The organism is Paenibacillus sp. Marseille-Q7038 (assembly GCF_965111595.1).
In genome coordinates, this window is sequence record NZ_CBCOOM010000002.1 from 1 (window position 1) to 57,671 (window position 57,671).

Sequence of the window (57,671 nt, forward strand, 5' to 3'; positions counted from 1 at the left end):
TAGTTTCTCTTGGTTGATGTTGTCGAAGTAGCCTTGGATGTCGACGTCGACCACCCAATTTCCTTTTCGGTTGCAGGCTTTTCGGATACGGTCCAGTGCCCCTTTCGCACTTCGTTTTGGACGGAATCCAAATGAGGATTCCTGAAAGTCCGCTTCAAAGATCGGTTCCATGACCAGTTTCGCTGCCATCTGAATGACGCGGTCTCGGACGGTTGGGATACCCAGCGGTCTCTGCTTCCCATCTTTCTTCGGAATATAATGCCGTCGTACGGGCTGTGGATGGTATTTGTTTTCCTTCAAGCATCGTTGGCATTCGTACAGGAAAAATGCTTCTCCCTTTTCCTCAATATCCGAAAGAGTTTCTCCATCGACACCAGCCGATCCTTTGTTAGCTCGTACTCTCCGCCAGGCTTCCTCTAATACATCCATTCGATAGACCTTGTCGTACAATGCGTGGAATCTGCGCTTCCTGTTTTCCTTGGCCGCATGACCTAGTTTCTTTTGGAGTTGTTGAACGTTTTCTTTTGGTGTCGTTAGCCGTTTGGCATTCACTAATTCGTACCTCCTAAAAAAAAACATGAACAAAGCAGGGCTCCTTCCCTCCTGCAGGTTGTGTTGTCCTGCAGTTCCTCAGTACTATGAGCCCCTCGGACTCCCTTCCTGCAAGTAGATCATTTCGTCTTTTGGACTTATAGACCACTTTGTTACGGTTTCAAAAAAAAGTCCGTGCAGGGGAGGGTCTCCCCAGTTCACTGCATCTTCTTTCATACCATGCCGATCCCCTTACGCCGGAGGATTCTTCACTGCCGCTCCAAGTTCTTAGCAGTTTCCGTGGCCTTCACCCATTAAGCCGGGGTTCGGCTTCCCCTCGTCCCTCTTGCGAGGCCTCTTTGACGACGCGGCAGGATTCACTTGATGTTACGGCCTGGTATGTTGCTCGCTCTGTCTCCGACAGATACTTTTGTCGATACGCTTCTACGCACAGTTTTCACCGTACGTAGGTATCCTAGCTACACAGGGGCTTGGCCCCTCCCGTGACCGGACTTTCACCGGCTAGAAGATGCGTGCTTAGCTGGGCACGCGCATAACAAAAAGGGAGCAGCTGCCAACTGGCTAGCTGCTCCCTTCTGTGTTCAACTAACGTTTTTTCGTTAGCGTAAGTCAACTACTGAATAATTGCACATATTTGTTTAGATCTTCGCGAAAAACTTCAGAATACTTCCCAGCGGTAAATTGACTCACTACATCCCGCCAAAAATGTATTGCTGGTTGGTTAACTTTCATCTGCACTATTTTCCAATTTGCTTGGTATAAATTTAACGCCTTAACAGCAGCTAGTCTCCCAAATCCCTTTCTCCTATACTTATTTAGGATTAGAAAATCATAAATTACGTGAATTGGATTAGGATCCATATCATAATTTTCAAGAAGTATTACTAAAAATCCGATAATTCGTTCCTTATGACATATAAAATAAGGGCACCATCTAGGGTCTTCCCAATAATGATTCAAGTCAATATTATACTGCCCATTCAAGTCCAAATCTTCCTCAGTATACTGACTAAAATCATAAAGGTAGTATTGATAAAGGTTGTACAAGATTTCTTTTTGATCTATTGTAACTGGCATAAGATTAATTCCCATGATTTGTATCTCACCTCTAAATCAAACTAACATACAACCTGAGAATAGGTTCGGTGAAAAATCATTATAATCAAACTATCCTGTCCGTTCGTATTATGAGGTCAACCAGTTCTTTCTGGTTGACCCTTTTTTCATTAGCTTTGAGAATTAAGGTAGCCGGGTCGAACGTACCTGCCCGTGGGACTTGATCCCGAGCGCTATAATGTTCACCCCTACTTGTCATGACCATGATTGAGGCTGGTTGGGACATAGATCCCGTATAACAAGCGATGCTATGGAGCGACAAGAGGAAATCACAGGGGCTGCCGGTAAATTTAAATTAGGAAGGTGCATTTAAATGAATCCAGTGATTGGCCTGGATATTTCTAAAGATGAAAGCCATGGACAAGCCTTTTTAGAGCGAGGCAAACCGTACAGAGGGACGTTTAAATTCGAACATACCCAAGAAGGGCTGACGAAGTTACTTCAAGCTATTCAGGATGTTGAACATGCAGCTGGGCTACGTCCTACGCTACTTCTCGAGGCAACTGGGCATTACTAGAGTCCCGTTGTTCAGTTCTTAGAGGAGCATCATTATTTGTACATTGTCATTAATCCGCTCATCTCAAATCGGCTAAGAAAGTCCAGCCTTCGAAAAGTGAAGACAGATGCTGCTGATGCCTATTTGCTCGGAGAGTTGTACTATAAAGAAGAATTTGAGCCCTATAAAAAAAGAGGTGTTCAACTGCTTAATTTGCGTTATTTAACAAGACAATATGAGTCTCTGTCAAAGATGTGTGTACAGATTAAACTGCAGTTTCAAGCTGTTCTAGATCAAGTTTTCCCTACGTACAAAGGTGTTTTCGGGGACATCTATTCTAACATTTCACTTCAATTCTTAAATGAGTTTCCGACTTCATATTTGGTGTTGCAGTCGGATGAAGAAATGCTTAAGTCTAAATTCAAAGAACTACTCTCCTCAAAACGAGGAAGGTCAGAGAATTGGATCTGTGTGCGAGTTAAGCGCCTGCTACATGCAGCCAAACAAAATCCTTTTCAACAGAATATGTACTCTAGTCACTTGATTAACCTGAAAGTTTTGATCTCGCTCATTCTTCAGTACCAAGAGCATCTGTCTCAATTGGAAAAGAACATTGATGCTCTCGCTGAAGAAATTGAAGAATATGATTTAATCCAGTCGATTCCCGGTATTGGTCCTAAAATTGCGGCAACAATTTTATCGGAAATTGGAGAAATCGACCGTTTTGATCATCCAAAGAAACTAGTAGCCTTTGCAGGCATTGATCCAAGTGTATTTGCATCTGGAAAGTTTACGGCAACACGGAATCGAATTACCAAACGTGGTTCCCGGCAACTTCGATATGCGCTAGTTATGGCTGTCCAGTGTGGACTCATTCGTTCTCGTAATATGCGACTTAAAGATTTTTATGATCGCAAAAGAGTAGAAGGAAAACCACATAAAGTAGCTTTAGTCGCATGTGCAAATAAGCTAGTTCATTGGCTTTATGTCATCCTGAAAAGTAAAAAATCTTTCCGCACTGCCTAACTATTTTCGTTGGTATAACCTTCCAAAACAAAGGAGATTGGAGGGTTATTTGTCATGCTTATTTTTACTATACCACATGACTTAAGTCCATTTTACTGGTAATCTTGACAAGCTATTAGCTGGTATAGCTTAATGAATTAGAGCAAATAATTGAAAACTTATCCAATCGGTAATCGGTACAAGTTCTTGTCTTTGGCTCGGGACAAGAACTTGTACCGTTAAAACAAAAAAAGCCGCTAATAGCGACGACCCGCCCATTAACAACAGCGACACGTGTGAACGGCAACATCTCGTCGTCTCACACGAGCCACTGTGTTTATTGGGCTATCGTAGAACCACCTTAAGTTGATACAACCATACACAAAAACAGTGAGGCCTACCCCGACTGAAGATTGGGGTAGGCCTCACGTTTTTCAATGGACTCAAAAAAGATGGTCTCTTTTTTCACGCTTGTGCTCCGTTGGTTCACCAAAACATTTCTCTTAATTCCACTCTTTTCCGTGTTCGCGAATGAATCGAAGTTCCTCTTGATAGTGATCATAATGTCCCTCGTCGATCATTTTTTGAAACGCCATATCGCCTTCTTTGGCTTTCCTTTGCATGGTTTTACATAATCCTTCTACTCGTAGCAATACCATTTCTAAAAAACCTTTATCTATTCCTTCCATACCATAGGAATCAAAAAACAATCTAATCCTTTGTTTGATTCGCTCAGCATCCTTTAACGAATCATAATAAATGGCTTCGCCTGCTTCCGTATGATAAAGCCTACTTAAAGGAACACAAGTGTAAAGCGTATAGGCGATATCCCAAAGTCTTGGACCAGGAGCAGCCAAATCAAAATCAATCACACCTACTGGTTCTTCGCGATTAAAAATAATATTATAGATGGCAAAATCATTATGGCACATCACCTCAAATGGCTGCGGGGTGTTATCAATAGGTTGCCATCGTTCTTCCATTGGAAAATCACTCACCGCATCATGATAGAGACGAAGCATTTTTGCGATTTCTTTTAAAGACTCGTCCGACCACATGTATTTTTTTAACGGATAATTGCCAGCTTCTCCTTCGATAAAGGATAAGATCTCTCTCCCTTTTTCATCAATACCTAGAAACTTTGGCACACCATGTAGGCCTTTGCTTTCAACGTGCTTTAACAATGTATGAATTTTAACACTATCAGGCTTTAATTCTCGCCGAACCGTATCTCCTAAACGATATACAATGGAGACATTCCCTCCAGTTAGTGCTTCTTCTTTTTCGTACTGACTTTCCATTAAAATTCCCCCAATTTAGGGACTCTATGATTGTGTCAATAGAGATGTATTTTTTCCCATAAAGAAAAGCAGATATACAAAGGTATCTGCTCGGCAATGGGAATTTAATTGTCCACACCATGTATCCCTTGAATGATTGATTTAAGATAGACAAATAAACGCATCCTTAAGAACTAAGGACCGCCACTGTCTCTATTCAATTAAATAATCAATTCAAGGTATTCCACATAAGTACAGATTCCCCTCTCTTTACATCTCTAAATTAGATATTACTAGATATTACCAACTAAGAAAAGACTTTTATTTTGCTATTTACAAAAATCAAAAAAGACCGCTCAACAACATCATAAGAATCTACTCTTGGGCTTGTCCTCATGATCTAAAAAAACGGGAAAAGAAAAAACTCTCGATCAGCAGCCGAGCTCAAGATTTTTGTCATCAGGACCGAGAAATGTGGCACAAACCAGTTTCTTTGACTGATAAGTTTTTATTCGATAATTCTTCTTGATGTACACAATAACTCTGATAGGATAATTCCATATTTAAGCGAAACCAAAAGGCGGAATTTTTACATGCTTGTGACTCGTAGATGTAAATCTTGGTCGCATCTGACTCTTAGACCACGAGGATAACGAATAACCCCCATTTTTTCAAAACCTCACAATACTTAGTTTTCAAGTATTTCTACCCGTTAGCTCAAAGAAAAAAGCAACCGGTCATCTGAGCGGCTGCTTAATTGTTCTCACTACATAAAGCGGCATCAGAGAAGGCGAATCGTACCTTATCGCGGCCTTTAAACGACAAAATGGTGCCGATAGCCATAGCCCCATAGCTGCAACGAAATAATGAGCCTAATCCGAAAGTGCTCGCATGATGTTGGATTTCGCCTCTGCCGCAATCGCTTCATTCCCGTCATCGACCGCTTGCATCAAGATCAGTACGGGAATGTATACCGCGATCAGCCGCGCCAGCAGCTTCGTTTCCTCGTCCGCTCCTCCGTAAGTTTCAAAAAACACGCCGCGAGCGTAAGGTGGTAAAAAGCTGTAAGCAACGCTCAAATCACAAGCCGGATGGCCTACGCTCAGATCGCCCCAATCAATGATGCCGGAAACGATCCCATTCTCATTCACAAGCATATTTTTGAAATGAAGATCGCCATGTAGCAGTGCATTCACCGCCTCGACACGGTCCGTTTGCAGCCTGCTAATATACGCTTTGATCACACCGGACTCCTCCGGCGACAAGTGTTCAACCACCTTCGATAGAAAGCCCTCCAATTTCACTTTGCGCGATGCTATGTCCGTCAAGCTTCGATGATCTTGCTGAACTCCGCACTTCAGCGCCGCCTGCACTGGAAACTCATGCAATCTCCGCAAAAATTTCGCCAGCGTCTCCGCCGATAAAGCCCGGCGTTCTTCCGTCAAACCGATGGGGAAATCTCCTGGCACGTAGGCATAGCCAAGAAATGGTGCCGGGTATTCGTCACTTGCTTCGCCATAAAACAACGGTTTCGGATAGGGGATGGTCATATATGCCTCCAGCTTCGGCAGCAGCTTCCCTTCCATACGAATCGAGCCAACTGCAATCGTTCTTCTTGGAAACCGGAACACGTACTCGTCACCGATGAGAAAAACCGTATTGTCCCAGCCCCAGCCCAATCGCTTCACTTGCTTCGATGACAGCTGAGGGAATTGTCTGCCGATCAGCGTCCGCGCCTGCTCTTCGTTAACCTCCCACTCCGCATCCCATACATTCGTTCCTTCCATGAAATGTCTGCCTCCTCGTTCCTTACTTTATTTGACGTTTACATTCCCTGGAAGTTACGCATAACTGCCCAATACTAGAGTAAAGGGCTGGGCAAACCAGCCCCTCCTCATCAAACCGTACGTGAGGTTTTCCCTCATACGGCTTTCCGATGTTCGTCATTCATGTGCATACAGATTACAAAAGCGTTTTGAGCCCACATTGTCTCGCCATGTTCCGCACTTCTTGGACTGCACTTTGCCACCGAGAACGTTGCTTTTTCTTTGCATACCATTTTGCCAAACGCAACACAATGTACCAATCTAACTTCGCCATTCTTCGTTGGCTGTAGGACGTGTGGTAGTAATTGCGCCACCCCTGAATCTTCGGGTTCAGCCAACCTACGTGCTCCGCGAGTGATTTATGTCTCTGGCTGGACGGAGCTAAGCGCTCTTTTACCACTTCCCGGATGCGTTCCTCCGCTTTCCGGCACAGCCACTGCTGCGTGGTATAGTACGCTTTTCCGTAGGATGTTTCAGCTTTCGTCTTGCGATGATGCATGCCTAGAAAATCAAACCCTTCTTCTCCTGTCCATAATCCTACAATCCGCGTTTTCGTCGGATGCAAGGTCAGTTCCAGACGATCCATAATCGCACGTATGAGTGCATACGCCCGTTCTGCATCTTTCTTCGTTTTGCATACGACAACGAAATCATCTGCGTAACGCGTAAGTTCCCCGATTCCACTGCCATGTCGTTCCCACAGAATATCAAAATAATTCAAATAGATATTCGCGAGCAGAGGGGATATCACTCCGCCTTGTGGTGTACCCAGATCGGATCGTCTGACCTTTCCTTCTTCCATCACTCCCGCGTTCAGCCACTTCCGTATCAGCTTCAGGACGCGCCTGTCGCTGATTCGCATCTCCACCAGTTTCATTAGTTTCTCTTGGTTGATGTTGTCGAAGTAGCCTTGGATGTCGACGTCGACCACCCAATTTCCTTTTCGGTTGCAGGCTTTTCGGATACGGTCCAGTGCCCCTTTCGCACTTCGTTTTGGACGGAATCCAAATGAGGATTCCTGAAAGTCCGCTTCAAAGATCGGTTCCATGACCAGTTTCGGCCGCCATTTGAATAACGCGGTCTCGGACGGTTGGGATGCCTAGCGGTCTTTGCTTCCCGTCTTTCTTCGGAATGTAATGCCGTCGTACGGGCTGTGGATGGTATTTGTTTTCCTTCAAGCATCGTTGGCATTCGTACAGGAAAAACACTTCTCCCTTTTCCTCAATATCCGAAAGAGTTTCTCCATCGACGCCAGCCGATCCTTTGTTAGCTCGTACTCTCCGCCAGGCTTCCTCTAATACATCCATTCGGTAGACCTTGTCGTACAATGCGTGGAATCTGCGCTTCTTGTTTTCCTTGGCCGCATGACCTAGTTTCTTTTGGAGTTGTTGAACGTTTTCTTTTGGTGTCGTTAGCCGTTTGGCATTCACTAATTCGTACCTCCTAAAAAAAACATGAACAAAGCAGGGCTCCTTCCCTCCTGCAGGTTGTGTTGTCCTGCAGTTCCTCAGTACTATGAGCCCCTCGGACTCCCTTCCTGCAAGTAGATCATTTCGTCTTTTGGACTTATAGACCACTTTGTTACGGTTTCAAAAAAGTCCGTGCAGGGGAGGGTCTCCCCAGTTCACTGCATCTTCTTTCATACCATGCCGATCCCCTTACGCCGGAGGATTCTTCACTGCCGCTCCAAGTTCTTAGCAGTTTCCGTGGCCTTCACCCATTAAGCCGGGGTTCGGCTTCCCCTCGTCCCTCTTGCGAGGCCTCTTTGACGACGCGGCAGGATTCACTTGATGTTACGGCCTGGTATGTTGCTCGCTCTGTCTCCGACAGATACTTTTGTCGATACGCTTCTACGCACAGTTTTCACCGTACGTAGGTATCCTAGCTACACAGGGGCTTGGCCCCTCCCGTGACCGGACTTTCACCGGCTAGAAGATGCGTGCTTAGCTGGGCACGCACTTAAAGCAAAAGCAACCGGTCTGTTGATCGGTTGCTTACTTGTTCTTCTTTAACTAACGTTTTTCCGTTAGTTGAACGAAGATAAGAGTATTGTTAGTCCATTATAGTCAGCTTCTGTAAATTCATGTTAGCACAATATTATTTTGCAATAATTCACAAAATAACACAGTTAACGGGCTATCCTTCTGAGATAAATATCTTTCTATCTTTTTTATGTAATAAAATTCTATTTATTGCTAGTTTTATCATACTTTTATTAGAAATGCTTTGTTAATATATATTAATTGATTTTAGATGAAGGAGAATTTTTTGAAGAAAATAATGATGATTGGTGGCGGAGTTGTTCTAGGGCTTATAATTCTTGTAATTGGTTTCATATCTTTTACGGTGTACTCTCTTAACACCCCAGCTAAAAGTGATCCAGAGCTTGCCGCTTATAATGAGGAAAGAGTTAAAGAGTATTTAATTGAGGAGAAAGGGTATTTGGAGAGCGATATAGCTAGTTTTGAAGTTGTCAAGATAAAAAAACAACTGATGAAACAGCTTCTGGATATCTAACTTATGTTGAATTCTCAGATGAACTTAATAAGATGTATTCTTATAGATTAGGGGAAGATGGTGAAGTCGAACAGCTGGGAATTACCGGAGGTGCTTATAAGCATAAAGAATAAATAATAAGCTCGCAAAAGACGCTACTAGTTATGGCAACGTCTAATATGTACATTATATTAATCAGTATCTATTACTTATGACGGATTGTAACATGAAGTGCGACACCTAGTTCAAAATAAAAATGGCCCATGGCCGGATTCGTGTAAAATGAAGGTTCCTACACCACATTCACACAAGGAGAATCCGCCCATGAGCTACACACATCTTAGCATAATTGAACGCAGTAAACTAGAAGCATTACATCAACTGGGGCTGTCTGCCCGAGTCATTGCTCTCAAATTGAAACGACATCACTCCACGATCAGTCGGGAGCTCAAGAAAAATCAGAGCCCGGATGGTTACCTGGCGGCAGATCAGAGAAACGGTACCGACGTCTTCGTCAGGATCAAACCTCTGGAGGAAAGTGGACAGAGGCGCTTGGGAAAGAAATTGAGCGGGCCTTCATGAAACCTGGTCTCCCGAGCAAATCTCTATGCGTTATTATCTGAAAGGCCAGCCCATGATTTCGTTCAAAACGATATATCGCTGGCTTTATGAAGGTCGTTTGATTCGCATGACAGTTCAGCAGTTAAGGCACAAAGGAAAGAGACAGAAGCCACAAGAAAAGCGTGGTCGCTTCCTCGTTGGCACCTCTATTAAACAACGACCTAAAGAGATTCGTTTCCGAGAAACCTTTGGGCACTGGGAGCTAGACACAGTCGTCTCCAGCCGAGGAAAAAGCAAGGCTTGTGTCGCTACATGTATCGAGCGAAAAACAAGGCTGTACACTGCTATTAAAATGCCAGATCGCACTTCATTATCTATGGAAATCGCTATTGGTGTAGTTGGCGCACAGTACCCTGCCCAAACCTTCCAAACAGCTACCGTTGACCGTGGTAAGGAGTTCGCATGCTTTCGTGAACTGGAAGAGTCACACGGGATGAAGGTGTATTTTGCAGATCCTTATTCTTCATGGCAACGAGGCTCCAATGAGAATGGAAACGGGCTCCTTCGAGAGTTCTTCCCAAAAGGGAAGGACTTTGCAGAGGTGACCGAGGAAGAATTAGAACATGCCCTCCAACTCATTAACAACAGACCAAGGAAATGTTTAGGTTGGAAGACAGCTCACGAATCATTTGAAGAAGAAGTGTCGCACTTGGATTGACAATCCGTCTTATACATAAACGGATAATGCCTGATATATCAATAATTAATAAACACGGCTCTGCCTAATAGGTGGAGTTTTCTTTTTGTGTAAATAAAAAACGTCACTAGTTAAGGCAACGTTTTAGAAATATTTCGTTTAAGTTCTTCGAATTTATCAAATATAATTGTTTTATACTCATAGGTCAAATATTAATATATGAATTCTTTGTCATCGATATATTCGGTGGAAATACCGCAATCCTGAATATCAGAGTGAAAGAATTTGTATCGTTTCTACGTTGATAGTTCAATTATCTATAATCTCACTATGGCAACCTCTTTAGGCAGTTGCTTTGTTAATGATCTCATTAAACTCAGGAATCAATGCCCTTCTAACAGTTTTTTTCAATCCGATTAATTGCCCATGTTGCAAAAGAAATAGCTTGCTCATTATTGTTCATATGCAAATGTACTTTAGAAAGCACTAATGCTAATCTCTCTCTTGTCAACGTGTTACCCAACCGCTTTACATTTTTCCCTAAATAGATAAAATAATTCATAATTGATCTTCCTTCCCAATCACCTTAGTTTTTAATATAACGGTTTTTACAGGGGAAAGTTGTAATCGAAGAAGTGAAGTGCCTCTTAAGCAATCCTGCTGATTAGCAAAAGGAGGTAGTTGCCAACTGGCAAGTCGCTCCCTACTGTGTTCAACTATCGTTTTACAGTTAGCTTAATTCCAAAATTCGCCGGGTAATAGCTCCAATGTTTGAATATGTAGTTATCCGATGGACTCCCTACTATGAAACACCAATCTCTCTTTTCATTAATTTCTTAAATGCAGAGTATTCCTGACCGGATTTAATAAAGCCTAGTATTTTTTCGGCACATTCTGTTGGACTCAACTCTTCAGTATTTACTTTAAGGTCATATTCATTAAAGGAATATATTTGGTCGTATTGAGAATTCGCTAGTCCAATCTGTCGATCTCCTCTGATTTGCTCTCTTCTTGTGAGTTCTTCTTTCGAGCATAATACGCCTATAAACAATGTTGGATGATCGAATAAGAGATCAAGGTAATCATTTAACCGCTTGTCATTGTCGATTACGGTATCGACGATTACATTTAAACCCATTTCTGAAAACAACTTAATTGTTGCATAATACACTGAATTTATGGGATCAAAAGTATTTTTCCGACATCATCTACTTCTCTTGTAGGTTCAATATCCGGAAAATTACTATCAATAAAATCATTGTAATTACCAAAAAAAGTATCTATGGATAAATGATGAAAAGGAATCTCTTTCTGATTTTTCAGTTCCAAAGAAATAGTAGTCTTTCCGGAACTTGAAGTTCCGTTCAAGAACACAATAAGTCCTTGCTTCACACGAATCACCCTCACATATAAGATTTGCGTATCATTCAGACAACATTATTTTCATAAAGTTTATTAAATTATCCAGCTGATAAAATATTCGAGAAACTATTAAACTATCCTGCCGAGTAGCTTACAGAAAAAGCAACCCTTTCTACTGATCGGTTGCTTTTTCTTCTTGAACTATCGTTTTTTCGTTAGTTAAATACGTTCATTTGAAGGAAGGTTTTATGAGCAGTTCATTCCAAAAAAATACCTATCTAAACATATATAAATGCTAACATTAGTAGCCAACATAAGATATTAAACGGACTATGTCTAAGATTTAGTAGGACTATTATCCACTTTTTGGCTTATACAGAATATCAGGCATAGAGCCTCACAAAAAAATCAAACTATTCTGCAGAAACACTCATTGGAAAATTATGGTGAGAAACTATACCGTTAAAAGTGAATTTTCCTCCAATAGTAATTTTAGGAGTACACCCACCGTCCATTAGTGAAATATCATTTCCTGTTTGAGACCAACTTCCTGATGAAGAATAGATTTGAGCACTAGATAATAATTTTCTTTGATCGTTAGTAATAATTTGAGCATTAGAATCAATTGAAGCAGTAAAAGTTATTGTGGTACCGTTATAATTCATATTAGCTGATTTTATTGTTCTGACAGTAGAATCAGGTCCGCTAATTGATTTCTGGTTATTAAAAATAACCCTCGTATTAGCCCTTTCAATTGCAATTTTTTCGAATTCATTAGGATCAACCCAATCTTCTGGCATAAATTCTTCAATAGGTGCAATTTCAAGTCCATAAATAGACCCGTTCGTGACCACATCAATAATTTCAGCATACTGTTTGTAGTATTCTTCCTTTTGCATTTGTGTCAACTTTTCAGCTTGCTTAGCATGTAATGATTGAGCTTTGAGTGATTGTTGAAATATATCATTACTTGTATATATATAATTAGAGTCATAGTACAGTTTATCAGGAAGAGCCTCGAATTCACTACTTAAAGATGAAAGGCTCGTGAAAGCTGGAAAATTTTTAGGTGAATTGGTATAGGCACTATAAACAATTCCTGTAGCACCTAGCAATAAAACAGCAACAACAATAACACGCTTTTTCATTTAATCCCTCCATACTGTTATTCCATTCAAATTATACCATTTTCAGATAGTTCTTGAGTGATGTTTATTTGTTGCGCTCAACCTGCCGATTTACATAATCGAGTAGGAGGCTACCCATTAGAAGAGTAGCCGACCTCTCACACCACCGTACGTACCGTTCGGTATACGGCGGTTCAACCGCATAAGTGCATTTTACGTAGACGCTCGTACTGCGCAGGAAAGTCATAATATCCTGCCTGTACGAGCTTTTCGTTTGTTATGGAACGAGACAGCACCGGGCTTCTGGCGATGCGCCAGTACCCAAGACGGGAGTTTCCCCATTGGTACGCCTTCCCCTCCGGTATCCCCAGCCTGCGTAGGTTTTGTACCTTTGTTCTCGGTTTCTTCCATTGCTTCCAGATGTACATACGAAGTCGCCTCCGCAGCCATTCACTCCAGCTTTGCAATATCCGTTTCATGTCAGCTACATAATAGTAGCCGATCCATCCGCGAATGTAGATCTTCACTTTCTCCATGACTTGGCGAACATTCCTGCCCTGACTTCGGCTCGTTAGTTCTTTCAACTTCTTCTTTGCTTTTGCGAGGGACTGCCCATGTACTCGAATATACACGCCACTTCTGTTCTTTCCCAAAGCAAAGCCAAGAAATTTAATGTGCTTCCGGGCCATTACACTGACTACCTTGCTTTTCTGCGTATTCATTTGCAGTTTCAGCTTGTTCTCCAGGTATTTTCGGCAGGATTCCAAGAGACGCGTTGCTGCCCGTTTGCTTTTGGCTAGCACTACGATGTCATCTGCATAGCGGATGACCTTCACTCCCCGGCCGTTCATCTCCTGGTCGAATTCGTTCAGGTAGATGTTCGCGAGTAACGGCGATAAGGGGCCTCCCTGCGGAGCGCCTTCCTCCGTTTTGCAGTGCACCCCGTTCTCCATGACTCCACTTTTTAGGTATTTCTTAATCAAATCGGTTACACGCTTATCCCCGATTTGTTTGCGCAAAAGATTCATTAGTAGCTCATGGTTCAGTGTGTCAAAGTATTTGGAGAGGTCAATTTCTACCGCGTAGCCGTAGCCCTGTTGCGCATACTCTTTTACCTTGCGAATGGCTTGCTGTGCACTCCGCCCTGGGCGGTAGCCGTAGCTTCCCTCCGAAAAGAGCGGCTCAAACAGTGGCTGCAACTGCTGGGCAATCGCCTGCTGGATCACTCGGTCCACCACTGTGGGTATGCCAAGCTTCCGTACTCCACTTCCATCTGGTTTGGGAATTTCTTTGCGCCGTACGGGGCTTGGCTTGTACCTGCCTTCCCGGATACTTTGCAAGAGCTCGTCTTTATGTTCCTGCAGCCATGGCAGCGCATCTTCTACGGTCATCCCGTCGATTCCTGGCGCTCCATGGTTGCGTTTGACCTGCTTGTAGGCTCTGTTCAGATTGTCTCTGTTCAGTATCTGCTCCAGCAGGTCTGTTGCACCGTCCCTTTCTCCACATTCCCGAATGCCGACACTCCGCGCTCCCACATACTCTTTGCGTTCCACGCTATCCCTTTGCGGGCAGCCCTTTCGGTATTCTGCTTTCATTGCGTCGACTCTCCTTCCTGCTTATACTCGAGACTTACGATTGTTCGGCCCTTCCCGAAAAAAAAAAACTTCTCGGTACTATGGCTTCTGCTGACTTCTCACAGCAAGCTTTACTCCGTCTTTCGGATTTTTTTTCCTACTTCACGTCTGTGAGATCTCCCCGGGTAAGAGCGATAACCTTCCCCTCATCTATCTGCCACATTTACATGATAGGATTCGGGCAGTATTGGACTTCGCTTTGTAGTGCAAGCTCGTCCGTCCCACCATGCCTTGTATGTGATTTCTGTTCGTCAGACCGAGGGTTTGCCTCCGGCTTCCTTCAGATTCCGCCTCGCGGCGGACACCCTTGCCCTTGGCTAACAGTTCCTACTGCCAAGCCTGTAGCGGACTTTCACCGCCGAGTTATCGCCCATGCCGGGCGCACACTAAAAGGGAGCAGTTGCCAACTGGCAAGCTGCTCCCTTCTTTGTTCAACTAACGTTTTTCCGTTAGCTTAATGAGTTATCCTAATAAAATCAATCATTCGGCTCCTATAGAAATTAACTAAAAGAAAAGATTTTGAATTGTGTTATTAAGTAGACAGTAATGAGTACATTTATTGCGAGTATAAATGTTATTTTCAGATTAACTGAATATTTTATTAAATAACGACGAAAAACAAATGAAAGTAAGGTCATGATAACAAAATACCCAATCGGTATAACGAAACTATAAAACACTTTTTCTGTTGCACCAATGTCACCTGGTGGGGCATCTGTCTGCTGTGAATCGCCCCATTGCTATCCATATCTTGAATACCCAGTAAAAAAAGAATGATGTGGTCGATGTAACTAATAGATAAGCTACATAGCTAATTACGCTAAGGTTAATCTTCAATCAGTTGCCTCCGATTTTATGCGATTTTTCATTATAAAGCCTTTAAGAAGCAATTACTTCATTAAAATAAGAAAGATTGTTGTATCCACATCAAGAAGCTCAGTAATCCTGTTATGCTGAATGTGATTAAGATAGTTACTATTCCTCTTGAAACAGACTTTAAATTTTTCTTACCTGTTAGTCCTATTATTCCAAGGATTAAAGTTATCAACGAAAGAACGTAAACAATATTCACGGCGTCCGGGTCAGATATTTCACCAATAAGTCTATAGAGTTCTGCCCAACTATAGACTGTCAAATATGAAACTAAACAAATTATTGAAAGGAAGAAAGACCATAAATTTAATTTTTCTCTCATAAATTTCACCTCCTCATATAGCTAATTAGGCATAAAAAATATACGATGGATTTTGTAGAATCTTAAACGATCATATGGTTCCGATAATCCTGAATGTTGTAATTTTTGGTTTCGTTAGGCAGTTTGAAGCATTAACTATATAGGAAAATAACCTCCAATCACAATACAGAAATTTACATCTAGAATTCAGTTAAAAGACAAGAAACACATAGGCTGTCCTAAAGTGGGTAGAGCGTTGGTTGGAACGAACATAATCAGATGATTCTCCGGCTCTGAATCTTCATTAAGCTATTCTGCTCGTAATTGAAAAGACGACAACCACGATTGGTCGCCGTCTTTTATTTATTATTTATTCAACTATCGTTCAAAGAAAAGCGCCGGATCGCATTGATCGGTCGCTACTCGTGTCCCGTTAGCGCAACAAGTGCCTAAGAAACTACAATGATGTGGATTTGTAATCCTCTTTTAAACACTGTTTTGCAATATAGAAGATCTGTCCCATGTGTTCAGAAAAATGCGTAGCGCATTGATGCAACATGTCCAGATTGGTTCTTTCCCGTTTCCTCACCATTTGTTTTTGCTCAAATGTCTCATTGGGCATGGTTTTAATCATCTCGATAACGAATCGGAGCCGTTCTTCAATTATCTTTTCCAAATCATACTTCTTAACAAAAGTATAAGTCAGTTCTTCCTCGCGATTTCTCTGGATTTCTTGATGTAATATTCCCTTTAAGATTCTTTCCTTAATATTCCCCTCAATGTGCTTAATAAGTGTTGATATACTGTGGCTTTCTTCATTAGGTCTCCAGTTGAGTTGTTCATCATCTAACTGACTTGTAGCTTTAAGAATTCTTACGCGAATTTCATCAAACTTGTTTACTAACCACTCTCGATTAAAGTCTTGATTCACACGTATACCTCCGTTACATTCTGGATTATTTACCAGTAATTCGATAACTTATTGAATTATCCTGCCCAGTACTTAAAGAAAAAGCAATCGGTTCTATTGATCGGTTGCTTACTTTTTCTAATTAAACTATCGTTTTTCCGTTTGTTGAACGTGAAATTCAGACGTGATTGCTCCAATTATAAAGGGTCAGATACCCAAAGGATACCAATATGTATATTATCCAATGCAACTATTCCCGTATCCATCGTACTCCATAAGGAGTCATTTATCGTCGTCCAAGAAGAGAGCTTAAAGTAGCCAGAATTCAATTCAAAATTCCCATTTGTATAGAAAGTGGCTTCTGTCTGGAATTTATCTAAAAAGTAATCACTGAGATCATTTGCCAACGGTTTTGTCTTCAATTCAATATCATGTGTTATGTTTTCGGAAAAAGAATAAGTTAGAATCTTTTAGCATAATCTCTATCAACAATTCTCCAGTTATCCTGTATCTTCTCTGTATGATGGCCCATCTTTTTAAAACCCCTGTAATATATCTCCTTTATTAAAAATATTTCTTAATTCAAAACCGTAAGTAACATTACCTGAGTTCCTCTTAGATAATAGACTATTAAACTCTTCATCAATTTTTATCATGTTCCTATCCAACCCCTACTTTAGAACCTCTATTTAAAAGAGCTTCTTTAAATAGATTGAATTTCCTCCTTCAACTAACTTGCTGTTGGTTAGCATAACGAGCCAGGAGTAGTCGCTAATTGGCAAACTGCTTCCGGCTGTTTCAACTATCGTTTTTCCGTTAGTTGAATGAATTAACTGACGAAGATCTTTAAAAAGCAGATCTTATTAGTCACCTGCAATTATAATGTTGTAAGGAAGAAGATGTTTTGTTTTTTTAATTATATTGATTAGTTGATCCTGATATCTTTTGTCAAGGAAAGGGACTAGAGTATTCAATTCTTGAATAAATTCTTCAACCTCAGACCCTTTAAAATTACCTTTCGCTAAATAATAATGTTTTAAATTTCGAACATATTTCGTTTTACCCCAGAGTTCCTTGTTAATATTATAGAAAATTTGAGTATGCAACTCATACGATATCTCTACATAGTCAGTTTCATTACCATTTGAATCACATAACATAATATCTAAACCCAACAAACGCACCCCAATTTATTTGTATTGTTGTTATAGAAACACGCCTTAAACTATCGTTTTTTCGTTAGTTGAACGAAGATAAGAGTATTGTTAGTCCATTATAGTCAGCTTCTGTAAATTTATATTAGCACAACATTATTTTATAATAATTCACAAAAAACACAGTTAACGGGCTATCCTTCTGAGATAAATAACTTTCTATCTTTTTTATGTAATAATATTCTATTTATTGCTAGTTTTATTATACTTTTATTAGAAGCGATTTGTTAATATATATTAATTGATTTTAGATAAAGGAGAATTTTTTGAAGAAAATAATGATGATTGGTGGCGGAGTTGTTCTAGGGCTTTTAATTCTTGTAATTGGTTTTGTGTTCTATGTTTTTCACCTTCTTAACACTCCACCGAAGAGTGATCCAGAGATTGTTGCCTATACTGAGGAAAAGGTTAAAGATTACTTAATTGAGGAGAAAGGGTATTCGGAGAGTGATATATTAAGTGTTAATTCAAAAAGAAAACCAAAGGATAAAGATAAAACAGCAATAGGATATCAAGTTTTAGTTGTATTCTCAGATACACCCGATACTATTTATTATTATGAAATAGTTGATGAAGATGAAAATAAAATTGAACAACTTGGAATGACTGGAACAGATATTAAGCATAAAAATTTTCCATAAAAATATTAGATTGTATAATATATAATTTTTATTATCTATTACTTATACATAAACAGATACAAAGAATGTAGAGCGCAAGTGGGTATGAAATAGTGCAACTGTTATAAGAGTGACAAATAGTGTATTTGTTGCCCTAGCGCTTTCTTCTCTTAGCCGGAAGGATTGTGCTTTTTCTTTTTTAACTGTACTAGTGGCAGAGGTAATAAAGTAGATCTAACACTATAAATTTACTGGCTCATGAGACATATCATTAAGAACTCTCATTCAACTAATGTCCCTTCTGCCGGTTTGATAATTAAAAGGGAGCAGTTGCCAACTGGCAAGTCAGCTCCCTGCTGTTTCTACTAACGTTTTTTCGTTAGCGTAACGTTTTCAGTACATTTTTTGAAACGTCCGTAATTATCTTAAACGACTAATTCCTTTAATCCAGGTTCGAAATTTGTTAAATCAGAAAAGCTTTGACCTGTTTCGTTTATCTCCAAGAATCGGTTCATAACAGTGTCTTTATCTCCTTCTGTTATCCATAGTGAAGATAAGTATTTTGCAAGACCGTAAGAGTTCAGTTTATGTCCGTTATCTAACACAAGTCCAAACATCCTTAGAGAATCTTCATGTTTTTCTATTCTAGTAAATGAGCATCCCAAATTATTTAGAGCGATGAGTAATGATCGCTTTGAAGTCCGGGAATAGTTTAGTTGACTCCAACTTCCCAACAATGGTGGTGCTGTTTCAACATTTTCTATCGAGCAAATTTCATCCAAATGTGTTGGAAGTAATTGATATATACAAGAAATAATTGAATTTATCCCTCTTCATCTTGATGTAAATAATTCCGTTCCAAGAGTAACGAAAAATATGCAATTTTTGAGAAAAGAAGATTCTGCCAAGTATCGTCCTCGTGAATTAACCTCAGCATATTTTCAAGAGCAATATCGAGTACTTGTATATTTTTTAATGTTACTGAGGATGCAATGACGGTTCGATGACTTTCAAAGCGCACAGCCCGGTTTTCACGCGATCTATTCGAATGTGTACAGGCGTATAGATACCATTCAGTCCATTCATTGAAATGGTCGGCTAGGGACAAAGTTAATGCTTGTGTAGCATCTGATACTAACCAGTGGAGTTTTTCAGGATATAATGCTGTCTTCCCCCAGTTAACAAACTCTAAGTGATTCTGGTACAAATCATTCGTGTTCCTTAGTAAAGCATAGTTATCGGAAAGATTCCAATATACCCAGCCTTCTTCATCTAATGATAGCTTCTTCGATTTCTTGAAATCATGAAGGAGGTCAATTATTTCGATACTATCGTTAGCGTTAACTAGTTGATTAAATTTTTCATAAATATCCATTTTTCCACCAACCTTTTCGAAGGGATATATGGATTATACCTACTTCTTAAAACTTATAACAGACTGGTAATTATTACATTATTTGGTATAATTAAATTATGATAAAAGGTAACGCGGATCAGGATCGCAGGTCTGTCGAATTCATAGCAATCTTCTCACGTTTAGGTTGCCACTTATCTGGCAGTCTTTTTGCATACTCCTTCACTCATCAGAAGAATCGGCAGTAATTACGCGCTATATTATCCTGCCGGTTTGCATAACAAAAGGAGCATTCGCCAACTGGCTAGTCGCTCCTTCTGTGTTCAACTAACGTTTTCTCGTTAGTTCAAAGAACAGTTCATCAACAAATTATCACTTCACTCTTTCGGAAATATTTTTACTTATTTCTTCAGGATTTTCAACACCAATGATCAACTTCGATATTTTGAACTTACCAACTTGAAAGCTATTCAAATCTAAATGAAGAGTTTTAAGCTCATTTTCAAAAAAGTGCAGTTGATAACCACCCTTTGCTCTAAATAACCCATTTCTCATTCCTCCTAATAAAGCACCATATAGTTTAAAAGCATTTGGTATCGGTCTACCTGTTGTTATTCCCTTAATTGAAGAGTATGGAATTTGCAACCCTTTATCTAATTTTAAAAAGGGTGAGTTTCCAAGGTCGATATTTATGTAGGTTTCCATTAATTGAATTTTACGTTCCATATTTTGAATCCTCCATTTTCAATTAATCCATTTATTTTACAACCCATAATTACATATAATACCACAAAACCTCTTTTATCCTTAAAAGTCTAAGCTCTGCCCGTTTGCTTAACGCAGCGCCAGTCTACAACTTTATTTTCTCAGTTTATCAAGACCTTAATTTAAGAAAGATAGATATATTAAAGGGTTTCACATATTAGTCATGACTAATATGTGAAACCCTTTATGTTCAACTATTGTTTTTTCGTTAGTTCAATCATTTTATTCTTCATCAGAACACATGCATTCAGATAATAGCTTGTTAACTACGCTTAAGTCATCAAAATCCTTCAGATTAATCAAGGAAGCCACCGCCCTGTTTATAAACCATTCTCGAAATTATTATCTGTCCACCACTCTACCATGCCATGAGTTTCAATCTTCGTCTTCAATGTCAGGATAATAACGAATATAGTAGTCAACAGCACCCTAATAAAAAACCCTGATATGTAAATCAAGGTTCTAGAGATAAACATGCAAGCTGAATTTAATTTGTTTTACAAACATGTACATAAGAAAACATTTAAGCTATTTAAGTTTTGCTCAAAGCACTGAAGAAAAAGCCCATAATTTCATCTGTTATTCTGTGATAAGTTTTGCTAATTCCTCTAGGTACTCAATACTTACATCATCAAAAACAGTATTAATAGTATAGGCATACCTTTCAGACATCATATGAATAGCCTTACTTGCTTCTCCCTTAACATATACAACTTTGTATCCATTAACCTCTCCAGTTGTTATTTCTGCATCTGAGTATACACCGGAAGTATAGAAATCAACTGCTTCTTCAGAGTTATATTTAAAGGAACTTGGATAAAATCTACAGCAGAACCGCTTTCTAAAATATAATTTGCACTAACTTCGATAGAGTCATCTCCATAGTCTGTTGTATAACTACCTAATAATTCACTAATCGGATTATCATCTGTTATGTCCGCGGAATACTTTTCAATCACACTTGGATTAGCCAAATCCAACGGTATGTGTATTTGATCATTTGGCACTGTAGAAATAGGCTTAATTGTTACATTATGATCTTCTTGTATCTCTGTATTTTCTAAAGTTGATTTTTCTGCTACGTTTGAACTGTAGTTAGCTTCGATGCGAAAGTTGTATAAGTATATGTGCTTCCACCGACTAATAATGCCGCTGTTATGATACTCGCTAAAAATTTTTTGTTCATTTATTTGAATCCTCCTTTTTTATTTTGATTAATCTACATTGAAATCCCCAATCCACTAGCAACAATAAGAGCCTATCTTACATGTGACAGTGAAACTTATAAAATCTCCAATATTACCATCCTAAAATCTGTTTTTTCGTTAGCGTAATTAACCAGTTGTGAATTTAATGATCCCCTGCACCTAAATAACTTTCTGCTGGCACTTTGTATAATACATAATTGGTAGTCCACATCTGCCCTGTTATAATAATCCTTCCTTCACCTTCAAAAATATCCCAGAACCCTCGTAAGAGTCATACTTTAACCCTTGATCCTCCATCTCCCTTATGACTTTGTCTCTTCCTTCTTGTTGATTTCCGCTATAACCGAGCCAATAAAATCCATTAACTTTTGATAATTCAACTAGTTCATTGTTACTCTTATCCAATTTTTCAACAACTTCTTTCTTTGATATACCTTCAAAAGGAAGCGTTGGATAATAAGCTTTACTAGAGTAAAACCAAAAACTTAGTAAGATAATTACTGCCAGTATTAATGCAATTAGAAGAAATAATATATCCTTTTTCGTTTTCACGTTGGCCTTAACTCCTTTTTTTAAATAAGTTTTTTCGTTAGTTGATGTATTTGTATCTAAACTTCCTCCTACCGACCTTATATACTCACTTGTTGAGTCTTGAGCTTTTGGACTGTTGGATAGTTTTAAAAATCCGATTAAAGTAAGAATTAATGAAATGACAATTAGACCAAATCGTATTAAATTACTCATTTCCCTCTCCAATCCCTATTAAATTCAATAACAATGCTTTCTACTTATAAGAATACTTTCAACAGATTGAAGCCTCAATCATTTCAATAGCTCCACTTTCTCCGTCGACAGAATCGATACCCTTCTCACAATTTTCTTCATTTTCCCACTTAATTAAATAGCTATTTCTTTTGAGGTCTACCGATAGTATTTTGACTTTGCCGATGTGTTTAGTATGTTGTTCAATAACGCTTAATTTTGCTTGTTCTTCTGCTACTTTTAATTCTGCAGTATTACAACCACTTATAATAAAAATCAGAAAGATAAACATTGTAGCAATCCCTTTCATATCCCTTCCTCCTTTATCACTTAACGTTAATTTCATTATTAAAGTTACAAATAATTCTTCATTCAACTAAACTGCTCGTTTGCATAACTAAAGAGAGAGCGTTCCAACTGGCAAGTCGCTTCCTGCTGTGTTCAACTATCGTTTTTTCGTTAGCTGAATGTTCAGAATCGTTTGTTCAATTTTTTATACAATTCTACTGAAACCACATTCCAACGGTTGGGAAGCTTTGTTATCCCCATCCACCATTTGTTACTTTTTGAAACCATATATTCAAATAAATAAATTTGTCCGTGTATAGCAAAATCGCAATTAAAATAAGTAGTGCTCCTCCAATTTTCATTAGAATAGAGCTATATTTTAATACCCATTTTGTCTTTCCTACAAAAAAACCCATAAAGATAAAAGGCAACCCGAATCCTAGAGTATAAGCAGTAATATTAATGAAGGTTTGACCTGGATATAAAACGGATGCATACATAATCGTTGCAAAAATGGGACCAATACAAGGTGTCCACCCTGCGGCAAAAATAATACCAACAAGAAAAGCAGTTAGTGAACTGTTTTTCGTTTTTATAAAAGGAATACGAAATTCTTTCATCAGAACTTTAGGTTGAAATATACCAATTAAAAACATTCCTACAATACCTATGAAAATCGCACCTAACATTCGGATAAGATCATTATAATCGTAGAAAAAGTTCCCAATTAAACTTGCTGAATAGCCAAGAACATAATATATAATCGAAAACCCTAAAACAAATAAGGTAGAATTAATTAATATAACTTTTGATAAATTCAAACTTTTATTCTCTTGTATATCTTTTCCGGATAATCCAGTTATAAACGATATGAAGGATGGATACAGTGGAAGAGTACATGGAGAAATGAAGGCCAGAATCCCACCACTAAACGCAAGCCAAATAGTAACTGAACTAGTCAATGTAATTCTCCTTTAATGGCATTTTATTCTACGGTCATCCCTTTGATTTATTCAAGGTTTATTTATCTTCATTCCCCTATTTTTCTCCTTTGAAAACAACAGTTTCATAACAGATTGAAGCCTCAATCATTTCAATCGCTCCACTTTCTTCGTAGACAGAATCGATACCCTTCTCACAATTTTCTTCATTTTCCCACTCAACTAAATAGCTAATTCTTTTGAGGTCTACCGATAGTATTTTGACTTCGCTCAATTTCATCTCCCTTCCTTCTTTACCACTTAACGTTAATTTTATTATTAAAGTTACGATTAATTCTTCATTCAACTAAACTGCCGGTTAGCTTAATCAAATAACTGTAACCTCCACCTGCAAGTGCGTTGGTCGACAACTTTCCAAGGTTCCAATTCCGGGAGGACAGATCCCTCCGGAACGTCTTGATATGCAAGCTTGGAAAAATTCATGTACATCTCATCTGAAATGTAGGTTTTCAAAAAAAAATCAACTTCCTATATTCACTCTTAAATTTAAAATATAGTAATATACCCATATCATGATAGATGTAAGAAGTGGACACTATACTAAAAAGTAAGCATTTGATCATATTTATTTTTGTTTGTTTTGTCCTAATTGTGGGAGGTTGTAGCTCCAGTTCTAACTCTCGCGAAAATGCTCAAGCTGTTAACAAGGCTATGGAAGCAGGAATACGTACTTTAGAGAAAAATACGATCTCAACGTTGAATTTACGGGCCACAAGTTTAATCCTCCCGATCTCGGGACGGACGTGGGGCTCTATGGACATTTGGCAGAAGATGCAGATATAGAAGTGTTTCTCCTTATTAACTATAAGACACTTGAGGTCATCACTGTAGGCGTTCCCGATGAGCTTAATCCATAATCGATTTCTACGGGACACCGTCCTGATATCATCTGGGGAGTATCACACATACATATATATATCTATATTTTATGTTATAATAGTTAAATTACGTTTTTTATAAACACAAATGACTTATATATAGGGATAAACAATCCTAGCGTACAGGAGGAACACATATGAACATGGAATCACAAACACAAGGAAAATCATTAAAAGATATTCCTTTCTCTATCCTTGACTTAGCCACGGTTACGGAAGGATCTAACATCCAGACGGCACTGCAAAATTCCCTGGATATTGCAAAACTAGCCGATGAATTGGGATATAACCGATTCTGGCTTGCAGAACATCACAATATGCCAGGAATCGCAAGTTCCGCTACTTCGGTTGTCATCGGCCATATCGCAGGCGGAACCAAACGAATTCGCGTCGGCTCAGGAGGCGTGATGCTCCCTAACCACGCTCCGCTTGTCATTGCCGAACAGTTCGGTACACTCGAATCTCTATTTCCTGGTCGGATTGACCTTGGACTTGGACGAGCTCCCGGTTCTGATCAGCTGACTTCACGCGCTCTGCGCCGAGGACCTGGCAGTGACGGACAAGATTTTCCGCGTCTTGAAGAACTGCAGAATTACTTCCACCCGACATCCAATTCGTCTATGCAAGTTCATGCCTATCCTGGACGTGATTTAGACATTCCGATTTGGTTGCTTGGTTCGAGCGGTTTCAGTGCAGAACTTGCGGGACAAAAGGTCTCCTTTCTCTTTTGCAAGCCATTTCGCACCAGATTACTTGTCGCCTGCGCTTGATATTTACCGGTCAAGTTTCAGACCATCTGAAGTACTCGATAAGCCTTATGCTATGGTTGCTCTAAACGCTTTTGTCGCTGATACAGATGAAGAGGCTCATTACTTATCCACTTCCCATAAAAGACAATTCCTAAATATGATTCGCGGACGTTTTGGACTGATGCGGCCGCCGGTAGAAGAGCTCGATTGGAACATGCAGGAGAAAGCGATCGTTCAAAACCAGCTCAGCTATTCAGTAATTGGCAGTCAAGACAGTGTTCGGGAACAACTCGAACGTTTCCTTGCTCAAACGGAGGCAGACGAGTTCATGATGACCACACCGATCTATGATCATCAGGCGAGACTCCACTCGATTAAACTGCTTGGAGAACTGATGAATAAATAATCATCTTTGCAATTAAAATCAAAATAATCTATATATAAAAAGCCGGAAGGCGAAACTTTCATCGTTTCGCTTCCGGCCTTTTTCTTTATTCCTATTTATTGTTTTTCTCTAGAGCTAACTTCCGTGTCTTGTGTTGTTTTCTTTGGCTTAGCTAAATTTTCGGTGATTTTCCGTCCTGTTGGCGTTTGAGCAAGACCACCTTGCGCTGTTTCTCGGTGACGACTTGGCATCGCACTGCCCACCTCCAACATCACATCAATCACTTCATCAGAAGGGATTGCACTTCTTACACCTGCCAGCGCCATATCTGCTGCCGCTAGTGCAGTTACCGCGCCTAAACCATTTCGAACAATACATGGGATCTCAACAAGTCCGGCTACCGATCACAGATCAGCCCCAGTGTGTTTTTCAGTGCAATACCTACCGCATGAACCACCTGCTCAGGAGTTCCTCCGCGCAGCTCAACCATCGCACCAGCTGCCATTCCAATGGCCGAACCCACTTCGGCCTGACAACCTCCTTCTGCACCTGAAATAAAGGAGTTATTCGCGATCACATATCCAATTGCACCGGCACAAAACAGTCCATTCACCATATGCTCATCACTCCAGCCAAACCGTTCTTGTGCACTAAGAAACACACCTGGAATAATTCCAGCCGAGCCGGCTGTAGGGGTGGCAACAATTCGCCCCATAGATGCATTCACTTCGGATACGCCGAGTGCATATGCCATCGCAAGAGTGGAAGCATCTCCTGAACAACTTTGGTTATTTTGCAAATAGTCACGAACACGCTGACCATCCCCGCCAGTAAGACCACTTCTAGAAGTTGTATCTTCTGTCATCCCTTTATGAACTGCTTGTTTCATAATTTCGTAATAGTCTGCCATTTGTTGAACCACTTCAGCCTCAGAAGTTCCTGTTTCCTTTACTTGTTCTTCAATCATTAAGGTGCCAAGTGTCTTATTTTCCTCGGTACAAATGGCATGAAGTTCTCTTAGATGTTTAAAACGCATCCTTACATTAGCCCCTTTTTCAAGTCAATTACTTTACAATCCAAAACATTTGGAAGCTGAATAAGTTTCGCCAGCACCTCAGGACAAGGAACGGTATCTAGCTCCATCGCGGTTAATGCTTCGCCCTCTCTTGCTTTTCGGTCGACCTGCATAAAGCCAATATTAACGCCCGACTCACTGATGATCGAAGTGACCGAAGCAATCATTCCTGATTTATCGATATGGCGAAGGACAAGCGCAGGGAAATCCCCCGTCAGCTGTACTCGGAAATCATTTAAATGAGATACGACAACGCTGCCGCCTCCAATCGAAGCTCCCATCATGGAACAGGTCTGATCGTTTGCCTTTAATTCAAATTTCACTGTATTGGGATGGGCAGCGGGAAGTCCGCTTGTCACAATCTCGTATTGCATGCCAAGTTTCTCTGCCCATTCTTCTGCATCAGGTATACGGGGGTCATCGGTAGCCATACTCATTAGACCACTTAGAAGAGCTAGATCGGTACCATGACCTTGATATGTATCCGCAAAAGAACCATATAACGTCATCTTCGCTTGGACTGGTTGTTCTCCAAGCCACTGACGAGCAATTCGTCCAAGCTTAACCGCTCCTGCTGTATGAGAACTCGATGGTCCTGTCATTGCGGGTCCAATAATAGAAAAAACGTCTTTAAATCTCATGTTGTACTCCCCCATGTGTGCATGTATTACACGTGAAGACTACAGGAATTACCTGCCATCTCCCGCAAAAAAGGACAGAAGAAGGGCATATCACTCTTCTCTGTCCTTGGTATTTGAATGTTTCGCCACTTACCAATATAGCAATACTCAGATTAATCGAAATAAGTTGGCGGTGTCAATAATAACTCTGACATCCATCATACAAAAGGATCTATCCAAGTTATATATCCGTATATTTTTATTTATTTTCCCTACTGTTCCCGCCTCGCATTCCTTCTATGCAGCATGCAGCTTTCTTCGTAATATGATGTTGCAAATTTCCTCAGACTTGCTGACTATAGCCTGTTTGATTCCTGGAGAAGGGGTTAAATATAGAATGTAACACACTATACTACAATCAGATAAGGAGAGGTTAATGATGACACAAAACAACAAAAACGAAAAAATGAGTCGCGAAGAGGCTGGCCGTATGGGCGGAGAAGCTACTTCTAAAAATCATGACCGCGAATTCTTCCAGGAGATTGGAAGTAAAGGTGGAGAAGCCACTTCCGATTCCCATGATCGCGAGTTCTACCAAGAAATTGGTGAAAAAGGTGGAGAAGCTACAGCTAAGAATCATGACAAAGAATTCTATCAAGAGATTGGCAGCAAAGGCGGAAACGCACGCGGTAACAATGACCAAGATGGTAATGACGGTAAAATGAGCCGTGAAGAAGCGGGCCGCAAAGGCGGACAAGCTAGATCTCGCAAAAACTAATTACAAACAAAATTATCACATTAGCTGATATGACAATAAGGCCAAGGTAACCTTGAATAGGTGACCTTGGCCTTGTCATGTTTTTGACGAAAACTCGAAAATCGCCAGTGGGTATAGGATACTCTTAACCGAAACGTCCCATAATATATTCTTGGGTAGACTGATTTGCCGGATTAGAAAAGATTTTTTCTGTAACATCACGTTCAATCAGATTCCCCATGTAGAAGTACGAGGTATAATCTGAAATCCGTGCTGCCTGCTGCATGTTATGAGTCACGATGACAATACGTAATTCTTTTTTAAGTTCGGTAATTAGTTCTTCAATCTTCCCCGTAGATACGGGATCGAGTGCAGATGCTGGTTCATCGAGCAGAAGAATTTGCGGCTCCACCGATAATGCACGAGCAATACATAAACGTTGCTGCTGCCCACCGGATAGTGCCAGGGCTGAATCTTTAAGTCGATCCTTTACCTCATCCCATAGCGCTGCACGACGAAGACTTTTCTCCACAATCTCATCGAGCTGCTTCTTGTTCTTCACTCCGCGATACTTAGGTCCGAACGCAATATTGTTATAGATCGATTTATGAAAAGGATTCGGCTTCTGCCATACCATTCCGATTTGTTGACGAAGTTTGATTACGTCGGTTCCTGGCGCATTCAGATCTTTCCCGTTCATCCATATATGGCCAGTAACTCGAGCACCCGCAATCTCATCGTTCATCCGATTTAAAGAACGAAGAAAGGTAGATTTCCCGCATCCCGATGGACCAATCAGTGCCGTAACTGTATTCTCAGGAAACTCCATACTGATTTTTTTCACTGCTTCTTTATCCCCGTAAAAAACACTTAGATCCTCTGTACTAAATGGTTGTTGTGCCATTACAGCTGTACCTCCCTATATACAAAAAACAATTAGTTCATGCGTTTCGCAGCAGTCATCCGGCGATATACAAAACGTCCAAGCCAGCGAGCGAATAAGTTAAATAGCAGAACCATAATCACGAGAACAGCAGAAGCACCCGCTGCGATCTCAGCTGCATCCGGTTTAAGCTGTTCACTATTGACCTTCCAGATGTGTACGGCAAGTGTCTCTGCAGGACGCATCGGATTCAGCGGAGATCTTTCACTGAATGGATTCCAATTCGTAAAGTCGAGCGGCGGACTACTCATTCCTGCAGTAAACATCAGAGCAGCTGCTTCACCAAAGATCCGGCCAGCTGCAAGAATCGTTCCTGTAATCATGGCTGGCAAAGCTACAGGAAGCAGGATGGAAGTGATAATCTTCCACTTCGATAAACCAAGAGCAAGTCCCGCCTCTTTCTGTGCTTTAGGAACAGAACGGAAAGCTTGCTCGGTCGTCCGAACCATAAGCGGCAGGTTAAATACCGCAAGTGCAAGTGCACCCGACAGTAGAGAAAATCCAAAACCAAACGTATTTACGAGAACAAGTAAACCGAAAAGACCGATAACGATGGACGGAAAGGAGGATAATACCTCAACGACCAAACGAATCATGTTTGTAATTTTACCCGGTTTCGCATATTCAGCCATATATATTCCGGCTCCCCATCCAAGCGGGATCGTAATAATCAAGGTAAGGATGAGAAGGTATATGGAGTTAAATAGCTGTGGTCCAATCCCGCCACCTGCCCGTAAGTTCTGTGGTTTGCTAGTTAGGAAATCCCAACTGATATGTCCAATTCCGCGGAAAATAATAAATCCAAGAAGACCTACCAGGATGGCCACAATCGCAAGTGCAAAGGTAACGATAACCCCAGTAGCAATTCGATCGACTGTTTTCGGCTTCATCATACCCGATTTCTCCTTTCAAGCAAGCGAACAAGTAATACAAAGATAAAGGTCATAAGAAGAAGCACAAGCGCCATACTCCATAGCGCATTATTATGAACAGAACCTGAAGCTGTATTCCCCATGCTAAGTGTAATTACACTGGTGAGTGTTGATGCAGATTCCAGAAGTGAATTCGGAACATGCGGTGCATTACCAATAACCATCTGTACAGCAAGTGCTTCACCGAAAGCCCGTGCCATTCCGAGAACAACTCCTGTTAAGAGCGCAGGAAGTACCGTAGGAATGACTACACCTGTTATGGTTTGCCAGCGAGTTGCACCCAGTGCATAGGAAGATTCTCTAAGACCACCAGGCAGAGAAGTAATGGCGTCTGCCATAATACTTGTAATCGTTGGAAGAATCATGACGGATAACACAAGACAGCCTGCTAAAATTCCGACCCCCGTACCTCCAAAGATGGAACGGATCAACGGAACAATGACGGTAAGTCCAACAAATCCATAAACAACAGAAGGAATACCAGACAAGAGTTCAATGGCTGGCTGCAAGATTCGCTTTCCTTTACCCGGTACAATCTCAGTCATGAATAAAGCGGCACATAATGCTAAAGGACTTGCAATCAGTGCAGCAAGAATCGTTACTGTAAAGGAACCTACGATAAACGGAAGCGCGCCATAGGTAGGTTCATCACCCGTCGGATTCCAAGTTCCGGATGTAAAGAACTCTAGCGGACTCACTCCATCTTTCATAAAAGTAGTCAAGCCCTTGGAAGCAACAAAAAAGACAATCGATATATTAACTACAACAAGAAAGACAACACAGATGGACGTGTATATTTTACCGATCCAATCTTCATAATAATGCTTTTCCCGTTTCGGGCGAGGCTTGTGCGCATGATCCGTGTTCGCTACACTCATCAAGAACCATCCTTTTTAAATCATTTTAGTATAATTCTGTATCTCATCTAAAAACCGAACGAAAGAGGTCGAGCAATAATTCAGCCCGCCTCTTATCGATCTATATCTCATTGTTTAACAAATGTACTCTATCTTATTTCTCGGTAATATTACCTTCCGCGTCACGCACAACTTGCATATCGCTAACAGGGATGTAACCAAGGTCTACCACATACGTTTTTTGAATGTCGTCAGACAGCATGTAGTCAAGGAAAGCTTTTACGACTTCATTTGGCTCGCCATTTGTATACATATGTTCATAAGCCCATACCGCATATTCACCCGTTTGAATGTTCTCTACGGTAGCTTCTACCCCATTATATTTAATGGCTGCGATACTATCATCAAGGTAAGACAGAGCTAGATATCCGATCGCTCCTGGTGTTTCAGTAATGATTTTCTTAACGGTACCGGAGGAATCTTCTTGAATAGATCCTTGTAATTCAGGAGCACTTTGACCTAGAGCATACTTTTCAAAAGTAGCACGAGTTCCTGAACTTGATGGACGGTTAACGATAACAATTTTTTGATCTGCTCCGCCAACTTCCTTCCAGTTCGTTATTTTACCAGTGAAGATATCAACCAATTGTTGTTGAGTCAGGTCATCAACACCTACATCTTTATTCGCTACAACTGACATTCCTACAACAGCGACTTGATGGTCAACCAAGGTTTTCGCTTGTTCAGCATCCAATTTTTCTTCTGCGAATACATCGGAGTTACCGATATCAGCTTGTTTGTCAGCAACTTGAGTAAGTCCTGTTCCACTACCGCCACCCTGTACTTGTACGGTAATCTCTTCATTTCCTTCCACTTCCATAAAATCTTGTCCCGCTTGATCAACCAACGGTTGAAGTGCTGAAGATCCAACGGCGAGAATCGATCCGCTTAATTTATCATCTGTAGAACCAGCCGTATCTGAGCCAGAACCGCAAGCGGCCAGTACGACAGTCATTGCGAGTGTTGTCATAAGTAAAGGAAATTTTTTCGCTTTCTTGAACATGTTAGGTTGTCCTCCCCCAAATTGTGTGTGGCGTTTATTTGTTTACCACGTTTGACTATGTTTTTATTGTAAAGCTAGTGCATCAATATAAACTTTATGTTTTGTAAACGTGCTATTAAATATGTATATATATTTTTTTCTATGAGTTGATATAATTAATCTATAACGAAAAAATCATATAGCGTGTTTATACTAGAGGTTGTCCTCTTTGATCGTTTCCTATCCCGTATATTCGTTTGTAAAATGAATGAACAGAAGTGAGGTACCACCATGAATGTGAATGTAATCAAATTTCAAATTCTCGTTCTCATTGATCGTTACAATAAAGTAACGGATGTCGCTAGAGAACTCCAAATGAAGCAGCCCACGGTTTCTTTCCATATGAAAAGCTTAGAGAAAGATATGGGTGTTCCCATATACAGTGCTCAGCAAGGAAGAATGATGTTAACCGATGCAGGAAGGGCCATCCTTCCTCATGCCAAACAAATTCTTGCGCTTACCGATACCGTGAAACGAACGGTTCAGCAATTCAGCTCGCTCGGACAAGGTGATGTTCTAATCCATACCGATTCGCTTGCGGCAGAAAATGTCTTGCCTGAGGTGATGAGCCATTTCGCATCAGCGTATCCAGGAATTACGGTGCGAAGCAGCTTAATCGGTGATTCATATGGAGAAGGGAAGACAGAGGATTCTTTTTTACTTGTACGTACCGAAAAACAACCCCTCCCCCAGGAACCGGAATCAAGTGATTATGTACTATTGCAGCAAGATCAGCTCGTGCTTGTTTCGGCAAAAAATCATCCTCTATTAATGAGCGATTCTGTAAAACCCAGTGATCTGTCTCAAATCTTATTCGTTGACTATGAAAGCCAAGGGTTGCTTGGCAAATATACAGATCAATTTACGGAACGAACAAATATTCATTTGTGGAAAAGGATATCTGCGGCTACACCTCAAGCAGCGCTGAGGACTGTTTCTTTAGGAAATGCATTTACCTTTTTACCTGCGAGTATGCTCTCTTCTACCTCAGCCAATATCATCTCAATGCCCATTCCAGGTCTGGAAGAAAAAGATGTTAGCCTCTGCACCTATTTATATAGAAGAAAAGATCTATCACCAGCTACGTCTGCATTTTGGAACTTCATTACATCCTGATGCACCCATCCCATTCGCAGTTCATATATATGACCATAGGCTATGAACCAACATTCGGAATGGGAGTTGATTGTTTTGTCTTTTTCCACATTTCCTTCACCTACTCCACTGACACCTGGTCAGGGAGGAAGTGCTCCGCTCCAATCTTTATTAGGATCCATAAATATCGGGAGTTTAACGGCTACACCAGGTGCAACTCAGGGTGTTCCTGCAAATCTTTTAGGTTCACTACCTTCTCCGCCATACCAGGCTTTGCAACATTATCAATTGTTAACTTCTAATCCAACGCAGGCCCAAACGCTTGTAGCACAATCCGGTCAGCAAATGGGCCCCGGTGGATCACCTTGGCAGATACCGGGTGGGGGTGGTTTCCCTAGAGGGTTTCCTGGTGGTGGATCGGGTGGTGGTCCCGGTGGTGGGCCTGGCGGGTTCCCCGGATTTCCAGGCGGAGGACCATTTGGTCCCATCGGTTCAACGCCAGGAATAGGCGGCCTTTTGGGGCCTGGCGGACTTTCAAATCCCGGCAATATCCTCGGGAATATTTTGCCGGGCCTTGGTGGTCCTAGGGAGGAAGATAACGAGTTCGAACTTACCGAATCGGACTCAGAATCTCAGCTTACCGAATATCGAAATGCACGGTTCCCTTGGTCGCTCCCCTTCTGTACAAATCGCTGGGCCGTTATCATTACAGGCCCTAATCCATTTAATCTTACGGTTCGTTTAGGGATTGTGCTCTTCACTAATCCTGCAGTAACTGTGTTTCTGCAAACGCAGCCCTATCCAATCATTCAAGCGTTTCCAACATGGCAAATTTTATATATCCAGTGTTTCTAATCCATACGAAAAACCTTGCCTCCATGTATGGCGACAAGGTTTTTTTCTTACTTTAATATGATTGTACTATAGGGAGGAAGGCTTACTGTACCGTTCTGGATACTAGCTTGATCATCCGTTTGATGCAATATTGCAGAGAAATGAGGCTCTTTTTCAGACAAGCTTACTTCTTTCATTTCATTAGATAGATTATGAACAACCAGCACCTGCTCACTTGCTGTTGCTCTTATATAAGAAAGAACTTGATCATCCTTTACAGAATAGTCTGCTACAGCACCATCTCGCAACGCCGCTGTTCCTGTTCTCCACTCAATAAGATTTCGATATTGGGATAAAAGCGATGACGGATCTGTGAGCTGGGCTTCTACATTCACCGAATCATCATCCAGATTATGTTTTGCTGTCTCCCAAGTTGTCTGTCCGATGTTGCCGTCCCTGCTTTTGCTCCACAGCATAGGCTCCCGGATTTCTTCATCAGGTTTTGAACCCTTCATCCCAATCTCTTCCCCGTAATAAAGGAATGGATTACCCGGGAGTGTCAGCATTATAGCTGCAGCCATGCGTGCATGATCTTTATTTCCGCTGAACTGACTCATGACACGGTTTTGATCATGGTTAGCAAGGAATATCGCATCCACGAATTCTCCTTGTGATTTCTCCGCGAACAGCTCATAGTTGCGGACCCATTGAATCAAAAATCCGCCGTTTTGCTCACCACTTACCGTCCGAATGATTTGATCAGCCAGTCCAAAGTTAAAACCGGAATCAAATGCATTTTCTAAATAAGGGGCAATAGATACTGGGGAGTTCTCCCACACTTCTCCTACAATATAAGCATCTTCCTTCACTTCATTCATCGCTGCTCGAAATTCCTGCCACCATGCTACATTTTTTGTAGTGGTCTCCGGACTCCGGTCACTTTGTAAATCCTCGTAGATGTGTTTTGCTGCATCCAGACGGAATCCGTCAAAACCTTGGGTAAGCCAAAACTTCCCGATTTTCATCATCTCTTCGCGAACGATTTCCTGATCAAAGTTCAGATCCGGCATACCGCTCCAGAAGGTTCCCAGATAATGATTACCGTTCTTCTCATGCCATGCCGGGCCGCTACTTGCTGCACTGAGTCCGGATGGATCTACATTCAGATCTTCTGCCCATCTATACCATGCACGGTGAGTGTTATCTGAGGAGGCTGCAGACTGGGTAAACCAAGGATGCTCTGTGCTCGTATGGTTAACGACCAGATCCATAATGACTTTCATCCCCCGCTCATGTGCTTCTTCTAATAGATGTTGTACATCTTCCATCGTGCCATATTCCGGATTTATTCCGTAATAGTCCGTGACATCATATCCGTGATAACTAGGTGACGGGTTAATCGGCATAAGCCAAATTCCTTCTACCCCGAGATCGTCACCTCCGGGTTTCCCATCATTTAAATAATCCAGCTTTTCTATAACCCCGTTTAAATCTCCAATGCCATCGCCATCTGAATCATAAAAAGATCGAACAAAGATTTCATAATATACTCGGCCCGGCTGTTCATCAATAACAGCTGCAGAATCAGAACCGTTAGAAGCAGGCGGATCTGCCTGCCCCTGTGTATGATCGGGTTCTTGCTGCTCCTGGGGATCGGTTCTGTCCCCATTATTGGCTGCATCACTGCAGGCCGCTGTGAGACAGATAGAACATATCAATATACTTGCACCCATCCATTTCTTCCAAGCGAACTTATCCTTAAGAATAGGTATCACCCTTTCGTTGCGCCTGCTGTCAGCCCATCAACGAGGAAGCGCTGCAAGAACATATAGAGAAGTGTGATCGGTACAGCAACGAGAACGGAACCTGCAGCAAACAAAGTGAATTCTGTACTGGAATAACTATTTACAAGCTCATAAAGTCCAACAGCAAGTGTCCAATTTTCACGTGACCGCAGAATAAGCCTCGCAAAAATAAAATCAACCCATGCGCCGCTGAATGTCATTAGTGAAATATACGTAATGATGGGTCTCGAAAGCGGCAGAATAATACTAACAAAGATTCGCATATGACTTGCTCCATCAAGTAAAGCCGACTCTTCGAGCGCTCTAGGAATCGTATCGAAGAATCCCTTGGCAACGAACATTCCGAGTGCCGCACCCGATGTATATACGAGAATCAGTGCCAGCGGTGAATCAAGCAGGTTCATCTGCAGCAACATAACGTACACCGCAATCATGCTCATAAATCCAGGGAACATCCCCAGAATAAGAACGACGGACATCGCTGTTTTACGTCCTTTAAAACGGAAACGAGACATGGCATATGCCGTGAGAACTTGAATGATCGTTCCAAGTATCATACTTGTGACTGCGATCTTCAGTGTATTTCCGTACCACTTCAAGAAAGGAATATCCTTATCCGCCTGAGGCTTAAAGAGGTCTACATAATGCTGTATAGTGAACTTTTCAGGAATGATGGTCTCACTATACAAGGAGTCCCCCAGTTTAAAGGAAGACATAATAATCCACAAAGCAGGATAGATACATACAATCGCTATGAGTATCAGCAAAATATAGCTAAAAGTAAGCTTAATTCTCTTTTTTCTTTTCATTGAATCATATCCTCCTCTTTAAACGAACGGCTTCTACGATAGTTGTAGATTGAGAACGAGGCAATGATTAAGAAAATAAGAATCCCGATCGCAGAGGCAAAGTTGTATCTTTGATTATCAAGCGTCAGTTTGTACAGCCAAGTAACAAGCAAATCCGTACTTCCGGCAAACGCATAATCTCCATTCGCGGGAGCACCGCCTGTTAACAGGAAAATCACGTTAAAGTTATTGATATTCCCAGCAAACTGCATTATCAGAATCGGTGCAGTCTGAAACAGAACAAATGGCATTGTAATATTGCGGAATTTTTGGAATCCGGAAGCCCCATCTACTTCAGCAGCTTCATATAAATCTTTTGGAATCGCCGTTAATACCCCGAGCACGAGAATCATAGATACAGGGATCCCGATCCACATGTTAACGAGAATAACGGTCACCTTCGCCATAAACGGATCATTAAGCCATGGAACTTGCCCCAATCCGAGCATACCGAGATACTGATTAATGGGCCCGAACTGAGAGTTCAGGATATTTTTCATGATAAGTAAAGAAATGAATTGCGGAATCGCATAAGGAAGTATAAAAATAGTACGCCACATCGTTTTGAAGCGAATACCATGCTGCTGAATCAGGAGTGCGACGAGTATACCGCCAAAATAAGTAGTCACTGTAGCTACGACAGCCCAGATAATCGTCCAGGTCAAAACACCATAGAACGTTTTACTCCAGGCTTTCAGGGTAAAGAGACTTTTGAATGTCTCAAGTCCAACCCAGTCTACCAGGTTCTTTGGCGGAATATGATCCGGTGCAGAATAATTGGTAAATGCCATTAGAATCATGAACAGAATCGGAAGAACTGTGAAAAAGAGTACGCCGACCGTTGGTAGCGAAAGCAGTAAATAAGGAAATCCTTTATCAAGGAGATGCTTAGTGGTATCCCGGAAAGAAGGTGCTTCTTTTCCTTCATCGCGAAGCTGACCGATTCTCCGAGCATCCCGGATGTTACCGATATAAAATAATACGAACAGCACGATATAGATCAATGCAGCAAGTCCGTAAATCATCATAAAAATAGAATGGTCCCCAGGGACGTTCTGATAGAGTCTTCCTACCTTCTCCATTCGAGAAGGTGCATCACCCAGTGTTACGAGACCCCATAAGTTCGCTCCGAACTGTGCAATGATGAGATAAATACTAATGATCTCAGCAAGCATGAAAATGGCACCTTTCACCCACTGACGGTGATAGAATTGTCCAAGTCCCATAAACAATGCTGAAAGTATGGTCCCTTTACGGGCATGGCTTGCTCCGGCTGTTTGCGGTTTGCCGGTTGACATCATGGTGGAGGATTGTCCTTTACTCATCGTATGTTCCCAGCCCTTCCTTCCGGAAAATAGTGATGAACCACCTCCGGAGATATGATGTTCCGGCGGTGGCCTCTTTTTTATCTGCTATTTGAATCCATTACATAACTCATTTCTATTCTTTTTAAGATCCAGTCTGAATGTTGCTCTTCATTTGTTCTACAACATTATCCATCACTGCTTTAGGATCCTTACCGTTATTCCACAAGTCAGACAATGCAGCTTCCATTGGGGACCATAACTGAGCCATTGCAGGAATGGAAGGCATCGGAATGGAGTTCTCAAATTGGGCAAGGAAGGCCGAAGCAATCTCATCGTTTTTCACAGCTTCACTTGCCGCTGCTTCTGTATTCGCCGGAAGTGCTCCTGTCATTTCAAAGTTTTTCATTTGGTTTTCTGAATTGGTAATAAATTCAGCAAACAATTTTGCTGCATTAGGATATTTTGTGTAGGCATTTACAAAATAGCTTTTCACCCCAGAGAAAGGTTTCATGGGATCACCATTGGGAAGAGCAGGATATACTCCTACACCCAGATTCGTTACGCCTTCTTTCAGAGAACCTACATCCCAAGGACCGCTAATATTCATAGCGAGTTTACCCGAAGTAAATAAGGATTTACGAATATCGCCGTTAACATCAGAAGATTTAAGCGGCATGAGTTCTTTTAGTGACTGAAGGAAGGTAGCTGCTTCTATACCTTGTTCACTGTTCAAACCGATATCTGTTGGATCTGTGCCGTCACTGCCGAATACATAAGCACCGTATCCCCCGAAGAAAGGATAAGAGCTATAACCGTTTCCTACATCCCACATAATGGCGAACTTATTGGCTTTCGTATCGTTAAAAGTAGCTGCGAATTCCTTAACTTCATCCCAATTGGCTGGAACTGCGTCAATCAGATCCTTATTGTAAAATACAGCCGTTGTCTCTACAGACTTCGGATATCCATATAAGATGTCTTCATAAGTTAAAGCATTTACAGCAATCTCACTGTTTCTTGCTCGAATATCTTCTTCAAACCAGTCATTCGGCATAATTACACCCGCGGTTACCCCTTGCCCTATTTGATCATGTACACCGGAAAATATGTCAGCACCAACACCAGCCGGTCCATCCGTAACCATTTGGGTCATCCCTTTATCCGCACCAAGTTCCGTGTAAGATACTTTGACTCCATACTTCTCTTCAAATGCAGCGGCTGCCTGTTCCACAAAACCTTTTTGGTCTCCGCCGTCCCAGATCGTAAGCATCGCTCCTTCTTCTGGCGTAAGTTCTTCGATTTCAGCAGGAGGTGCTTCATTATCCGGGGTAGTTCCTGCTTCTCCAGGATTGGTAGAAGTATCGTTACCTCCACTGCCGCATGCAGCAAGCAAAACCGTCATTGCAAGTGAGATTGACATGAAACTGAATTTTTTCCCTTTTTTCATTTGTAATCATCCCTTCCCCTTTTTTTGCTGCGCATACACCCTCTTTTGTCACTGTATGTACACAGCAACAAAAACCCACTGAACTTGTTCGAATCGGCAGAGATTCTCTGTTTCTTCACTGCCTTTCAGAAATCAGAATCAACGATATTCTCCATTGTGCAAACGTTTGTCTTGATTCGTAAATTTCTGCTTTCATTCGCTAAGTATTCAGTGTATGTATTCTAAAAACATGTAAATATTGGTAGGTAAGCGCTTTATTATCAAATTAATCATACCTGACAAAACCATTTTGTTAAAACGTTTGCACAGTTCAAATTCGTCCATATTACGCTACTTTCTATAATAAACCTAATATTTACTCTTTATTACAATGTCTACCTTTTATTTTCTCCGATTTATAACTGAAATGTTGATAAGACATGATTTTTCTTATTAAGAAACGTAAGAAACCGTATCGTTTTCCAGTAAAATAATGACATAATGGCAGTAAACTAACAAAATTCTTCATTTACAAAGTGGTAAATTATGAATTACCATATCGATACAACGCAAACGGTTTCATTAAGGAGTGAAAGTAAGTGGCGGTAACGATCAAAGACGTAGCAAAACTGGCAGGTGTATCTCCTTCCACTGTATCCCGTGTGCTTTCTGGACATCCTCGTATCAGTCACAAAACAGCTAGTAAAGTACGCGATATCATGCAGGAACTTGGTTACCATCCCAATATCATGGCAAAAAGTCTTGTATCCAAAACAACCAAGAGTATTGGGGTAATCTTGCCTAAACCGGCAGAAGAATTATTCCTCAATACCTTTTTTATGGAACTCATTCGAGGAATTGTCACCCAGGCAAATCGATCGGGATATGATATTGTCATCAGTTCGGGTGCGAATGAACAGGAAGAAGTCAGCGCTGTTCAACGGCTGGTATATGGCGGACGTGTAGATGGAGCGATCTTACTCTATTCCAGGCAGAATGACCCTGTTGTCGAATTTTTATATCAGGAGAATTTTCCTTTTGTACTGGTTGGAAGAAACGAGCAATATCCTGACCTTCTATCTGTCGATACGGATAATATACAAGCAGCCTATGATGCTACTCGTCATCTGATCTCGTTCGGGCATGAACGGATCGGTTTTGTAAGCGGACCAAAAAATTTAATGGTATCGAAAGATCGATTAAACGGCTATCATCAAGCCATGAAAGAAGCAGGACTTACGGTGAAGCCAGACTGGATTGTGGAAGATGATTTCTTGCAGGAGAGCGGATACCGAGCCATGTCATTCTTCATGAATTTACCTGAACGCCCCACCGCGCTCGTTGTCATTGATGATGTAGTCAGCTTCGGAGTTCTTCGCGGTCTGAACGAGCTTGGATTCAAGGTCCCTTCTGACTTATGTATTGTCAGCTTTAATAACAATCCCCTGTCGGAATTGTATAGCCCACCCCTAAGCAGTGTAGATATCGGGATCTATCATCTAGGATATGTCGCCTCACAAGCACTCATTCAGGCCATACAAGATGAGGATAAGTCCTTATTCAGTAAACGTCATATCATTCCTCATCGGCTGATTGTTAGAGAATCATCCATGCATCATCTCTCTAAGCGAACGATATAGTTTCTACACACACCTGCTCATGAAAAACAGCACAGTACCCGCAGTCTTTATAGACAGCGGGTACCTTCGTTTTCTACTCTCCCTCATCTGATGACCCCTTCTGATCCAGCACTTTGTTCTTAATCAGTGTAATAAATTCAAGCTTCATACTCTGCAGAGCATCTTCTTCAGGCATCGGAATATATTTGCTTAATAGCCGCATATCAGATTCAAACATATCTAGTAACTCTTCCATTGCGGCCGTATCCCCTTGCTGTACATCATGAACAAGTCTTAGGAACTCATTCTCTCCGATAGACTCTGAATTGTTTTTCTTCTCCATTTGTTCACCGCCTGCTGACTAATATTCAGTGCTTTTGCAATCTCTGCCTCACTTTGATCTTCCAAATAAAATAAACGAATGACTTTTTGTCCCGTAACCGAGGGAATCAGTCCGAGAATATACTCAATGAACAGTTTGGATTCGATCTCCTGCTCAGGAGATAAGGTCGAGATTAATAGCAGTTCTGTTTTTAATGGAAGCTCTCTTTGCCGTTCGGCACGAACACGATACTGAAGACGCCACGCGATTCGTTTGAGTTCTTTTTGATAATAGTGGACGGTACTACTCATAACTAACACCTCTTTTTTCAAATTATAGGAACATTTGTTCCCTCTTTGTTGCTATTATAATCCCTCCACCTTTTTCTTCCAAGTCCTAAATTAAAAAGTAGTTATTCCTACTCTTTCTTCTCTAGGTCTTTTGACCTTCACCTACTCACTGATTCAATCTGCCAATCTCTAGGTACAGTTAGATAAGGAAACTTTCAGCTACAGAAGAAGGTCACCACTTAAGAAAAAAATATTTTTATAACGGGTTGTATTTTTACTCTTCTCAACTCCTATATTAGTGAACAACAAAATAAATGAGAGAAGAAAGAGGAGGAATAAATATGAGCTGCAAACAAGAAAATTTAGTAGTTGAAACACTGGTGGTACCGGGGAACATTAATATTGATATTGCTTCCGCCAAAGCGGGTGACGAGCGCAGATTAATGCTCAGTGATAATCCAGAGACACTGACACAAGAGATTCTGACAGAGCCGTTCTCGACACTTTGGCATGATGTGGTAGTCACTTCCAAACGATCGATGAAACACCGCATCTTTGGATGGCACTACAATCGTACAGGTGCTCCCGTGCGAATTGGAGTGACTATTGAAAACAAAGATGAGGAGCAGATCGAAGTTCGTCACATCGAAAGAGATCTGAAGCTTAGTCCCTCAACAGGACACTGGATTATTGATGTGGGGCAATGTCTTGCCAAGTCATGCATAGGCGGTACTTTGGATCGACTGAAACCGGTAGACCCTTATAAATTCGGTAAAAGAGTGTCTCTTATTGAGGAGTTTATAGTCGAGGATGACGTGCTTGCAGGGTTTATCTATGAATTCACTGTAGAACACGCAAGCGGCAAGGGCGGGCAGAATTACGAGATTCGAACCGTTGTCTCAAAAATAGAAGATAAGGATCTTCGCGAGATTACCTCCGCTCCTATTGCTCCTCGGCCTGCACCACAAGCGCATCCTCGCGGCAGCTGGACTTTCTCTGAGACCGATGCAACTACTCCTGTATATCGGGTGGGACAAAGTGCTAACTATCGCACCTGTGCCGGTACGAAACTAACGGGAGAACTTCCTGCCGATCTGCTCTTCACTGCGGACAGCAGCACGCTTCCTGCATCCATGACAAACCGCGGACAATTCGGAGCTGTCTATCAAGTAAATATTCCGATTCTTAATGAGACCAACCGAGAGGCTGTCGTTCGTATTCGAGTGAACCCTCGCGGTGGTGCCTTTGCTGGGGCAGCACTCATTGATGGTAAAACCTACGGTATTCCCCTTCTTCGCAATAATACACAGGCAAGTCCCATTGCGGACGTTACTGTTCCACCGGGTGCAAGCTCTTATTCCTTCAAATACATGACGGCGGGCAGCGCAAGTACACCACTTGGCATTTATGTAACGACCCTGACGCAAGAAGTGTAATAAAAATCTACGATTCATGATTTATCTATCAAGATCAACTAAGGATCCCTCGCTATCCATCCCCACAAAAAAAGCCTTGCCCCAACCGAGTTATACTCGGACGAAGGGCAAGGCTTTATAGTGACTATAGAGACCAATCACGATCAGTCTACAATCAGGACGCTGGAATGATCAATTGTTGACCTACTTGCAGCGTGTATACATTGCTAATCTTGTTTGCTTTTACAATAGCATTCCAATCTACTCCATACTTCAAGCCAATACGGTACAGGTTATCCCCTTTTTTCACCACGTGTACTTTGTCTTTGCTCGCTTCCGGTTTGGACGGCTTCTGCGGCTTAGACGGTTGTACTGGGGTCGATGGTTTCTCTGGTGTTGGTGTTGGCGTAGGAATCGGAGTCGGTGTTGGTTCCGGTGCAGCCGTTGTATTGCCTGCCAGATTCAATGCATACTTACCGAATCCATCTTTTCCTTCACCTAGATAGGTCATCACTTTGCTCAGTTCTGGATCTGATTCCACTAATTTTTTCGCTTCTGTCGCTGTATTAAAAATAACTTCTGGATTCCCGCTTACTGCGGAGAATGACCAGTTTCCATCCGCAGATGGATTAATCGTTTTGTTCTCCGTAATATAATCAATGATGACTTGGCGGCTCTCATCGGGTGCAGCGAGGACAATTCGTTTCCCATCTGGATTAGCAAGTTTGGAAGATCCCGCACGGTAGTTATTGGTTGCTACGATAAATTTCTTCTGCAAGTCGATCGCTTTCCCTTCAAATTGAAGGTTCTTAATGCGGCTCGCTGAAGCATTGACTATATTTCCTTTTGCATCATATTTACTCGGCTGGGTTACATCGATTTCGTAGGTTACGCCGTCAATCACATCGAAGTTATACGTCGGAAAATCAAGATTAACCAGCTCTTGTTCTCCCGCCTTACTCGGATCAATCTGATTGAACTGTCCTGCAGACCATTCGAGCCATTCTTTAATCTCTGCTCCGTTCACTTCCACCGCATGTAGTGTATTCGGGTACACATAGAGATCTGCTACGTTCTTGATTGCAATCGTTCCTGTAGGGATATCCGTGTAGTAGTCCGCCCCCATACGTCCGCCTGCTTTAAAAGGAGCACCTGCAGACAATACCGGAGTACCTTCGTATTTAGTGCCTTTCAGTTTGTTCTCGATATACCATTTCTGCGCATTCGTTACAATCTGAATGGAAGGATCATCTTGTACAAGTGCAAAATAGCTCGTGATCGGCGCCGTTGTCGTTCCTACCGGCCCACGCACATAATCCACTGTCGCTTTATGCTCGTCCGCTATGGAAGCTACGATCTCTTTGTCTGCTTCGACGATTGCTTTTTTATTTGCTGCATCATAAATTGGGCTTGATACCGATTTTGAATCTACCACTTTCCATTTACCATCTACCTGCTCTAACTGTAAATCAATAACCCCCAGATTATCTCCCCAAGCTCCAGGTTCTACAGCGGCAACACCATTAATCGTCCCTTTTTCAAGATTCACACCTTTTTGATCTGCAAATGCACTTCCGGGGAAAACCTTATGGGCATGTCCGAACAGAATGGCATCAATACCATCCACTTCACTCAGCGGAAGAACCGCATTCTCTGCCATATCCGCCGGCGGATTCTGGTCGTAACCGGTATGAGCAAGAGCAACGATAAGATCTGCCCCTTTTTCTTTCATTTCAGGAACAAACTTCGCTGCCGTTTTTACAATATCTTTGGCAATGACTTTACCTGTAAGGGAAGAACTGTCCCACTGCATGATCTGTGGAGTAACTAGTCCAATCACGCCCACTTTCAGTGTATGTTCCTTACCGGATTCATCTTTTACTTTCTTCTCAATCATTTCATAAGGTTTAAAATAGTTCACGTCGTTGCTTTCATCCTTATCGCCATCATCTTTATAAATATTTGCGTTCACATAAGGAAAATCAGCGCCTTTAAGCGTTTGATTCAAGAAATCAAGTCCATAGTTAAACTCATGGTTCCCAAGCGTTGCTGCATCATAATCCAGCAGATTCATTGCTTTATATACAGGGTGAACCTCAGCACCCTTCAGCGGCTTCACTTTGGCTACATAATCACCGAGCGGATTGCCTTGAATAAGATCACCATTATCAAACAAAAGACTATTGGTCGCTTCACTCCGAGCTTGTTTAATGAGGGTAGCGGTTCTTGCCAGACCATACGTTTCAATTTCCTGATCACTGTAGTAATCATAATCCAGCAGATTCACGTGAATATCAGTTGTCTCCAGAATACGAAGTTTCACTTTTGCTGCATCCGCAGCAGAGACAGGTTGTCCTGGAATAGCGAATAATTGAAACAACAAAGCCGCGGTAGTCAGACCTGCTAATAATGGTTTACGTGATCTCAAAAGAACCCCTCCAAATTTTCATCCCAATAGTACTGGAAATAATATACTTCTGACAGATATTCTAAACTATTTATTCTTGGTATAAAAGTGTAAATTTAACTAAAATATCACCTTTAAGTGTACTTTTATACAAAAAAAGAAAGAAAGAACGATCTATACGATCGCCTTTCTTTCTAAAGACACTAAGCTATAAGGTCATGTGATATTTATGCTTCCCATACCTGTTTTTCTTGCCCTTTACCTGTATATTCAATCCGGTTTGGAGTGATATCCAAAATGACGTAGTTCGGGTCTTCCGGCCCGCTGAACCATTTGCTAAACTCATCATTCCACAGTTTCTTACGCAGACCGCCGTCCTTCGTTACACTCGCGGTTCCTTCTATCTCAAGTATATCTTTGGTACCGCCGGCTTCGTAACCCATCAGTAAGCTTACATTCGGGTTATCCTCGAGCTCCTCTACCTTATGAGTGCAGCGGTTTGTTGCCATATGAATGTTCAGACCATCATTAAAAACAGCCATGTATCTTAATTTCGGTTTCCCTCCCTCTACAGTTGCCAAGGAACCAAAATGATTATTCTCTATGCCCGTTATAATTGCACGTTCAAGATCTGTTTTATTCATTGTATTTGTCTCCTTTCAAGAGCGAAGTTTGTAATTATAGTAAAAATGATCTGTTACTATAGTGTACCCGTCTCTCGAAAGTTGAACCGTATTTTACGCTTGCACTGCCGTACAGATAAGGGTTTCTCTCCCTCCCATATAAGGCCGAAGCGCCTTAGGAATATAGATGCTTCCATCCTCCAACTGATGATTCTCCAGCAGCGGAATTAAGATTCTTGGTGAAGCTACTGCTGTATTGTTCAGCGTATGCACATATTTTAATTGTCCATCTTGATCTCGGTAGCGAATGTTCGAACGACGTGCCTGAAAGTCATGCAAGTTCGACGACGAATGGGTCTCTCCATAAGCTTTCCTGCTTGGCATCCAGGTCTCCATATCGTATTGTTTGTACGTTTTCTGCGACATGTCTCCCGTACAGACAGCCATAACTCGGTATGGCAACTCTAGCGCCTCTAGCAGCTGTTCGGCATAACCTGTAATCTCCTGATGAACTCTCTCCGACACATCGTCATTTGCTTCTGTTAGAACAACCATCTCTACTTTAGCAAACTGATGGACACGGTAGAGTCCTCTAACATCCCGTCCGGCCGACCCCACTTCACTGCGGAAGCTCGTCGATACAGCAGCAAGGCGAATCGGCTCAGTTACATCAACAACTTCCCCGGCATAATACGAGATCAGCGGAACTTCCGAAGTGCCGACGAGGAACTTATCCTCTTCTTCCAGCGCATAGGTCTGATCACGACCTGTAGGAAAGAAACCGGTATTAATCAGCGCCTCTTCACGTACCATAATCGGTACATCCATCGGTATAAATCCGTGCTTCATCACGATATCCAGCGCCAGCTGCTGAACGGCCCGGTGCAATAGTACGCCGTCTCCTTTTAAATAATAACTTCTCGAACCGCCGACTTTCACTCCGCGAGGGACATCAAACAGATCGTGCATTTCCCCGAGCTGCATATGATCCTTGATGGTAAAATCCCTTACTCTTACTTCACCCACTTTCCGCACGAGTACATTGTCTTCATCCGATTTCCCGATCGGGGTGTCCTTCGAGACGATATTCGGAACGAGCATCATCTGTCTTTCATACTCTTTCTCAGTCTCAGACAATTCCTTGTCTATTTGTTCAATACTAACGCCCAGCTCTCTAATCTCTATCCTCAGCTGCTCGGCTTCTTCCTTTCGTCCTTCTTTCATGAACTGGCCTACTTTTTGCGATCCTTTATTCCGCTGCCCGCGCAGCTTCTCTACTTTAGTAATGAGTTCTCTTCTTCTGTCATCTGTTTTTATAAGTTCTTTTACCGATAGGCTCATATTCTTCAGCCTTGCAACTTCCTCTACCTCATCTGCATGCTCTCGTATCCAGTTCATATCCAGCATACCGCTCACATCCCTGTCGTTATTTTATAAAAAAAGACAAAGAGCGCCCTCATCCCTTGGGACGAGGAGCGCTCTATATGCTCGCGGTGCCACCCAATTTATTGAAATGAATACGGATCCGTGCACATTTCAATCACTTTGGTTCCGCGGTAACGGGCGGTGCCGATTAACTTAGGGGATATCCATATTCCCTTAACGAAAATGCCTCCGAGTTGGAATCTCTTCACTGGCATTTTAACCGATTTTTAGTTGGCATTATTATAATGTAGCATTCCCCTATTCGCAACCTTTTTATGCAATGAATCGGTTCTGCTTGTTTCTATTATCTGGACATGCCTGTTATATAAGACTATAATACATGGTTGTAACACCTTAACTTTATAATGTACTCAAGGGGTGCTGGTTAAGCCGGCTGAGATAGTATCCGTGAATAACGTGCAGATACGTACCCTGTAACCTGATCTGGATAATGCCAGCGTAGGAATGGAGAAATATATTAGGGCTTTCTACTTCATGTAGAAATATACCCGTTCCCTTACGTACAAGAGCATCCCGATCCGGGATGCTTTTTTTTATGATGAAAAAGTAGCTTACAGGTGCATTCTAAAGGAATCTAAGACATCTAAAGGAGAGGGAAACATTGCAGAGAAAATTAGGTACTTTCATACTGCTTGCCATACTCACCATCGTCACGGCCTGTGGAAATGCCGGAAATGGCACTTCAGGAGAGCAGAACGGGACAGATGGAGCAGCAGGGGATGAATCACTTCGTGATATCAAAGTGGTACTCGATTGGACTCCAAACACGAATCATACCGGGCTGTATGCTGCGGTAGATCAAGGATTTTATCAAGAAGAAGGATTGAACGTCGAGATTATTCAACCTGGACAAGCAGGTGCAGATACTATGGTCGCTTCTGGTGAAGTGCCTTTTGGAGTAAGTTATCAGGAAGGTGTGACTCAGGCTCGTACCCAAGGCGTACCTATTGTGTCCATCGCAGCAGTCATTCAGCATAATACATCAGGTTTTGCTGCTCCAGCTGATCGAAACATCAAGTCACCTAAAGATTTTGAAGGTAAAACTTATGGCGGCTGGGGCTCCCCGATCGATTCTGCCGTTCTTGATACCATTATGAGTCTCGAAGGCGGCGATGTAGATAAGGTGTCTAATGTGAACATGGGCGATGCGGATTTCTTTACAGCGATCAAGCGTGACATTGATTTTGCATGGATCTTCTATGGTTGGACCGGAATTGAAGCTGAGCTGCGCGGTGAGGCTATTGATATGTTTTATGTCAAAGATTACTCCGAGAAGCTTGATTACTATACACCGGTTCTGATCTCCAATGAAAAAACAATTAACGAAGACCCTGAACTTGTAAAAGCATTTATGCGTGCAACCACCAAAGGTTACGAGTATGCGATTGAACATCCAGAAGAGGCAGCCGGTATTCTAAGCGCAGCTGTTCCCGATCTCGATGAAGATCTTGTGCTGGCCAGTCAGAAATGGCTGAGCCCAAAATATCAGGATGATGCTTCTCGCTGGGGCGAGCAAAAGGCAGAAGTATGGCAGAACTACTCTGACTGGATGGTAGAGCATGGGCTTCTCGATCAGCCGCTGGAAGTAGAAAAAGCATACACAAATGAATTTTTACCAACTGAATAATTTGGTTATTACCACTTATGAAGGAAAGAGAAGGTGATTCACCATGGCAAAAACACTACTCAGCATTCAGGTCATACCGAAAACACCGAATGGAGAAGATTCCATTCCTTATGTAGATAAGGCGATTGAGGTCATTCAACAGTCCGGACTTACATATCAGGTTAATCCGCTCGAAACCACACTCGAAGGAGAACTTCCTGAGCTGCTTGAGGTGGTCCGCCAAATGCATGAAGTACTGATTGAAGCAGGTAGTCCAAGTGTGATCTCTCAGATTAAGATCGCTCATTATCCTAGCGGAATCAGTATGGAAGGTCTTACGGAGAAATATCGCCCATGAGTTCTTGGTGGAAAAGCGTATGGCCGCCTCTTACGGCAGTCATCCTCTTCTTAGCGGTGTGGCAAATTGCCGTGCCGCTTTTTCATATTGAGAAGTGGATTCTGCCGAGTCCTGCCGATATAACGAAAGAAGCAATTGCACAGGCTGCAAGTCTCACCGAGCATACCTGGGCGACGGCGCAGCTGACTTTGCTTGGGTTCTTGATTGGTACAAGCGTTGGACTCCTCACGGCGATGCTACTTCATCTTGTCCCATTTTTGAAATCGGCTTTATATCCGCTGCTTATTCTTAGTCAGAATATTCCGACGATTGCCCTTGCTCCTCTGCTCATGATCTGGTTTGGCTTTGGACTCCTTCCCAAAATCATTGTCATTACGCTGGTTTGCTTCTTCCCTGTTGCCGTATCCACCATGGATGGACTGACGCAGACAGATCGGGGAATGATGAACTACATGCGAATGGCCGGAGCAAGCAAAGCGCAAATTTTCCGAAAATTAGAAGTTCCGCATGCGCTCCCTTCCGTTTTTTCCGGTGTAAAAATTGCCGCTACTTATAGTGTTATGGGTGCCGTGATTGCGGAGTGGATTGGAACGGATCGCGGTATCGGTTATTATATGATGCTTCAAAAATCTGCCTACCGTACCGACCGGGTTTTTGTTGCAATGGCAATCATCGTCCTGTTAAGTCTGGTCCTATTTGCGATCATCGCTCTACTGGAGAAGATACTTGTCCGCTGGCGGGGAGCGAATACGAAGTAATATTTCTGCAGGAGTCAGCAAATAAAACAATCATTCTCGGAATAGAAAGGAGATAACCACACATGAATGTACCCGCTCTAGAAGTCAGAGAGATCGCTCTCTCCTTCCGTGAGAAGAAGAAAAACCTGCAGGTTCTTAAGGATATTTCACTTACGGTTCGGAAGGGAGAATTCGTCTCTATTGTCGGTCCTTCCGGCAGCGGCAAGAGCTCTCTATTTCAAATTATTGGCGGTCTTCTTGTTCCCGGGGCAGGAAGTATCCATATGAATGGAGAAGTGGTAACAGGTGAACGAGGGCATATCAGCTATATGCCCCAGCAACCGGCGCTTTTTCCTTGGCGAACGATCATAGATAATATCAAGCTTTCTAGTGAGGTCGCTCCTCGTAAGCCTACCGATGATACCCGGAAGCCTAACGAAGAACAGATCCTTCACTGGATTAGACAAGCGGGCCTTAATGGTTTCGAAAATGCCTATCCCCATATGCTCTCTGGCGGGATGCAGCAGAGGGCCGCTTTCGTACGCGCGCTACTGAGTCCTCAGGAGCTCATGCTGCTTGATGAGCCATTTAGTGCGCTTGATGCGCTCACTAGAAGCGAGATGCAGGAGTGGCTGCTCGGTATATGGGAACAGGACCGCCGATCGGTTCTCTTTATTACTCATAATATCGAAGAAGCTTTATTACTATCTGACCGAATCTATGTATTTTCCAGCCGGCCTGCCACCGTAATTCATGAGATACAGGTTCCTTTTGCAAGACCAAGACAAGAACAAATCACCGAGAATCCTGACTTTCTTGCTTTAAAGAGACAGATGTCAGGCTGGTTACGCGCGGAAAAAGAACGAGACCGCCCGTTGTAATCTATACAAGGAGGTGAAGAACACTTGCAGCAAACCGAGGAGTTTGGATGTCCGGTCATTGATGCACATATTCACCTCGATCAGTATGAGGATGATATACAGCCGCTACGGTTATCTCTTGCTCCGAACGGAGTGAAATCAGTAATTGCAGTATCTACTCAGCTCGCCTCTTGCCAGAAAATAGAGAGGGTTGCGGCCGCTGCACCTGACATAATCTATCCTGCCTATGGATATCATCCAGAACAATCGATCCCAACTGTGGAACAGCTGAATGAACTGCTGGACTGGATGGAGAATCACACCGATTCCATGATCGCTGTTGGGGAGGTTGGATTGCCCTATTATTCACGGATGGAAGCAGAAAAGACCGGGCAGCCTTTTGATATGGACCCTTATATATCCATGCTGGAGCAGTTTATTATCTTTGCTAAGAAGCATGATAAACCAATTATTCTCCATGCAGTCTATGAGGATGCCGATCTTGCCTGTGATTTGCTGGAGAAGCATCAAGTGAAGAAAGCCCATTTCCACTGGTTTAAGGGACCCGATGAGACGATCCGCAGAATGGCCGAGAATGGATACTATATTTCATTCACACCCGATCTCGTATATGAAAAAGAAATTCAGGATCTAGCAAGCAAATATCCGCATGATCAAATTATGGCAGAGACCGATGGTCCATGGCCTTTTGAAGGGCCTTTTGCTGCTCATAAAACCCATCCCCGGATGGTAAAAGACGTAATTCGTGCCTGGTGTGATGTCACTGGGGTTAAGCTTGAAATTGCCGCAGAACTGTTTTATAAGAATACGAAACAGTTTTACAACCTATATTCATAGTTTACGTACGCTAATACTCGCTCTACATACGTGGAGAGCCCCTCGCGATTTCATGCGAGGGGCTCTCCTTTTTTATTCGTATAACAAATGAAATAAGATACTATCGTTTCATGAATCCCTTACCTTCAAGGAATGATTTCAACTGAAGACGAGCGGGCTGTGTCAGTCGCTTCGCCATCATCTCAGACCAGGTAGCAGACTGCTTCCCGTCAGAACGTTCACGCATGTAAGCTGATAAGGTCTCATCATATTCTTTTACCCCGGCCAAAGACTGCTCTTTGTTATAGCCGTTTCTATGCAATACAGCGTTCAACGGAAGACGCGGACGAAGCACAGGTTCCTGATCCGGTACACCAAGGCACATACCGAATACGGGGTACATGAGTTCAGGAAGTCCCAACACTTCTGAAACTTCTTCGATGTTATTACGGACTCCGCCAATGTACACAACACCCAGTCCCAGCGATTCCGCAGCAACAGCTGCATTCTGTGCAGCAAGAGCCACATCAATGGTAGCCACCGTAAAGTTCTCCATCGTATCTTCGTAGGTTTCCGTTCCTGCCGCCTGCGTTGCAGCCGTTTCACGAAGTCTGTACATATCTGCGCACCACACAAGGAAAACAGGGCACTCGTTTATATAAGCTTGGTTCCCCGCAAGTCCTGACAGCTTGGCTTTCAGCTCGGAATCTGTAACGGCAACAACACTATAGGCTTGTACGTTACTGGAAGTCGAGGCCATCTGCCCTGCCGCTATGATCGTTTCTAGTTGTTCCTCTGTTACGGGTTCATTTTTGTATTTCCGAATGGATTTGTGGTTCATCAATAAGTTGATTGTGTCGTTCATCTCTCATTCACCCCTTCTATTTAACCTTCAGATAGTCTTCAATGTCTTGCGGAACCTCATAGTACGTGCCATCAAGCCCACTCAGTACATGACCATCCCCAATATATACAAGATCTACTTTTGGAAAATGCATAAGAACTGCCTCTTTCGCACTTTCCGGATCTATCCCCTGTGATTCCTCAGGTGGCTCGATCGCCTTACCCTGGTTTAAGAGAGCAATCATAGCCGATAATTCTTGTTCATCCGTGATGGTCTTCGATGTATCTTCTTGGCGAATCAACACTTCACTGCTCCCTGTCAAGCTATCCGCATAAGGCGGTAATTCTTCCTTCTGCGAACAAGCAGAAAGAATCAGTATGAACAAAACACCTAACATAAGACCGTATTTCTTCATTATGTTTTCTCCTTCCTTGATGTGATTACAGAGATACACGAAATAAATTACCCATTTATGATCCTGTTCTACCTCGGATCGATCATTAGCAGGTAACAGACATGACTCTGAAAAGGACTATTTTCTCGTTCCATTAATTTATTTTAGCATGAATTACATCCGTGTAGTGATGAAGAACATCCTCGTATCTAGGAACTTATATCGACTTCATGTAGTCTATAGAGTAGTGAGGTGAGCAAGCTTGGATTACAGCGATCTTAAATATGCAGTTACGCTGGATAACGATACTTTATATCAAATCATGGACGACTATGGTAACGACGTATGGAATTATGCCTTCTTTCTGACCGGAAGCCGGGACCATGCCGATGATATTTCGCAAGTGGTTTTTATTAAGGCCTATCAAGGAATTCACACCTACCGGGGTGAAGCTTCTCTCAAAACATGGCTGATCACCATCACACGAAATACAGTTCATTCCTACCGGAGATCTCGTTTCTTTCGTCAGAGCCTCGGCAGTAAACTTTACTCGATAGATGATGAAAAAACAGCGGAAAGCAGTGCTTTAACCCAGAACAGCCGAATAGTCCCTTCTGCCGAATCGATCGTCCTGGAACAACATTACGAGGATTCAATATGGGAGATTATTATGAGCCTATCTGTCAAATCGCGGGAAGTACTCATTCTTGCCCTAAAATATGAAATGAAAATTCATGAGATCGCAAATATCCTCCACATATCCGAGGGTACAGTAAAATCGCGTCTTTCCAGAGCAAAGGAAAAGGTACAAAAAGAACTAGGGAGGCGGGCAGAATGACAAAACATCAGGAAGAGTGGGAAAAACGGGTTAAAATAGATCCTTTTGCAGATGAACCTTTCACAGAAGAGCACAAACGGCGAGTAATGCAGACGGTGCAGCGTATTTCACAGAATCCAGCTCCCAAAAGACAAACCATTTGGCTCAAACGCATTGTACCAGTCGCTATCTGCGGGAGTCTTCTAGCCGCAGTATGGTGGTTTCTGCCCGGTACGGAACTTACACATAGCCAGCCAGAAATGATCAGTATGAGCGAAGCTGGCCCATCTGCCGAGTCCACAGCGGAATCAACGGATAGCGAGCCTTACTCCATGACCCAGAAGGATACGAATAGAAACGCTATTGAGCATGAGGAGATGGCAGACTCGTTATTTAAAGAGGAGCAATCCAAATTGAGATTTTCGAATCAAGAACTTTGGTTACAAGATTTGATTAAAGAAGCTGATCTGATTGCCCAGCTTAAAATAACAAATTCAAATCGGAATGGACTTAGTCTGCAAGCGGATGTAGAGAAAATCATCATCTCGCACGTAAATGAGGTGCCAAGCGCACTGAAAATCAACCTAAGTGAGACTGTAAATCTGACTGATCTTCCCCTTGAGGCAAAAGATAGAGTTGTACTTTTTTTGAAGAAGACCGAAAAATTAGATACGTATGACCTTACAAGTGAGACTCAAGGTATATACGTTGTTTCTGAGGATGAACTTATTTCTTCGATTGAATCGTCAACCGATACTTTAACTGTACAAAATGTACCTTATAGCGAATTCGTAGAACATATCAAAGCCCTTGCGGATCAATAATCCCAAGGGCTTTGTTTTTTATTATTAGGCAAGTCCGAATAAATATACAAGTGCAAAACCAAGAATAGATAACAGAATCGAACCAATACCACCTGCAATAAAGGAAGGCAGTCCTTTTTTTCTAAATGTAGAAAACTGAACGCCGAGACCAAGACCAGCCATCGCCATACCAATCAAAAGATAAGAAATCGTAATGATACCAGAAACCATAGCAGGCGGGATAATACCCAGTGTGTTGATACCGCTCATGACCAAGAAACCAACAATGAACCAAGGAATGGGGATATCACGAACACTCATTTTTGTGCTGCCGCCGTGCTCGATGCGCTCCTTACGAGCACTCCACATCCCAATCACGATGGCAATCGGAACAAGCATAGCGACACGGGATAATTTGACAATCACCGCCAGATCGACTGCACTTTGACCGCCCGGATCTGCTGCTGCAATCACGTGAGCAATTTCATGCAGTGTTGCACCGGCAAAGATACCGTATCCAGATGCAGTTAATCCAAGTACAGGGTACAATAGCGTATAGAGTAAAGTGAAAATGGTGCCAAGAATAGCGACTGTTGCCGCGCTTATGGCTGTATCTTCATCACTTGCCTTTAACTGAGGAGAAATAGCGACCACTGCGGCCGCTCCGCAGATGGCTGTACCGCAAGCGGTTAGAATACCTAGCTTCTGATCCACTTTGAAGACTTTCGTCAGTACATATACCACCACGATAGCAAAAATAATATTGATAATAGCAATGGCCAGTACTTTAGGTCCTGCTTCAATTACGTCTGCCAAGTTAAGTCTTACTCCCAGCAGAATAATCCCGTACCTGAGTAACTTTTTACTGGAGAATGATATTCCGCCTGAGGCGTTCTTAGGAATAGGAAAGAATGCTCGGTAAAGCATCCCCAGCAAGATCGCAAGTACAAGCTGGCCCATAATACTTAAAAAAGGAAGCATTGCTAAAAATCTGGCGACAAGCGCGATAGCAAGTGTAATACCAATCCCAAAAAAGAAGCCTTGTTTACTTGGCCCTCTTTGGGGTGCAGCCATAGATTTGCTCATTTTCAAACACTCCTTGTTTAACCTAGATGACTTCTGTGTGTTCTATTGTCTTTACTATAGTTGATCCTGTTTCACGAGTGAAATACCGATATGCTATGCCAATCATTACAAATACTTATGATTGAAATAGCGATCGAGTTCTCTCATGTCTTAAAGCAAACAAACATCAAAGGAAAATAATAATGATTACAGATACTTTACGGGTATTCGTTACTGTTGCGGAGTTGCGTCACTTCTCTAAAGCAGCTGAATCGCTTAACCTATCTCAGCCTGGAGTCAGTCTGCATATCCGTAATTTAGAGAATGAGATGGGAGCTAAGCTACTTCATCGTTCTTCGAAACAGGTCCGCTTAACCGAAGCAGGTGAAATTCTGTATAAGCACGCAAAACAAATGATGCACCTGTATGATGAAGCAAAACAGTCCATCCGGCTTCTTCAACACGAAGTCACTGGGCAGATTCGACTAGGTGCCAGCTTTACGATTGGTGAGTATATTCTCCCCGGTATGATTGCGGATTATGCGAAACAATATCCCCATGTCAACATCGAAGTAACGATTCGAAATACAGAAGAAATTATGCGGAGAATTCGCGAAGGTATTTTGGATATTGGGCTGGTTGAAGGAAAAGTTAGTGCTGCGGAATCGACCACCGTAACCCCTTTTATGAAAGACCAAATGATTCTTATTGCCCCTTCTGTTCATCCACTGGCAAGGGAACGAGTCATCGAACCTAAGCAGCTTCAAGACCAAATATGGGTGTTACGGGAATCCGGATCAGGCACACGAGCCTTTAGCAATCAGTTCATTGCAGAGCAGGACCTTCGGGTGAAGCAAACTTATTCCTTTTATAGCAGTCAAGGAGTGAAAGAAGCCGTGGTCTCCGGCCTAGGAATTGCTTTCTTGTCCGAATGGATTGTACAAAAAGAAATCAAGTACAGAGAAGTAGCTCAGATTCATTTAAAAGAGCATCAGATGGAAAGAGAATTCAGTATGGTCCAATCGGCTGGATCAGAAACCACACTTGCTCATCGGATGTTTATTCAGCACTTGCTCACTTACGTATCTTAGCTCTGGATAAGCTGTGTATAATTCTTTACTTATATAGATGACGAAGCGTTCGTATCATATCAGGCTTTGCGGTTTCGAACTGCTTATGTCGATGACCATTTGCGCCCGAAGGATGAGGGAATCCCCATAAATAATTCCCAGCTTGGATTTTGTTTTGATGAGCTAGCTGACGTAGCACCTTCTCTACTGACTTCCCTAACGGAATTATCAGGGGCCCGTCCAGCATGCTTATCTCTTGTGGAAAGGATTCGGCTACTTTTTTATACAAGAATTCATTGTTCGTTAAGGATGGCAAATGTCCATTGTAGTTCTGTTTATCGACAAATACCGGATATCGTAGTAAGGACGTTGTATGTAAAAGAGTAGCTTTTGGGTCAAATAAGTCACTCGCCTTTTCGATTCCTAAATAATGAGGAAGCTCTAATTCTTCAAGCATCTTGATCAGATTTGTTCGCATCGAACCAGCGAATCGGGCCGCCATTTTGGCTGCCTTACATGCTTCTTCCCATGTCTCTCCTCTGTGTAAAGACTGTATAACCATTCGATAAGCCAGTTCCATCTGTGTCCATCCAGGTGTAATACCTACAAGTACAATCTTCGCAAGTGGATTGATGTACTCATTATGGGGAGCATAATACATTTCTATTTGCCCCTCCTGCTCCATTAACAGATCTTCTATTAATAAATCCTGTTTTGAATACTGATCCTTAATCGGAAGCGTGCGGATAAAAGGTAAATAGGATTTCGATTTTGCCGTTAACATATAGTCTCCTTCGCCCTTTCCTTTTATATTTCTTATTTGATCCATCCTATAATAAAAAAAGATATCCTGCACTCGCTTAGAGAGCCAGGATATCTTTTTTCGCTATTACTCAGGTAGCTATCAGCTATTGTTAATTATAATTTCACTCGTTGCAAACGTAGTGCATTAAGTACAACGGATACGGAACTTAGTGCCATTGCCGCTCCCGCAAGCCATGGTGCAAGCAGTCCTATCGCTGCAATAGGAATGCCGATCACATTATAACCAAGTGCCCAAAATAAGTTTTGTTTAATATTGCCCATCGTACGGCGAC

The 57,671-nt window shown here is 42.0% G+C and carries 52 protein-coding genes, 5 pseudogenes and 1 riboswitch (1 of these 58 running past the window's edge); of the genes and pseudogenes, 18 read left to right on the top strand and 39 right to left on the bottom strand.

All coding sequences use genetic code 11. The features are described from left to right. Together ACWPWY_RS17080 and ACWPWY_RS17085 are read right to left on the bottom strand one after the other, a co-directional pair. Positions 1–552 (bottom strand): reverse transcriptase domain-containing protein (locus ACWPWY_RS17080; RefSeq protein ID WP_454192926.1); only part of this gene is annotated, 552 nt, incomplete at its 3' end. 609 nt (positions 553–1,161) lie between these two features. Next, entirely contained in the window at positions 1,162–1,644 is a 483-nt protein-coding gene (locus tag ACWPWY_RS17085) for a GNAT family N-acetyltransferase (RefSeq protein WP_454192927.1), read from the bottom strand. Positions 1,645–1,981: 337 nt separating this feature from the next. On the opposite strand from ACWPWY_RS17085, the pseudogene ACWPWY_RS17090 reads away from it, so the two are divergent. Then, a pseudogene (locus ACWPWY_RS17090) lies at positions 1,982–3,190 on the top strand (IS110 family transposase). 482 nt (positions 3,191–3,672) lie between these two features. Here ACWPWY_RS17090 and ACWPWY_RS17095 read toward each other — a convergent pair. The 4 genes from ACWPWY_RS17095 to ACWPWY_RS17110 all read right to left on the bottom strand — a co-directional run bounded on the left by ACWPWY_RS17095 (position 3,673) and on the right by ACWPWY_RS17110 (position 7,705). Next, complete coding sequence (locus ACWPWY_RS17095) at positions 3,673–4,470, bottom strand: phosphotransferase (RefSeq protein ID WP_454192928.1); 798 nt, start codon at positions 4,468–4,470, stop codon at positions 3,673–3,675. Between the two features lie 851 nt (positions 4,471–5,321). Further along, positions 5,322–6,236, bottom strand: a complete 915-nt coding sequence (locus ACWPWY_RS17100) for a phosphotransferase (protein WP_454192929.1) — start codon at positions 6,234–6,236, stop codon at positions 5,322–5,324. Positions 6,237–6,411: 175 nt separating this feature from the next. Continuing rightward, entirely contained in the window at positions 6,412–7,323 is a 912-nt protein-coding gene (gene ltrA, locus ACWPWY_RS17105) for a group II intron reverse transcriptase/maturase (RefSeq protein WP_454192930.1), read from the bottom strand. Then, a complete protein-coding gene (locus tag ACWPWY_RS17110; RefSeq protein ID WP_454192931.1) occupies positions 7,307–7,705 on the bottom strand; it encodes a hypothetical protein in 399 nt (132 codons plus the stop codon). Before ACWPWY_RS17110 ends, ltrA (ACWPWY_RS17105) begins: the two co-directional genes overlap by 17 nt. A gap of 838 nt (positions 7,706–8,543) precedes the next feature. Between ACWPWY_RS17110 and ACWPWY_RS17115 the strand changes: the two genes are divergently transcribed. Beyond that, positions 8,544–8,792 carry a hypothetical protein gene (locus ACWPWY_RS17115; protein ID WP_454192932.1) on the top strand — a complete coding sequence of 83 codons (249 nt, stop codon included), beginning with the start codon at positions 8,544–8,546 and terminating at the stop codon, positions 8,790–8,792. A gap of 303 nt (positions 8,793–9,095) precedes the next feature. After that, a pseudogene (locus ACWPWY_RS17120) lies at positions 9,096–10,050 on the top strand (IS30 family transposase). A gap of 373 nt (positions 10,051–10,423) precedes the next feature. Here ACWPWY_RS17120 and ACWPWY_RS17125 read toward each other — a convergent pair. The 7 genes and pseudogenes from ACWPWY_RS17125 to ACWPWY_RS17155 all read right to left on the bottom strand — a co-directional run bounded on the left by ACWPWY_RS17125 (position 10,424) and on the right by ACWPWY_RS17155 (position 17,411). Beyond that, positions 10,424–10,591, bottom strand: coding sequence for a hypothetical protein (locus tag ACWPWY_RS17125; RefSeq protein ID WP_454192933.1), 168 nt, complete (start codon positions 10,589–10,591; stop codon positions 10,424–10,426). A gap of 240 nt (positions 10,592–10,831) precedes the next feature. Further along, positions 10,832–11,421, bottom strand: a pseudogene (locus ACWPWY_RS17130) (chloramphenicol phosphotransferase CPT family protein). A 383-nt stretch (positions 11,422–11,804) separates the two neighbouring features. After that, a complete protein-coding gene (locus ACWPWY_RS17135) occupies positions 11,805–12,539 on the bottom strand; it encodes a hypothetical protein (RefSeq protein WP_454192934.1) in 735 nt (244 codons plus the stop codon). A gap of 173 nt (positions 12,540–12,712) precedes the next feature. Further along, complete coding sequence (ltrA, locus tag ACWPWY_RS17140; protein WP_454192935.1) at positions 12,713–14,113, bottom strand: group II intron reverse transcriptase/maturase; 1,401 nt, start codon at positions 14,111–14,113, stop codon at positions 12,713–12,715. Positions 14,114–15,050: 937 nt separating this feature from the next. Continuing rightward, the gene (locus ACWPWY_RS17145) at positions 15,051–15,347 is read right to left on the bottom strand and encodes a hypothetical protein (RefSeq protein ID WP_160037232.1); all 297 of its coding nucleotides are present in this window, start codon (positions 15,345–15,347) and stop codon (positions 15,051–15,053) included. A 436-nt stretch (positions 15,348–15,783) separates the two neighbouring features. After that, complete coding sequence (locus ACWPWY_RS17150; protein ID WP_454192936.1) at positions 15,784–16,257, bottom strand: DinB family protein; 474 nt, start codon at positions 16,255–16,257, stop codon at positions 15,784–15,786. Positions 16,258–17,099: 842 nt separating this feature from the next. Then, positions 17,100–17,411, bottom strand: coding sequence for a hypothetical protein (locus ACWPWY_RS17155; protein ID WP_454192937.1), 312 nt, complete (start codon positions 17,409–17,411; stop codon positions 17,100–17,102). A gap of 305 nt (positions 17,412–17,716) precedes the next feature. Between ACWPWY_RS17155 and ACWPWY_RS17160 the strand changes: the two genes are divergently transcribed. Continuing rightward, a complete protein-coding gene (locus ACWPWY_RS17160; protein WP_191805249.1) occupies positions 17,717–18,091 on the top strand; it encodes an EGFR-like transmembrane domain-containing protein in 375 nt (124 codons plus the stop codon). An 802-nt stretch (positions 18,092–18,893) separates the two neighbouring features. Here the strand turns inward: ACWPWY_RS17160 and ACWPWY_RS17165 are convergent. The 6 genes from ACWPWY_RS17165 to ACWPWY_RS17190 all read right to left on the bottom strand — a co-directional run bounded on the left by ACWPWY_RS17165 (position 18,894) and on the right by ACWPWY_RS17190 (position 23,734). Beyond that, positions 18,894–19,445: a hypothetical protein gene (locus ACWPWY_RS17165; protein ID WP_454192938.1), complete on the bottom strand. Its 552-nt coding sequence runs from the start codon at positions 19,443–19,445 to the stop codon at positions 18,894–18,896. 351 nt (positions 19,446–19,796) lie between these two features. Continuing rightward, positions 19,797–20,150 (bottom strand): hypothetical protein, encoded by a 354-nt coding sequence (locus tag ACWPWY_RS17170; protein WP_160037225.1) that lies wholly within the window; start codon positions 20,148–20,150, stop codon positions 19,797–19,799. A 1,466-nt stretch (positions 20,151–21,616) separates the two neighbouring features. Further along, complete coding sequence (locus ACWPWY_RS17175) at positions 21,617–22,141, bottom strand: hypothetical protein (protein ID WP_454192939.1); 525 nt, start codon at positions 22,139–22,141, stop codon at positions 21,617–21,619. Positions 22,142–22,199: 58 nt separating this feature from the next. After that, a complete protein-coding gene (locus ACWPWY_RS17180) occupies positions 22,200–22,469 on the bottom strand; it encodes a hypothetical protein (protein ID WP_191799811.1) in 270 nt (89 codons plus the stop codon). Positions 22,470–22,698: 229 nt separating this feature from the next. Next, positions 22,699–23,409 (bottom strand): cytochrome c biogenesis CcdA family protein, encoded by a 711-nt coding sequence (locus tag ACWPWY_RS17185; RefSeq protein ID WP_454192940.1) that lies wholly within the window; start codon positions 23,407–23,409, stop codon positions 22,699–22,701. Between the two features lie 76 nt (positions 23,410–23,485). After that, positions 23,486–23,734: a hypothetical protein gene (locus ACWPWY_RS17190; RefSeq protein ID WP_454192941.1), complete on the bottom strand. Its 249-nt coding sequence runs from the start codon at positions 23,732–23,734 to the stop codon at positions 23,486–23,488. A 735-nt stretch (positions 23,735–24,469) separates the two neighbouring features. Between ACWPWY_RS17190 and ACWPWY_RS17195 the strand changes: the two are divergent. Further along, positions 24,470–25,481, top strand: a pseudogene (locus ACWPWY_RS17195) (LLM class flavin-dependent oxidoreductase). A gap of 95 nt (positions 25,482–25,576) precedes the next feature. Here the strand turns inward: ACWPWY_RS17195 and sdaAA are convergent. Next, positions 25,577–26,496: pseudogene (gene sdaAA / locus ACWPWY_RS17200) on the bottom strand (L-serine ammonia-lyase, iron-sulfur-dependent, subunit alpha). 2 nt (positions 26,497–26,498) lie between these two features. After that, positions 26,499–27,176, bottom strand: a complete 678-nt coding sequence (gene sdaAB, locus ACWPWY_RS17205) for an L-serine ammonia-lyase, iron-sulfur-dependent subunit beta (protein ID WP_454192942.1) — start codon at positions 27,174–27,176, stop codon at positions 26,499–26,501. A 418-nt stretch (positions 27,177–27,594) separates the two neighbouring features. Here sdaAB and ACWPWY_RS17210 point away from each other — a divergent pair, with 418 nt between their 5' ends. Further along, positions 27,595–27,933, top strand: a complete 339-nt coding sequence (locus ACWPWY_RS17210) for a KGG domain-containing protein (protein ID WP_454193881.1) — start codon at positions 27,595–27,597, stop codon at positions 27,931–27,933. Between the two features lie 124 nt (positions 27,934–28,057). On the opposite strand, the gene pstB is transcribed toward ACWPWY_RS17210, so the two are convergent. From pstB to ACWPWY_RS17230, 4 genes are all read right to left on the bottom strand, one after another. Then, a complete protein-coding gene (gene pstB / locus ACWPWY_RS17215; RefSeq protein ID WP_454192943.1) occupies positions 28,058–28,816 on the bottom strand; it encodes a phosphate ABC transporter ATP-binding protein PstB in 759 nt (252 codons plus the stop codon). 32 nt (positions 28,817–28,848) lie between these two features. Further along, entirely contained in the window at positions 28,849–29,745 is an 897-nt protein-coding gene (pstA, locus tag ACWPWY_RS17220; protein ID WP_454193882.1) for a phosphate ABC transporter permease PstA, read from the bottom strand. Then, a complete protein-coding gene (gene pstC, locus ACWPWY_RS17225) occupies positions 29,745–30,665 on the bottom strand; it encodes a phosphate ABC transporter permease subunit PstC (protein ID WP_454192944.1) in 921 nt (306 codons plus the stop codon). The genes pstA and pstC overlap by 1 nt, the downstream gene beginning before the upstream one ends. A gap of 133 nt (positions 30,666–30,798) precedes the next feature. Further along, the gene (locus ACWPWY_RS17230) at positions 30,799–31,707 is read right to left on the bottom strand and encodes a phosphate ABC transporter substrate-binding protein PstS family protein (RefSeq protein WP_454192945.1); all 909 of its coding nucleotides are present in this window, start codon (positions 31,705–31,707) and stop codon (positions 30,799–30,801) included. Positions 31,708–31,977: 270 nt separating this feature from the next. Between ACWPWY_RS17230 and ACWPWY_RS17235 the strand changes: the two genes are divergently transcribed. Then, on the top strand, positions 31,978–32,862 hold the full coding sequence (locus tag ACWPWY_RS17235; protein WP_454192946.1) for a LysR family transcriptional regulator: 885 nt from the start codon (positions 31,978–31,980) through the stop codon (positions 32,860–32,862). 75 nt (positions 32,863–32,937) lie between these two features. Further along, the gene (locus tag ACWPWY_RS17240; protein ID WP_454192947.1) at positions 32,938–33,696 is read left to right on the top strand and encodes a hypothetical protein; all 759 of its coding nucleotides are present in this window, start codon (positions 32,938–32,940) and stop codon (positions 33,694–33,696) included. Between the two features lie 47 nt (positions 33,697–33,743). Here the strand turns inward: ACWPWY_RS17240 and ACWPWY_RS17245 are convergent, their stop codons facing one another. The 4 genes from ACWPWY_RS17245 to ACWPWY_RS17260 form a co-directional block, all read right to left on the bottom strand. Beyond that, positions 33,744–35,450 carry an alpha-amylase family glycosyl hydrolase gene (locus ACWPWY_RS17245; RefSeq protein ID WP_454192948.1) on the bottom strand — a complete coding sequence of 569 codons (1,707 nt, stop codon included), beginning with the start codon at positions 35,448–35,450 and terminating at the stop codon, positions 33,744–33,746. Next, complete coding sequence (locus ACWPWY_RS17250) at positions 35,447–36,289, bottom strand: sugar ABC transporter permease (protein ID WP_454192949.1); 843 nt, start codon at positions 36,287–36,289, stop codon at positions 35,447–35,449. Before ACWPWY_RS17250 ends, ACWPWY_RS17245 begins: the two co-directional genes overlap by 4 nt. Further along, positions 36,286–37,626, bottom strand: a complete 1,341-nt coding sequence (locus ACWPWY_RS17255) for a carbohydrate ABC transporter permease (protein WP_454193883.1) — start codon at positions 37,624–37,626, stop codon at positions 36,286–36,288. The genes ACWPWY_RS17250 and ACWPWY_RS17255 overlap by 4 nt, the downstream gene beginning before the upstream one ends. Positions 37,627–37,777: 151 nt before the next feature. Continuing rightward, entirely contained in the window at positions 37,778–39,082 is a 1,305-nt protein-coding gene (locus ACWPWY_RS17260) for a sugar ABC transporter substrate-binding protein (RefSeq protein WP_454192950.1), read from the bottom strand. Positions 39,083–39,660: 578 nt separating this feature from the next. On the opposite strand from ACWPWY_RS17260, the gene ACWPWY_RS17265 reads away from it, so the two are divergent. After that, complete coding sequence (locus ACWPWY_RS17265) at positions 39,661–40,701, top strand: LacI family DNA-binding transcriptional regulator (RefSeq protein ID WP_454192951.1); 1,041 nt, start codon at positions 39,661–39,663, stop codon at positions 40,699–40,701. 73 nt (positions 40,702–40,774) lie between these two features. Here the strand turns inward: ACWPWY_RS17265 and ACWPWY_RS17270 are convergent, their stop codons facing one another. Continuing rightward, on the bottom strand, positions 40,775–41,023 hold the full coding sequence (locus tag ACWPWY_RS17270) for a helix-turn-helix domain-containing protein (protein WP_454192952.1): 249 nt from the start codon (positions 41,021–41,023) through the stop codon (positions 40,775–40,777). After that, a complete protein-coding gene (locus ACWPWY_RS17275) occupies positions 40,975–41,313 on the bottom strand; it encodes an RNA polymerase sigma factor (protein WP_454192953.1) in 339 nt (112 codons plus the stop codon). Before ACWPWY_RS17275 ends, ACWPWY_RS17270 begins: the two co-directional genes overlap by 49 nt. 320 nt (positions 41,314–41,633) lie before the next feature. On the opposite strand from ACWPWY_RS17275, the gene ACWPWY_RS17280 reads away from it, so the two are divergent. Next, complete coding sequence (locus tag ACWPWY_RS17280) at positions 41,634–42,728, top strand: hypothetical protein (protein ID WP_454192954.1); 1,095 nt, start codon at positions 41,634–41,636, stop codon at positions 42,726–42,728. Between the two features lie 154 nt (positions 42,729–42,882). Here ACWPWY_RS17280 and ACWPWY_RS17285 read toward each other — a convergent pair whose 3' ends face one another. From ACWPWY_RS17285 to serS, 3 genes are all read right to left on the bottom strand, one after another. Then, the gene (locus tag ACWPWY_RS17285; protein WP_454192955.1) at positions 42,883–45,135 is read right to left on the bottom strand and encodes a bifunctional 2',3'-cyclic-nucleotide 2'-phosphodiesterase/3'-nucleotidase; all 2,253 of its coding nucleotides are present in this window, start codon (positions 45,133–45,135) and stop codon (positions 42,883–42,885) included. Between the two features lie 206 nt (positions 45,136–45,341). Then, positions 45,342–45,758, bottom strand: coding sequence for a pyridoxamine 5'-phosphate oxidase family protein (locus ACWPWY_RS17290; protein ID WP_454192956.1), 417 nt, complete (start codon positions 45,756–45,758; stop codon positions 45,342–45,344). A gap of 93 nt (positions 45,759–45,851) precedes the next feature. After that, entirely contained in the window at positions 45,852–47,144 is a 1,293-nt protein-coding gene (gene serS / locus ACWPWY_RS17295; RefSeq protein WP_454192957.1) for a serine--tRNA ligase, read from the bottom strand. A gap of 382 nt (positions 47,145–47,526) precedes the next feature. Continuing rightward, positions 47,527–47,645: riboswitch (TPP riboswitch) on the top strand. 139 nt (positions 47,646–47,784) lie between these two features. Between serS and ACWPWY_RS17300 the strand changes: the two genes are divergently transcribed. The 5 genes from ACWPWY_RS17300 to ACWPWY_RS17320 all read left to right on the top strand — a co-directional run bounded on the left by ACWPWY_RS17300 (position 47,785) and on the right by ACWPWY_RS17320 (position 51,602). Beyond that, positions 47,785–48,810, top strand: a complete 1,026-nt coding sequence (locus ACWPWY_RS17300) for an ABC transporter substrate-binding protein (protein WP_454192958.1) — start codon at positions 47,785–47,787, stop codon at positions 48,808–48,810. A 43-nt stretch (positions 48,811–48,853) separates the two neighbouring features. After that, complete coding sequence (locus tag ACWPWY_RS17305; protein ID WP_213533058.1) at positions 48,854–49,147, top strand: thiamine-binding protein; 294 nt, start codon at positions 48,854–48,856, stop codon at positions 49,145–49,147. After that, positions 49,144–49,905 carry an ABC transporter permease gene (locus ACWPWY_RS17310; RefSeq protein WP_454192959.1) on the top strand — a complete coding sequence of 254 codons (762 nt, stop codon included), beginning with the start codon at positions 49,144–49,146 and terminating at the stop codon, positions 49,903–49,905. Before ACWPWY_RS17305 ends, ACWPWY_RS17310 begins: the two co-directional genes overlap by 4 nt. A gap of 62 nt (positions 49,906–49,967) precedes the next feature. Then, complete coding sequence (locus ACWPWY_RS17315; RefSeq protein ID WP_454192960.1) at positions 49,968–50,765, top strand: ABC transporter ATP-binding protein; 798 nt, start codon at positions 49,968–49,970, stop codon at positions 50,763–50,765. Between the two features lie 24 nt (positions 50,766–50,789). Continuing rightward, complete coding sequence (locus ACWPWY_RS17320; protein WP_454192961.1) at positions 50,790–51,602, top strand: TatD family hydrolase; 813 nt, start codon at positions 50,790–50,792, stop codon at positions 51,600–51,602. A 100-nt stretch (positions 51,603–51,702) separates the two neighbouring features. On the opposite strand, the gene nfsA is transcribed toward ACWPWY_RS17320, so the two are convergent. Continuing rightward, positions 51,703–52,446: an oxygen-insensitive NADPH nitroreductase gene (gene nfsA / locus ACWPWY_RS17325; RefSeq protein ID WP_454192962.1), complete on the bottom strand. Its 744-nt coding sequence runs from the start codon at positions 52,444–52,446 to the stop codon at positions 51,703–51,705. Between the two features lie 16 nt (positions 52,447–52,462). Continuing rightward, entirely contained in the window at positions 52,463–52,840 is a 378-nt protein-coding gene (locus ACWPWY_RS17330) for a hypothetical protein (protein ID WP_454192963.1), read from the bottom strand. Positions 52,841–53,081: 241 nt separating this feature from the next. Here ACWPWY_RS17330 and ACWPWY_RS17335 point away from each other — a divergent pair, with 241 nt between their 5' ends. Together ACWPWY_RS17335 and ACWPWY_RS17340 are read left to right on the top strand one after the other, a co-directional pair. Further along, entirely contained in the window at positions 53,082–53,657 is a 576-nt protein-coding gene (locus tag ACWPWY_RS17335; protein WP_454192964.1) for an RNA polymerase sigma factor, read from the top strand. Next, positions 53,654–54,460: a hypothetical protein gene (locus ACWPWY_RS17340; protein WP_454192965.1), complete on the top strand. Its 807-nt coding sequence runs from the start codon at positions 53,654–53,656 to the stop codon at positions 54,458–54,460. Before ACWPWY_RS17335 ends, ACWPWY_RS17340 begins: the two co-directional genes overlap by 4 nt. A 24-nt stretch (positions 54,461–54,484) precedes the next feature. Here the strand turns inward: ACWPWY_RS17340 and ACWPWY_RS17345 are convergent, their stop codons facing one another. Further along, positions 54,485–55,513: a YeiH family protein gene (locus tag ACWPWY_RS17345; RefSeq protein WP_454193884.1), complete on the bottom strand. Its 1,029-nt coding sequence runs from the start codon at positions 55,511–55,513 to the stop codon at positions 54,485–54,487. Positions 55,514–55,707: 194 nt separating this feature from the next. On the opposite strand from ACWPWY_RS17345, the gene ACWPWY_RS17350 reads away from it, so the two are divergent. Further along, on the top strand, positions 55,708–56,595 hold the full coding sequence (locus ACWPWY_RS17350; RefSeq protein ID WP_454192966.1) for a LysR substrate-binding domain-containing protein: 888 nt from the start codon (positions 55,708–55,710) through the stop codon (positions 56,593–56,595). A 25-nt stretch (positions 56,596–56,620) separates the two neighbouring features. On the opposite strand, the gene ACWPWY_RS17355 is transcribed toward ACWPWY_RS17350, so the two are convergent. Both ACWPWY_RS17355 and ACWPWY_RS17360 read right to left on the bottom strand, forming a co-directional pair. Then, positions 56,621–57,358 (bottom strand): hypothetical protein, encoded by a 738-nt coding sequence (locus ACWPWY_RS17355; protein WP_454192967.1) that lies wholly within the window; start codon positions 57,356–57,358, stop codon positions 56,621–56,623. A 134-nt stretch (positions 57,359–57,492) separates the two neighbouring features. Beyond that, a protein-coding gene (locus ACWPWY_RS17360; RefSeq protein WP_454192968.1) for a heavy metal translocating P-type ATPase crosses the window boundary here: on the bottom strand, positions 57,493–57,671 show its 3' portion. 2,260 nt of this gene lie beyond the right edge of the window; the window shows 179 of its 2,439 coding nt (coding positions 2,261–2,439); its start codon lies beyond the right edge, outside the window; the stop codon is at positions 57,493–57,495.

Bases quoted from the DNA above. Each gene is read 5' to 3' on its own strand.
- serS (WP_454192957.1), bottom strand. From the start codon at position 47,144: ATGCTGGATATGAACTGGATACGAGAGCATGCAGATGAGGTAGAGGAA.
- ACWPWY_RS17345 (WP_454193884.1), bottom strand. From the start codon at position 55,513: ATGGCTGCACCCCAAAGAGGGCCAAGTAAACAAGGCTTCTTTTTTGGG.
- ACWPWY_RS17350 (WP_454192966.1), top strand. From the start codon at position 55,708: ATGATTACAGATACTTTACGGGTATTCGTTACTGTTGCGGAGTTGCGT.
- ACWPWY_RS17235 (WP_454192946.1), top strand. From the start codon at position 31,978: ATGAATGTGAATGTAATCAAATTTCAAATTCTCGTTCTCATTGATCGT.
- sdaAB (WP_454192942.1), bottom strand. From the start codon at position 27,176: ATGAGATTTAAAGACGTTTTTTCTATTATTGGACCCGCAATGACAGGA.
- ACWPWY_RS17270 (WP_454192952.1), bottom strand. From the start codon at position 41,023: ATGGAGAAGAAAAACAATTCAGAGTCTATCGGAGAGAATGAGTTCCTA.
- ACWPWY_RS17340 (WP_454192965.1), top strand. From the start codon at position 53,654: ATGACAAAACATCAGGAAGAGTGGGAAAAACGGGTTAAAATAGATCCT.
- ltrA (WP_454192930.1), bottom strand. From the start codon at position 7,323: ATGGAACCGATCTTTGAAGCGGACTTTCAGGAATCCTCATTTGGATTC.
- ACWPWY_RS17355 (WP_454192967.1), bottom strand. From the start codon at position 57,358: ATGTTAACGGCAAAATCGAAATCCTATTTACCTTTTATCCGCACGCTT.
- ltrA (WP_454192935.1), bottom strand. From the start codon at position 14,113: ATGAAAGCAGAATACCGAAAGGGCTGCCCGCAAAGGGATAGCGTGGAA.
- ACWPWY_RS17180 (WP_191799811.1), bottom strand. From the start codon at position 22,469: ATGAAAGGGATTGCTACAATGTTTATCTTTCTGATTTTTATTATAAGT.
- ACWPWY_RS17275 (WP_454192953.1), bottom strand. From the start codon at position 41,313: ATGAGTAGTACCGTCCACTATTATCAAAAAGAACTCAAACGAATCGCG.
- ACWPWY_RS17175 (WP_454192939.1), bottom strand. From the start codon at position 22,141: ATGAGTAATTTAATACGATTTGGTCTAATTGTCATTTCATTAATTCTT.
- nfsA (WP_454192962.1), bottom strand. From the start codon at position 52,446: ATGAACGACACAATCAACTTATTGATGAACCACAAATCCATTCGGAAA.
- ACWPWY_RS17310 (WP_454192959.1), top strand. From the start codon at position 49,144: ATGAGTTCTTGGTGGAAAAGCGTATGGCCGCCTCTTACGGCAGTCATC.
- ACWPWY_RS17315 (WP_454192960.1), top strand. From the start codon at position 49,968: ATGAATGTACCCGCTCTAGAAGTCAGAGAGATCGCTCTCTCCTTCCGT.
- pstA (WP_454193882.1), bottom strand. From the start codon at position 29,745: ATGAAGCCGAAAACAGTCGATCGAATTGCTACTGGGGTTATCGTTACC.
- pstB (WP_454192943.1), bottom strand. From the start codon at position 28,816: ATGGCACAACAACCATTTAGTACAGAGGATCTAAGTGTTTTTTACGGG.
- ACWPWY_RS17250 (WP_454192949.1), bottom strand. From the start codon at position 36,289: ATGAAAAGAAAAAAGAGAATTAAGCTTACTTTTAGCTATATTTTGCTG.
- ACWPWY_RS17330 (WP_454192963.1), bottom strand. From the start codon at position 52,840: ATGAAGAAATACGGTCTTATGTTAGGTGTTTTGTTCATACTGATTCTT.
- ACWPWY_RS17135 (WP_454192934.1), bottom strand. From the start codon at position 12,539: ATGAAAAAGCGTGTTATTGTTGTTGCTGTTTTATTGCTAGGTGCTACA.
- ACWPWY_RS17125 (WP_454192933.1), bottom strand. From the start codon at position 10,591: ATGAATTATTTTATCTATTTAGGGAAAAATGTAAAGCGGTTGGGTAAC.
- ACWPWY_RS17255 (WP_454193883.1), bottom strand. From the start codon at position 37,626: ATGTCAACCGGCAAACCGCAAACAGCCGGAGCAAGCCATGCCCGTAAA.
- ACWPWY_RS17165 (WP_454192938.1), bottom strand. From the start codon at position 19,445: ATGGATATTTATGAAAAATTTAATCAACTAGTTAACGCTAACGATAGT.
- ACWPWY_RS17085 (WP_454192927.1), bottom strand. From the start codon at position 1,644: ATGGGAATTAATCTTATGCCAGTTACAATAGATCAAAAAGAAATCTTG.
- ACWPWY_RS17290 (WP_454192956.1), bottom strand. From the start codon at position 45,758: ATGAATAAAACAGATCTTGAACGTGCAATTATAACGGGCATAGAGAAT.
- ACWPWY_RS17145 (WP_160037232.1), bottom strand. From the start codon at position 15,347: ATGAGAGAAAAATTAAATTTATGGTCTTTCTTCCTTTCAATAATTTGT.
- ACWPWY_RS17100 (WP_454192929.1), bottom strand. From the start codon at position 6,236: ATGGAAGGAACGAATGTATGGGATGCGGAGTGGGAGGTTAACGAAGAG.
- ACWPWY_RS17095 (WP_454192928.1), bottom strand. From the start codon at position 4,470: ATGGAAAGTCAGTACGAAAAAGAAGAAGCACTAACTGGAGGGAATGTC.
- ACWPWY_RS17210 (WP_454193881.1), top strand. From the start codon at position 27,595: ATGACACAAAACAACAAAAACGAAAAAATGAGTCGCGAAGAGGCTGGC.
- ACWPWY_RS17230 (WP_454192945.1), bottom strand. From the start codon at position 31,707: ATGTTCAAGAAAGCGAAAAAATTTCCTTTACTTATGACAACACTCGCA.
- ACWPWY_RS17305 (WP_213533058.1), top strand. From the start codon at position 48,854: ATGGCAAAAACACTACTCAGCATTCAGGTCATACCGAAAACACCGAAT.
- ACWPWY_RS17280 (WP_454192954.1), top strand. From the start codon at position 41,634: ATGAGCTGCAAACAAGAAAATTTAGTAGTTGAAACACTGGTGGTACCG.
- ACWPWY_RS17260 (WP_454192950.1), bottom strand. From the start codon at position 39,082: ATGAAAAAAGGGAAAAAATTCAGTTTCATGTCAATCTCACTTGCAATG.
- pstC (WP_454192944.1), bottom strand. From the start codon at position 30,665: ATGAGTGTAGCGAACACGGATCATGCGCACAAGCCTCGCCCGAAACGG.
- ACWPWY_RS17170 (WP_160037225.1), bottom strand. From the start codon at position 20,150: ATGGAACGTAAAATTCAATTAATGGAAACCTACATAAATATCGACCTT.